The 56,477-nt window shown below is 67.1% G+C and carries 52 protein-coding genes (1 of these 52 running past the window's edge); 33 read left to right on the forward strand and 19 right to left on the reverse strand.

Going from position 1 to position 56,477, the window contains the following annotated elements:
- Positions 1-214 carry the final stretch of an ABC transporter ATP-binding protein gene (locus tag FKQ52_RS03450; protein ID WP_141625896.1) on the forward strand. It extends 665 nt beyond the left edge of the window, so the window shows 214 of its 879 coding nt (coding positions 666-879); its start codon lies off the left edge, out of view; the stop codon is at positions 212-214.
- Between the two features lie 11 nt (positions 215-225).
- Complete coding sequence (locus FKQ52_RS03455; protein ID WP_141625897.1) at positions 226-3,801, forward strand: M1 family aminopeptidase; 3,576 nt, start codon at positions 226-228, stop codon at positions 3,799-3,801.
- Positions 3,802-3,873: 72 nt separating this feature from the next.
- Here the strand turns inward: FKQ52_RS03455 and upp are convergent, their stop codons facing one another.
- Genes upp through FKQ52_RS03470 form a run of 3 tightly spaced genes read right to left on the reverse strand, consistent with a single transcriptional unit; the run spans position 3,874 to position 7,017 of the window.
- Positions 3,874-4,503: a uracil phosphoribosyltransferase gene (gene upp / locus FKQ52_RS03460; protein WP_141628213.1), complete on the reverse strand. Its 630-nt coding sequence runs from the start codon at positions 4,501-4,503 to the stop codon at positions 3,874-3,876.
- A gap of 20 nt (positions 4,504-4,523) precedes the next feature.
- Positions 4,524-5,777 (reverse strand): URC4/urg3 family protein, encoded by a 1,254-nt coding sequence (locus tag FKQ52_RS03465; protein WP_205750846.1) that lies wholly within the window; start codon positions 5,775-5,777, stop codon positions 4,524-4,526.
- Entirely contained in the window at positions 5,764-7,017 is a 1,254-nt protein-coding gene (locus tag FKQ52_RS03470; RefSeq protein WP_141625898.1) for a GTP cyclohydrolase II, read from the reverse strand. Before FKQ52_RS03470 ends, FKQ52_RS03465 begins: the two co-directional genes overlap by 14 nt.
- Before the next feature lie 204 nt (positions 7,018-7,221).
- Between FKQ52_RS03470 and FKQ52_RS03475 the strand changes: the two genes are divergently transcribed.
- From FKQ52_RS03475 to FKQ52_RS03505, 7 genes are all read left to right on the forward strand, one after another.
- Positions 7,222-7,917, forward strand: a complete 696-nt coding sequence (locus tag FKQ52_RS03475) for an SDR family NAD(P)-dependent oxidoreductase (RefSeq protein WP_141625899.1) — start codon at positions 7,222-7,224, stop codon at positions 7,915-7,917.
- 111 nt (positions 7,918-8,028) lie between these two features.
- Complete coding sequence (locus FKQ52_RS03480; protein ID WP_141625900.1) at positions 8,029-8,358, forward strand: PadR family transcriptional regulator; 330 nt, start codon at positions 8,029-8,031, stop codon at positions 8,356-8,358.
- A gap of 25 nt (positions 8,359-8,383) precedes the next feature.
- Positions 8,384-9,496 (forward strand): hypothetical protein, encoded by a 1,113-nt coding sequence (locus FKQ52_RS03485; protein ID WP_141625901.1) that lies wholly within the window; start codon positions 8,384-8,386, stop codon positions 9,494-9,496.
- A gap of 63 nt (positions 9,497-9,559) precedes the next feature.
- Positions 9,560-11,335 (forward strand): SLC13 family permease, encoded by a 1,776-nt coding sequence (locus FKQ52_RS03490; RefSeq protein ID WP_141625902.1) that lies wholly within the window; start codon positions 9,560-9,562, stop codon positions 11,333-11,335.
- A gap of 140 nt (positions 11,336-11,475) precedes the next feature.
- Positions 11,476-12,576, forward strand: a complete 1,101-nt coding sequence (locus tag FKQ52_RS03495) for a bifunctional transcriptional activator/DNA repair enzyme AdaA (RefSeq protein ID WP_141625903.1) — start codon at positions 11,476-11,478, stop codon at positions 12,574-12,576.
- Positions 12,560-13,090 (forward strand): methylated-DNA--[protein]-cysteine S-methyltransferase, encoded by a 531-nt coding sequence (locus tag FKQ52_RS03500; protein WP_141625904.1) that lies wholly within the window; start codon positions 12,560-12,562, stop codon positions 13,088-13,090. Before FKQ52_RS03495 ends, FKQ52_RS03500 begins: the two co-directional genes overlap by 17 nt.
- Positions 13,091-13,143: 53 nt before the next feature.
- Positions 13,144-13,983, forward strand: a complete 840-nt coding sequence (locus FKQ52_RS03505) for a hypothetical protein (protein ID WP_141625905.1) — start codon at positions 13,144-13,146, stop codon at positions 13,981-13,983.
- Between the two features lie 66 nt (positions 13,984-14,049).
- On the opposite strand, the gene FKQ52_RS03510 is transcribed toward FKQ52_RS03505, so the two are convergent.
- On the reverse strand, positions 14,050-15,375 hold the full coding sequence (locus tag FKQ52_RS03510; protein WP_240811729.1) for a cation:proton antiporter: 1,326 nt from the start codon (positions 15,373-15,375) through the stop codon (positions 14,050-14,052).
- Between the two features lie 183 nt (positions 15,376-15,558).
- On the opposite strand from FKQ52_RS03510, the gene nadA reads away from it, so the two are divergent.
- From nadA to FKQ52_RS03535, 6 genes are all read left to right on the forward strand, one after another.
- Positions 15,559-16,638: a quinolinate synthase NadA gene (gene nadA, locus FKQ52_RS03515; protein ID WP_141625906.1), complete on the forward strand. Its 1,080-nt coding sequence runs from the start codon at positions 15,559-15,561 to the stop codon at positions 16,636-16,638.
- Positions 16,639-16,672: 34 nt separating this feature from the next.
- The gene (locus tag FKQ52_RS16360; RefSeq protein WP_168196784.1) at positions 16,673-16,840 is read left to right on the forward strand and encodes a hypothetical protein; all 168 of its coding nucleotides are present in this window, start codon (positions 16,673-16,675) and stop codon (positions 16,838-16,840) included.
- A 116-nt stretch (positions 16,841-16,956) separates the two neighbouring features.
- The gene (locus FKQ52_RS03520) at positions 16,957-17,829 is read left to right on the forward strand and encodes a metalloprotease (protein WP_141625907.1); all 873 of its coding nucleotides are present in this window, start codon (positions 16,957-16,959) and stop codon (positions 17,827-17,829) included.
- Positions 17,826-19,346, forward strand: coding sequence for an L-aspartate oxidase (locus tag FKQ52_RS03525; protein WP_141625908.1), 1,521 nt, complete (start codon positions 17,826-17,828; stop codon positions 19,344-19,346). The genes FKQ52_RS03520 and FKQ52_RS03525 overlap by 4 nt, the downstream gene beginning before the upstream one ends.
- Entirely contained in the window at positions 19,343-20,188 is an 846-nt protein-coding gene (gene nadC / locus FKQ52_RS03530) for a carboxylating nicotinate-nucleotide diphosphorylase (RefSeq protein ID WP_141625909.1), read from the forward strand. The genes FKQ52_RS03525 and nadC overlap by 4 nt, the downstream gene beginning before the upstream one ends.
- A gap of 62 nt (positions 20,189-20,250) precedes the next feature.
- Positions 20,251-20,466, forward strand: a complete 216-nt coding sequence (locus FKQ52_RS03535) for a hypothetical protein (protein WP_141625910.1) — start codon at positions 20,251-20,253, stop codon at positions 20,464-20,466.
- On the opposite strand, the gene FKQ52_RS03540 is transcribed toward FKQ52_RS03535, so the two are convergent.
- Entirely contained in the window at positions 20,467-21,480 is a 1,014-nt protein-coding gene (locus FKQ52_RS03540; RefSeq protein WP_141625911.1) for a cell wall hydrolase, read from the reverse strand.
- Between the two features lie 517 nt (positions 21,481-21,997).
- Here FKQ52_RS03540 and FKQ52_RS03545 point away from each other — a divergent pair.
- Both FKQ52_RS03545 and FKQ52_RS03550 read left to right on the forward strand, forming a co-directional pair.
- Positions 21,998-22,183, forward strand: a complete 186-nt coding sequence (locus tag FKQ52_RS03545; RefSeq protein ID WP_141625912.1) for a hypothetical protein — start codon at positions 21,998-22,000, stop codon at positions 22,181-22,183.
- Positions 22,184-22,331: 148 nt separating this feature from the next.
- The gene (locus FKQ52_RS03550) at positions 22,332-22,694 is read left to right on the forward strand and encodes a DUF6481 family protein (protein ID WP_141625913.1); all 363 of its coding nucleotides are present in this window, start codon (positions 22,332-22,334) and stop codon (positions 22,692-22,694) included.
- Positions 22,695-22,737: 43 nt separating this feature from the next.
- Here the strand turns inward: FKQ52_RS03550 and FKQ52_RS03555 are convergent, their stop codons facing one another.
- Entirely contained in the window at positions 22,738-26,343 is a 3,606-nt protein-coding gene (locus FKQ52_RS03555) for a PAS domain S-box protein (protein ID WP_141625914.1), read from the reverse strand.
- 224 nt (positions 26,344-26,567) lie between these two features.
- On the opposite strand from FKQ52_RS03555, the gene FKQ52_RS03560 reads away from it, so the two are divergent.
- From FKQ52_RS03560 to FKQ52_RS03575, 4 genes are all read left to right on the forward strand, one after another.
- Complete coding sequence (locus tag FKQ52_RS03560; protein WP_141625915.1) at positions 26,568-27,047, forward strand: Dps family protein; 480 nt, start codon at positions 26,568-26,570, stop codon at positions 27,045-27,047.
- A gap of 93 nt (positions 27,048-27,140) precedes the next feature.
- The gene (locus tag FKQ52_RS03565; protein ID WP_141625916.1) at positions 27,141-28,334 is read left to right on the forward strand and encodes a cell wall hydrolase; all 1,194 of its coding nucleotides are present in this window, start codon (positions 27,141-27,143) and stop codon (positions 28,332-28,334) included.
- 86 nt (positions 28,335-28,420) lie between these two features.
- Positions 28,421-29,965: a sensor histidine kinase gene (locus FKQ52_RS16585; RefSeq protein WP_141625917.1), complete on the forward strand. Its 1,545-nt coding sequence runs from the start codon at positions 28,421-28,423 to the stop codon at positions 29,963-29,965.
- A 96-nt stretch (positions 29,966-30,061) separates the two neighbouring features.
- On the forward strand, positions 30,062-30,469 hold the full coding sequence (locus FKQ52_RS03575; RefSeq protein ID WP_141625918.1) for a response regulator: 408 nt from the start codon (positions 30,062-30,064) through the stop codon (positions 30,467-30,469).
- A gap of 114 nt (positions 30,470-30,583) precedes the next feature.
- Here FKQ52_RS03575 and trxB read toward each other — a convergent pair whose 3' ends face one another.
- The gene (gene trxB, locus FKQ52_RS03580) at positions 30,584-31,594 is read right to left on the reverse strand and encodes a thioredoxin-disulfide reductase (RefSeq protein WP_141625919.1); all 1,011 of its coding nucleotides are present in this window, start codon (positions 31,592-31,594) and stop codon (positions 30,584-30,586) included.
- Positions 31,595-31,663: 69 nt separating this feature from the next.
- On the opposite strand from trxB, the gene FKQ52_RS03585 reads away from it, so the two are divergent.
- Positions 31,664-31,957, forward strand: a complete 294-nt coding sequence (locus FKQ52_RS03585) for a hypothetical protein (protein WP_141625920.1) — start codon at positions 31,664-31,666, stop codon at positions 31,955-31,957.
- Here the strand turns inward: FKQ52_RS03585 and FKQ52_RS03590 are convergent.
- From FKQ52_RS03590 to FKQ52_RS03605, 4 genes are all read right to left on the reverse strand, one after another.
- Positions 31,954-32,949: a mitochondrial fission ELM1 family protein gene (locus FKQ52_RS03590; RefSeq protein WP_240811730.1), complete on the reverse strand. Its 996-nt coding sequence runs from the start codon at positions 32,947-32,949 to the stop codon at positions 31,954-31,956. The two genes, FKQ52_RS03585 and FKQ52_RS03590, sit on opposite strands and share 4 nt — an antisense overlap.
- Positions 32,940-33,413 carry a transcription elongation factor GreA gene (greA, locus tag FKQ52_RS03595; RefSeq protein ID WP_141625921.1) on the reverse strand — a complete coding sequence of 158 codons (474 nt, stop codon included), beginning with the start codon at positions 33,411-33,413 and terminating at the stop codon, positions 32,940-32,942. Before greA ends, FKQ52_RS03590 begins: the two co-directional genes overlap by 10 nt.
- Before the next feature lie 103 nt (positions 33,414-33,516).
- Positions 33,517-33,720 carry a hypothetical protein gene (locus FKQ52_RS03600; RefSeq protein WP_141625922.1) on the reverse strand — a complete coding sequence of 68 codons (204 nt, stop codon included), beginning with the start codon at positions 33,718-33,720 and terminating at the stop codon, positions 33,517-33,519.
- A gap of 81 nt (positions 33,721-33,801) precedes the next feature.
- Entirely contained in the window at positions 33,802-34,467 is a 666-nt protein-coding gene (locus FKQ52_RS03605) for a glutathione S-transferase (RefSeq protein ID WP_141625923.1), read from the reverse strand.
- A gap of 111 nt (positions 34,468-34,578) precedes the next feature.
- On the opposite strand from FKQ52_RS03605, the gene FKQ52_RS03610 reads away from it, so the two are divergent.
- Positions 34,579-35,874: a dicarboxylate/amino acid:cation symporter gene (locus FKQ52_RS03610; protein ID WP_141625924.1), complete on the forward strand. Its 1,296-nt coding sequence runs from the start codon at positions 34,579-34,581 to the stop codon at positions 35,872-35,874.
- Positions 35,875-36,154: 280 nt separating this feature from the next.
- A complete protein-coding gene (locus FKQ52_RS03615) occupies positions 36,155-36,922 on the forward strand; it encodes a DUF4019 domain-containing protein (RefSeq protein ID WP_141625925.1) in 768 nt (255 codons plus the stop codon).
- Positions 36,923-37,097: 175 nt separating this feature from the next.
- On the opposite strand, the gene FKQ52_RS03620 is transcribed toward FKQ52_RS03615, so the two are convergent.
- From FKQ52_RS03620 to FKQ52_RS03640, 5 genes are all read right to left on the reverse strand, one after another.
- Entirely contained in the window at positions 37,098-37,385 is a 288-nt protein-coding gene (locus tag FKQ52_RS03620) for a DUF1294 domain-containing protein (RefSeq protein ID WP_141625926.1), read from the reverse strand.
- A 7-nt stretch (positions 37,386-37,392) separates the two neighbouring features.
- Positions 37,393-40,692: a carbamoyl-phosphate synthase large subunit gene (gene carB / locus FKQ52_RS03625; protein ID WP_141625927.1), complete on the reverse strand. Its 3,300-nt coding sequence runs from the start codon at positions 40,690-40,692 to the stop codon at positions 37,393-37,395.
- Between the two features lie 25 nt (positions 40,693-40,717).
- Positions 40,718-41,032 carry a hypothetical protein gene (locus tag FKQ52_RS03630; protein ID WP_141625928.1) on the reverse strand — a complete coding sequence of 105 codons (315 nt, stop codon included), beginning with the start codon at positions 41,030-41,032 and terminating at the stop codon, positions 40,718-40,720.
- Between the two features lie 183 nt (positions 41,033-41,215).
- A complete protein-coding gene (locus FKQ52_RS03635) occupies positions 41,216-44,542 on the reverse strand; it encodes a TonB-dependent receptor domain-containing protein (protein WP_168196785.1) in 3,327 nt (1,108 codons plus the stop codon).
- A 209-nt stretch (positions 44,543-44,751) separates the two neighbouring features.
- Positions 44,752-45,459, reverse strand: a complete 708-nt coding sequence (locus FKQ52_RS03640; protein WP_141625930.1) for an HAD family hydrolase — start codon at positions 45,457-45,459, stop codon at positions 44,752-44,754.
- A 162-nt stretch (positions 45,460-45,621) separates the two neighbouring features.
- Here FKQ52_RS03640 and FKQ52_RS03645 point away from each other — a divergent pair, with 162 nt between their 5' ends.
- Genes FKQ52_RS03645 through carA form a run of 3 tightly spaced genes read left to right on the forward strand, consistent with a single transcriptional unit; the run spans position 45,622 to position 48,265 of the window.
- The gene (locus FKQ52_RS03645) at positions 45,622-46,452 is read left to right on the forward strand and encodes a hypothetical protein (RefSeq protein ID WP_141625931.1); all 831 of its coding nucleotides are present in this window, start codon (positions 45,622-45,624) and stop codon (positions 46,450-46,452) included.
- Between the two features lie 48 nt (positions 46,453-46,500).
- Entirely contained in the window at positions 46,501-47,058 is a 558-nt protein-coding gene (locus tag FKQ52_RS03650; protein ID WP_141625932.1) for an amino acid permease, read from the forward strand.
- A gap of 46 nt (positions 47,059-47,104) precedes the next feature.
- Positions 47,105-48,265 (forward strand): glutamine-hydrolyzing carbamoyl-phosphate synthase small subunit, encoded by a 1,161-nt coding sequence (carA, locus tag FKQ52_RS03655; protein WP_141625933.1) that lies wholly within the window; start codon positions 47,105-47,107, stop codon positions 48,263-48,265.
- A gap of 30 nt (positions 48,266-48,295) precedes the next feature.
- Here carA and FKQ52_RS03660 read toward each other — a convergent pair whose 3' ends face one another.
- Positions 48,296-48,580, reverse strand: coding sequence for a hypothetical protein (locus tag FKQ52_RS03660; protein ID WP_141625934.1), 285 nt, complete (start codon positions 48,578-48,580; stop codon positions 48,296-48,298).
- A 38-nt stretch (positions 48,581-48,618) separates the two neighbouring features.
- The gene (locus FKQ52_RS03665; RefSeq protein WP_141625935.1) at positions 48,619-49,332 is read right to left on the reverse strand and encodes an SIMPL domain-containing protein; all 714 of its coding nucleotides are present in this window, start codon (positions 49,330-49,332) and stop codon (positions 48,619-48,621) included.
- Between the two features lie 2 nt (positions 49,333-49,334).
- Between FKQ52_RS03665 and FKQ52_RS16740 the strand changes: the two genes are divergently transcribed.
- Positions 49,335-49,466 carry a hypothetical protein gene (locus FKQ52_RS16740; RefSeq protein ID WP_255431441.1) on the forward strand — a complete coding sequence of 44 codons (132 nt, stop codon included), beginning with the start codon at positions 49,335-49,337 and terminating at the stop codon, positions 49,464-49,466.
- Positions 49,467-49,530: 64 nt separating this feature from the next.
- On the opposite strand, the gene FKQ52_RS03670 is transcribed toward FKQ52_RS16740, so the two are convergent.
- The gene (locus tag FKQ52_RS03670; RefSeq protein ID WP_240811731.1) at positions 49,531-49,893 is read right to left on the reverse strand and encodes a hypothetical protein; all 363 of its coding nucleotides are present in this window, start codon (positions 49,891-49,893) and stop codon (positions 49,531-49,533) included.
- A 122-nt stretch (positions 49,894-50,015) separates the two neighbouring features.
- Here FKQ52_RS03670 and dnaG point away from each other — a divergent pair, with 122 nt between their 5' ends.
- The 5 genes from dnaG (at position 50,016) to FKQ52_RS16365 (ending at position 56,301) form a co-directional block, all read left to right on the forward strand.
- Complete coding sequence (gene dnaG, locus FKQ52_RS03675; protein ID WP_141625937.1) at positions 50,016-51,890, forward strand: DNA primase; 1,875 nt, start codon at positions 50,016-50,018, stop codon at positions 51,888-51,890.
- Positions 51,891-51,959: 69 nt separating this feature from the next.
- A complete protein-coding gene (gene rpoD, locus FKQ52_RS03680) occupies positions 51,960-53,912 on the forward strand; it encodes an RNA polymerase sigma factor RpoD (RefSeq protein ID WP_141625938.1) in 1,953 nt (650 codons plus the stop codon).
- Positions 53,913-54,333: 421 nt separating this feature from the next.
- On the forward strand, positions 54,334-55,068 hold the full coding sequence (locus FKQ52_RS03685) for an extensin family protein (protein ID WP_141625939.1): 735 nt from the start codon (positions 54,334-54,336) through the stop codon (positions 55,066-55,068).
- 122 nt (positions 55,069-55,190) lie between these two features.
- Positions 55,191-55,646 (forward strand): hypothetical protein, encoded by a 456-nt coding sequence (locus FKQ52_RS03690; protein ID WP_141625940.1) that lies wholly within the window; start codon positions 55,191-55,193, stop codon positions 55,644-55,646.
- A 484-nt stretch (positions 55,647-56,130) separates the two neighbouring features.
- The gene (locus FKQ52_RS16365) at positions 56,131-56,301 is read left to right on the forward strand and encodes a hypothetical protein (protein WP_168196786.1); all 171 of its coding nucleotides are present in this window, start codon (positions 56,131-56,133) and stop codon (positions 56,299-56,301) included.
- Positions 56,302-56,477: the final 176 nt, after the last annotated feature.

Here is a 56,477-nt window from a genome sequence, read left to right on the forward strand (position 1 = left end):
GCTGGAGGGCCGTATCTGGAAACGCGCCATCGACAAGGCCGAGCTGCCGGACTTCCGCAAGCGGTACGAGGTGATCTCCACCCGTCTGCAGGCCGGCCGCACCGTCATCCACGTCTTGGCCGATGGCCATCCGGGCGACGGCTTCGAGGGCGCGCCGGGCGGGCTTGAGGATGTCTATATGGCGACCGTCGCCAAGTCGCGTAAAGCGGCCTGAGGCGCCCCGGCATGTTTGGAAAGATCGCCAGCTTCGAATTCCGCTACCAGCTGCGCCAGCCGGCGTTCTGGGTCATCGCCATCGTCTTCGGTCTGCTCGCCTTCGGCGCGGTCGCCAGTGACAACGTCTCGATCGGGTCGGGCGGCAACGTGCACCGTAACGCGCCCTATGCGCTGGCGGTGGCGCACATCATCTTCAACGTCTTCTTCATGCTGGCGACGACCGCCATCGTGGCGAACGTCGTGGCGCGGGACACCCAGACCGGCTTCGGCCCGATGATCCAGAGCACCCGGATCACCAAGGGCGCCTATCTGTACGGCCGCTTCCTCGGCGCCTTCGGGGCTGTGGCGCTCTGCTATCTGAGCATCGCCATCGGCACCATGGCCGGGACCCTGATGCCGTGGGTCGATCCCGAAACCGTGGGCGCGTTCCGTCCGCTGGACTACCTGTATGCCTATGGCGTCTTCGGCCTGACCGGGCTGTTCCTCACCTCCGCCCTGTTCTTCGCCCTCGCGACGGTGACCCGGTCGATGATGGCGACCTATGTGGGCGTGGTCGCGGTGCTTATCGTCTATCTGGCGACCACGGGGACGTTGGGGTCACGCCCCGAGTTCGAGACGGCGCTGGCCTGGGGCGAGCCTTTCGGCAGCGGCGCCTATTCGCTGGTGACGAAGTACTGGACCGCCGCCGAGCGCAACACGCTCAATGCGCCGCTGGAAGGCGTGCTGCTCTGGAACCGGGTGATCTGGACCGCAATCGGAGCAGGGCTGTTGGCGGCGGCCTATGCCCTGTACCGTCCGGCCGCCAAGGGTGCGAAGCCCCGGAAACAGGAGCGTCTGCGCGCCCTCGCCGAGGCGGAAACCTCGACCCCGATCCAGCCGGGCGCCTTGCCCGCGCCGAGCTACGGCTTCGCCGCCGGCTGGGCCCGACTGGTCAAGCGCACGGCGTTCGAAGTGTCGATGGTGTTCAGGAGCCCGGCCTATCTGGTGCTGATCTTCCTCGGCTTCGCCTTCGCGATGACGACCCTGTTCTTCACGGGCGAGATCTACGGCGCGCCGCTGCTGCTGGTGACCCGCGTCGTGATCACCGGTCTGGTCGGCGCCTTCGGCCTGATCTCCATCGTCATCGCCATCTACTATTCCGGCGAGCTGGTCTGGCGGGATCGTGACCGGAAGTTCCACGAGATCATCGACGCCACCTCGACGCCCGACTGGACCTTCCTTGTGCCCAAGACGCTGGCGCTGGCGCTGGTGCTGGTCTCGACCGCGCTGGTCGGCGTTCTGGCGGGTGTCGTGACGCAGGCCATCAAGGGCTACACCGACTTCGAGTTCGGCAAATACCTGCTCTGGTACGTCGTTCCGCAGGCCGTCAGCTTCAGCCTGCTGGCCGTGCTGGCGATCTTCGTGCAAGCCCTGTCGCCCAACAAGTTCGTCGGCTGGGCGATCATGGTCGTCTACATGATCTCGACCATCGTGCTGTCGAACCTCGGCTTCGACCATGTGCTGTACAGCTACGGTCGCGGCATCGGCGTGCCGCTGTCGGACATGAACGGCACGGGCAAGTTCGCGGGCTTCAACGCCTGGCTGGACGCCTACTGGACCGCCTTCGCCATCCTCCTGCTGGTCATCGGGTACGGCCTGTGGCGTAGGGGAACCGAGAGCCGACTGATGCCGCGCCTCAAGCGGTTTCCGCGTCGGCTGGCCGGTCCGGCCGGCCTGATCGGCGGCGCGGCGCTGGCCGCGTTCATCGGTCTGGGCGTCTACATCTTCATCAACACCAACGTCTGGAACGAGTACCGCACGGACAAGCAGACCGAGCAGCTTCAGGCCGACGCCGAGAAGACCCTGCTGCGCTACGAGACCACGCCGCAGCCGTCGGTCGTGGATGTGCGGATGAACCTCGATCTGCACCCCCACGCCCCCAGCCTGACCGCTGCCGGAGCCTATGTGCTGGAGAACCGGACCGCCGCTCCGCTGCGCGAGGTGCACCTGCGCTGGAACGACGATCTGGACATGGAGCGGCTGACGGTCGAGGGCGCGAGCGTGGCCCGCGACTGGCCGGAATTCAGCTACCGCATCTATCGCTTCAACACGCCCATGCAGCCCGGCGAGCGCCGCACGGTTCATTTCGAGAGCGTGCTGGCCCAACGCGGCTTCATGAACAGCGGCAACACCACCCGGATCGTCGACAACGGGACCTTCGTGAACAATTTCGAGTTCGCGCCGATGGTCGGCATGAGCCGTGACGGCCTGCTGAGCGACCGGACCAAGCGCCGCAAGCACGGCCTGCCGGCCGAGCTACGCCCGGCCAAGGTCGAGGACGAGAGCGCCCGCGCGCGCAACTACATCGGCGCCGACTGGGTGACGGCCGACATCACCGTCACGACCGACGCCGACCAGACGGTGGTCGCGCCGGGCGACATGCGTTCGGACACGGTGGCCAATGGCCGTCGGACCTCGCGCTTCGTCACCGAAGCCCCGGTGCTTAACTTCTTCTCGGTCCAGTCGGCCCATTACGCCCAGACCCGTCGGGTGCATGACGGGGTGGAGATGGTGGTCTTCCACGACCCTGCCCACACCCGCAACGTGCCGCGCATGCTGAACGCCCTGTCCAGCTCGCTGGACTATTTCCAGGCCAACTTCAGCCCGTACCAGTTCAAGCAGGCGCGGATCGTGGAATTCCCGGATTACGCCTCCTTCGCGCAGTCCTATCCGAACACCTTCGCCTGGTCGGAAGGGTTGGGCTTCATCGCCGACCTGCGCGATCCGACGAAGATCGACTATGTCACCTATGTCGCGGCCCACGAGTTCGCGCACCAATGGTGGGCGCACCAGGTCGTCGGTTCCGACCAGCAGGGCATGACCCTGCTGTCCGAGACCCTCGCGCAGTATTCGGCGCTGATGGTCATGGAGAAGATGTACGGCAGGGATCAGATCCGCCGCTTTCTCAAGTTCGAACTGGACCGCTATCTGCGCTCGCGCGGCACCGAACGGCTGGAAGAGCTGCCGCTGTATCGCGTCGAGAACCAGCAGTACGTCCACTATCGCAAGGGCGCGCTGGTCATGTACCTGCTGCGGGACCAGCTGGGGGAGGACACGGTCAACCGCGCCCTGCGCCGGGTGCTGGCCCAGTACGCCTTCAAGGGCGCGCCCTATGCGCGCTCGCTGGACCTGATCGCCGCCCTGCGGGCCGAGGCTCCGGCGGACAAGCAGGCGCTGATCACCGACCTGCTGGAGAAGATCACCCTCTACGACATCAAGACGACCGGGGTGACGGCCACGCGCCGTCAGGACGGCCGCTGGGATGTCGCGGTCACTGTGGACGCCCGCAAGCTCTATGCGGACGGTCAGGGCAAGGAGACCGACGCCCCGCTGAACGAGCAGATCGACATCGGCCTGTTCACCGCGGAACCGGGCAAGGGCGCGTTCAGCCAGACGGACGTGATCCTGCTGGAGCGTCGTCCGATCCGGACGGGGGTGCAGACCCTGCGCTTCATCACCACGCGTGAGCCGAAGTTCGCGGGCGCCGATCCGTACAACAAGTGGATCGACCGCAACTCCGACGACAACGTCCGGGCGGTGGGGTAGCGCCGGATCGGAAACAGCAACGGGCCCGGACGCGATCGCATCCGGGCCCGTTTTACATGATGCCGTGGCGCACTAGCGCGTCCCGAACAGCCGGTCGCCCGCGTCGCCCAGACCCGGAACGATGTAGCCATGATCGTTCAGCCGCTCATCGACGGCCGCGGCCCAGATCGGCACGTCGGGGTGCCAGCCGCGCAGCCGCTCCAGCCCCTCGGGCGAGGCGACCAGACAGACGAAGCGCAGGTTGGTTACGCCCCGCTCCTTCAGCCGCTCGATGGCCGCGACCGCCGTATTGGCCGTGGCCAGCATGGGGTCGATGACGATGCAGAGGCGGTCGGACACGTCCTCGGGCGCGCGGAAATAGTACTCGACCGCCTCCAGCGTCTCGGGCTCGCGATACAGGCCGACATGGCCGACGCGGGCGGACGGGACGAGGTCCAGCATACCCTCGACCAGCCCCAGACCGGCGCGCAGGATCGGCACGAAGACCAGCTTCTTGCCCTCGATCTTCTGGCCGGTGGTGGGGCCCACCGGCGTCTCGACCGGATAGTCCTCCAGCGGCAGGTCGCGAGTGACCTCGTAGCAGAGCAGGGTCGAAATCTCGCGCAGCAGGGCGCGGAAGCGGGCGGTGGAGGTGTCCTTCGCCCGCATGATCGACAGCTTGTGGGCGACCAGCGGGTGATCGACGACGGTGACCCCGTCCATCTTGAAGGCGGCTTTCGGCATCAGAAGACGGTCCCGTCGGAGAGGATGGTCAGGGGCGGTCCGCCCCCCGGTCGGCGTTCGGCGGCGGCGCGGCGACCGGCCGCCCAGGTGCCGCCCTCCAGCACGCTGGCCAACGGCATGGCCTCCGCGCTGACGCCCAGCTCAGTTCGCACCAGAGCCGCGATCCTGTCCAGCAGGGCCACGGTCATGGCGCGCCAGCCGACCACCAGCGGATCGGATACCGGCCACGGCTTTTCCGCGTCCGCAGGGTTCTTCAGCGTCAAGACGCCGAGGTCGGTGAACAGGCCGCCGTTGCGGTATTCCGCCAGCCCGGTCAGGCCGTCCAGATCCACCACCTTCAGACCCGCGGTCTGAAGCGGCTCGACCAGCGAATAGCTGAGCCACTGGGACAGTTTGTGGATCGGGACCAGACCGTCGGTGGTGTCATCGCGCTTCATCGCCGGATGCTTCCAGCAGTCGCCCAGATCGACGCCGCCGAGGCTCAGCCGGTCCTGCCAGACCGGACCGAAAGCTTCGAGCAACAGTTCCAGAATGGCGGGGGCGGGCAGGGCGCCGTCGCTCGCCTGACCGATCAGCACGTCGGCCAGTCCGCCCGGGCGGGGCGTGTCCGCCGTCGCGAACAGGTCGGGGCGTTTCAGGCATTGCTCGCCGAGACGGCGCAGCAGGCCCGCGCGGCCTTCAAGTCCGACCAATGGGTTGTCGTCCGAGACCTGGAACCCCTCCGCCAGATCGTCGGCGGACAGGCGGGCGAGCGCGTCGGCGTCCACCCGCCAGGGATCGCTCGGTGTGGACGAGAAGGCGCCCGCTTCGAACATCCGCAGGCTGGCGATGGCCAGTCCTTCGGAGCGGGTCAGGGTCTTGCCGGTGCGCGTGTCATGATAGCTCCAGCCGGGGCCGGAGCCGGCGTCCAGGAGCACGGAGACGATGACCAGATCGAACTCGGTCCGCGCGCGGTTGGCGGCGTCGGGCCAGGCCCGGCTCTCGGCCACCGGACCCCACAGGTCCACGCCATCGACGGCGAAATGCCGCCAGCGGGCATGGAAGGGTACGGCCAGCGTCGGATACTGGTCGCGGATGACGGCGGCGACATAGCGGGCCGTTTCCGGGAGTCGGTCGAGATCGACACGCCAGTGGTCGAGCCCGCCCGCGATGCCGATCTCCAGCATCTCACGGGCGCGCTCGCGGACGGCGGCGGCGGTCAGCAGGCCCTTTGCAAGCAGGATGGGCGCCTGCGCCGTTTCAGAACTGCTCAAGGTCGCGGCCCACCACGCGGGTCAATTCGTCAGCGGACTTGGCGCCTTCGGGGGTGAAGTAGCCGGCGGCCTTCTTGGCTTCCATTTCCACCGAGGCGTCAGGCGGGATCAGGTAATCGGGGATCGGCACGCGCTCGCCGATCTCGATGCCCGAGCCGGTCAGGGCGTCGTGCTTCATGTTGGACATGGAGACGAAGCGGTCGATCTTGGTGATCCCCAGCCAGTGCAGCACATCGGGCATCAATTGCTGGAAGCGGGCGTCCTGCACCCCGGCGACGCATTCGGTGCGCTCGAAATAGGTCGCCGCCTGATCACCGCCGGGCTGGCGTTTGCGGGCGTTGTAGACGAGGAATTTCGTCACCTCGCCGAGGGCCCGCCCCTCCTTGCGGTTGTAGACGATCAGACCCGCGCCGCCGTTCTGGGCCTCCTGAACGCATTCCTCGATCCCGTGGGTCAGATAGGGGCGACAGGTGCAGATGTCGGAGCCGAACACGTCCGAGCCGTTGCACTCGTCATGCACCCGGCAGGTCAGGCGGCGCGCCGGGTCGGCGATCGCGGCCGGATCGCCGAAGATATACAGGGTGATGCCGCCGATGGGGGGCAGGAAGACCTTGATGTCCGGGCGGGTGACGAGGTCGGCGTACATCCCGCCGGTCTGCTCGAACAGGGTGCGGCGCAGGGCGGTCTCGGTGACGCCGAAGCGTTCCGCGATGCCGGGCAGATACCAGACCGGATCGACGGCGGCCTTGGTCACCGCCACATCGCCGGTTTCGTGCACCACGGTCCCGTCGACCTTGATGCGGCCCGCGGCGATGGCCTCGTTGATCTCGCCGAGCTGAAGGCGGGCCCTGGTCACGGCGATGGTGGGGCGGATATCGACACCGTCCTGAATCTCGGTCGCGAAGTCCTCGGCCACGCGGGCGCCCCACGGGTCCAGCGAGACGATCTTGCCGCCATCGGTCCACTGCGGGAACGGCCCCATGGGCGTGGTCGGCGCGGTGTTGGTCAGGTCCGGGCGGTTGTTCGCGCTCATCGCCCCGGATGAAACGGCCAGCGCGCGATAGACCGAATAGGCGCCGCCATGGGCGCCGATGGCGTTGCGGTCCGGCCCGGCATTGACGGTGCCGATCACCGGCCCCCGTTCACGGGCGGTAGGGGCACCCCACCGGACGGGGAAGCGGGACGCGGTTCCCGCGCCGGGGTGGGAGTTGAGCCGGATGTGGCTCGGTCGGTTCGACATGTTTCCTCACTCGTCCCGGCCTGTTGTTTTTCTTGCGCCGGACTCGTCAGGACACACCCGGAACGGGAGCTTGTCCAGTGGCGTCAACGACGAGCGCCCTCCGCCCGTGCTCCGTGACCGCGAGACTGCGCCGCGCGTGAGGCATGACGTCCGCGCGGCCTGCCGGCGCTTGACCGCGCGGGTCGTGCGGGCGCTGATCGGGGCATGACGGAAACTCCCCCTCTTTCGGCTGTCGTGATCGGCGCGTCAGGCGGTCTGGGCGCGGCCATGGTCGCGGCGCTGGAGGCGTCGGGTCGCTTCAATCATGTCCATGCCTTGTCCCGATCAACCGGGTTGGACCTGGAAGACGAGGCGTCGATCGCCGCCGCCGCCGCCGGCCTCAAGGACGGGCCGCCCCTCGGCCTCGTGCTCGTGGCGACCGGCGTGCTGCACTCCGGCGCCGAACCTGAGCGGAGCTATCGCGCGCTGGACCCCGCACACATGGCGCGGGACTACCGGGTCAACACCATCGGCCCGGCGCTGGTCGCCAAGCACGTCCTGCCGTTGCTGCCACGCGATCAGCGGTCCGTCTTCGCGGTCCTGTCGGCCCGGGTCGGGTCTATCGGCGACAACCGGCTGGGCGGCTGGCACAGCTATCGGGCGTCAAAGGCGGCGCTGAACATGATCCTGCGGAATCTGGCGATCGAAATGGCCCGCACCCATCCGCAGGCGGTGGTGGCGGGTCTGCATCCCGGGACGGTGGACACCAGGCTGAGCGCGCCGTTCCAGCGCGGGGTGAAGCCGGACAAGCTGTTCAGCCCCGCGCAGTCCGCCGCCTGTCTGCTGGAGGTGATCGATGGCCTCAAGCCGCATGACGGCGGCGGCGTGTTCGCGTGGGACGGCGTGCGCATCCCTGAGTGAGGCCGGTTCAGGCGACGGCAAGGGAAAGGAACTCCCGCGTATTGACTCCCTCGCACAGTATGTCGCATACACTGTGTGTCACACACTATGTGACGCAGAGGGAGGGGCGGCGTGAGCGTCGAACCGGAACTTTTTGAAAGCATGCGGCTGGAGTTGCGCCGTGGATCGCTGGTGCTGGCGGTGCTCGCCTGCCTGCGGACCGAACGGTACGGCTACACCCTGCGTCAGGCGCTGGCGGCGGACGGGCTGGAGATGGAGGAGTCCACCCTCTACCCGCTGCTGCGCCGGCTGGAGAGCCAGGGGCTGCTGCAAAGCGAATGGCGTGAGGAAGAGAAGCGGAAGAAGCGCTTCTACGTCCTGTCGCCCATGGGCGTGTCGATGCTGGCCGCCCTGACCGACGAATGGCGGGGCATCAGCGACTCGCTCGAAAAACTTCTCTGAACATCCAGGACGAGGGGAAAGCCTGATGGACCTGATTGACCGCTATCTGAACGCCGTCGCCGCCCAGCTGCCGCAAAGCCAGCGGGCCGACATCATCGCCGAACTGCGGGACATGATCCTGAGCCGGTTCGAGGAAAAGGAGGAGGCCCTGGGCCGCCCCCTGACCGAGGTCGAGCAGGAGGGCATCCTGCGCGACATCGGCCACCCGCTGGCCGTCGCCGCCCGCTACGGCTCGGGGCCGCAGCATATCGTGGGGCCGGAGCTTTATCCGTGGTGGATGTTCGGCGTTCGCGCCGGTCTGATCGCCGTCGTCGCCATCACCGTGCTTGGCGCGATTGTGCGGGTCGTCGTCGGTGACGTCGAGGTGGGCCGCGCCATCGGGCAGGCCTTCAGCAGCATCTTCAATGGAGCCATCAGTCTGATCGGCTTCGCGACGCTGGGCGCCTACATCATCGAGCGTCAAAAGGAGAAGCCGCGCTTCCTGCGGGAATGGCGGGTGAAGGACCTGGGCCTGTTCGAGTTCGGCGGAAATCTGAACGCCGAGGCCGTGTCGCGGGGGCTCAGCGAGGGCGACTGGAGCGGCGAGCCCGCCAAGTCCGCCAAGGCGAAGCGCGGGTCATCGCCCACGGTCAGGGCGCTCGGCAGCGCCGTGGGCTGGGGCGTGGTCCTGCTCTGGTGGATCGGTTGGCTGCCGCTGACCCACACAACGCCGCAAGATCTGGGCGCGGTGGTGAGCGGCGTCGACTACGGCCGGATGCTGGGCGAGATGCACCAGCTTCTCTACTGGCCGGTGATCGTCTTCGCCGTTGTGAGGATCGCCTTCGACCTGACCCGCGCCCTGTATCCGAAAGGCGTGCGCTTCACGGCCTTGGGCGACATCGGCTTCGGCTTGGCGGAAGCCGCCCTGTTCGTCTGGGTTTGGCTGTACTCCCCGATGTCGCCGGTGGTCTTCGTGCCGGACGTGGAGAGCTTTATCGAACGGGTTCGTGTCATGTTCGCGAATGGCTGGTGGCCCCTGTCCAGCATCCTGATGCTCTGCGTCGCCCTCGGCTTCATCATCGCGGTGTCGAAGATCGTGGGCGCCGCGGGGCGGCTGATCACCGGCAAGGACAGCCGGATGCCCCACGCATCGAACTGAACCCTCGGGCGTTAGGCCCCGGCGGCCATCCGGCCGCCGGGGTTTTTCGTGGATGGGGCAGGCGTGACGCTGCAGCAGGGGCTGGCCTTCGGGCTGGTGGGTTTGACCATTGTCGCCTTCATATGGGGGCGGTTTCGCTATGACCTGATCGCGCTGGGCGCCCTCGTGCTGGGCCTCGCTATCGGGGTGATCCCGGCCGAGGCGGCCTTCGACGGCTTCCGCAACGATGTGACGGTCATTATCGCCGCGGCCCTGGTGGTCAGTGCCGCCTTCGCGCGGTCCGGCATTGTCGAGATGGCGCTGAAGCGGGTGCTGCCCCTGCTGAAGACCGAACGCAGCCAGACACCGGTGCTGACCGTCGCGGTCACCCTGCTGTCGATGGTGACGAAGAATGTCGGCGCGCTGGCGATCATGATGCCGGTGGCCCTTCAGGTCAGCCGCAAGACCGGATCGTCTCCCTCGCGCCTGCTGATGCCGATGGCGTTCGGAGCGATGGCGGGCGGGATGGTCACGCTGGTCGGCACGGCGCCCAACATCATCGTGGCCGAGGTTCGCGCCGATCTGCTGGGTCAGCCCTTCGGCATGTACGACTATGCGCCCGTGGGACTGGCCCTGACGGCGATGGCGCTGGTGTTTCTGGCGTTCGGCTATCGGCTGCTGCCGACGGATCGCAAGGGCGCGGTCGGGCTGGGAGAGGCGCTGGCGGCGAACGGCTACGCGACCGAGGCGCGGGCTCCCGAAGGCTGGACCTCGCCAAACCCCACCATCAAGGGCCTGTCGATGGTGGGGGACGGAGAGGTGCGCATCCTGGCCCTCATCCGGGGACAGAAACGCACCGCTAATCCGCGCGGCAATCACAAGGTTCTGCCCGGGGACACCCTGTTGATCGAAGGCGGTCCGGCGGCGCTGGAAAGCTTCCTGACCGCCAGCCATCTGCAATTGGTCCGGGAGGATCGTCCGGTGATGCTGGAGCAGCCGACTGACGAGGTGCAGGTGATCGAGGCGGTGATCGGCCGCAACTCGCCCCTGTCGGGCCAGTCGGTGCGGGCGGCGGACCTTTACGGCCAGTACGGGGTCAATCTGATCGGCGTGTCGCGCAGCGGCTATGAACTGACCCAGAAGCTGAGGTCCGCCCGGCTGCAGGCGGGCGACGTCATCCTGCTGCAGGGCGGGGAGGCGGGCCTGCCGACGGCTCTGAAGGCGCTGGACCTGCTGCCGCTGGCTGAGCGGGAGGTGCGGCTGGGCAGTGTGCGCAAACGCTTCCTGCCAGCGGTGGTGCTGGCCATCGCCATGACGCTAGTCGGCTTTGGCGTGCTCCCGGTCGCCATCGCCTTCTTCGGCGCGGCGGTGGTGATCGTCGCGCTGGGCGGGCTGAAGATGCGTGAGGCCTATGGGGCGCTGGACGGGCCTCTGCTGATCCTGATCGCCTGCCTGATCCCCGTTTCCGACGCCATCCAGAAGACTGGCGGCGCGGACCTGATCGCGGCGGGAATGAGCGGCCTGTTCACCCATCTGCCGGGCGTGCTGGCGGTCGGCGGGTTGATGCTGGCCTCGATGGCCGTGACGCCCTTCCTGAACAACGCCGCGACGGTGCTGATCGTCGCCCCCATCGGGGCCAGTCTGGCGACGCAGCTGGGTTACAATCCCAACGCCTTCCTGATGGCGGTGGCGGTCGGCGCGGCCTGCGACTTCCTGACCCCCATCGGCCACCAGTGCAACACGCTGGTGATGGGGCCGGGCGGGTATCGGTTCGGGGATTATGCACGGCTGGGCGCGCCGCTGAGCCTGCTGGTGCTGCTGGCGGGGCCGCCGCTGATCCTGATGGTGTGGCCGTTATAGATCGCCGAGCGGAGCTTGGGGCGCCCCCCCCTTCACTGTAGCGGAAACTCAGAACGACCGCTTTCGGCCATTGAAGTCCGCCGCACGCCCATGTCCGAAAGCCGCGAGCATTCTCCTCCGCTCCGGCCTATCTTCCGTCCATGGAAAACGCCAATGCTCTCGATCAGGAGGCCTGCTACCGCGCCGTGCTGACGCGTGATGCGCGGTTTGACGGGCGGTTCTTCGGCTGTGTGAAGACCACGGGCATCTACTGCCGCCCGGTCTGTCCGGCGCGGACGCCGAAGCGGGAGAACATGCGTTTCGTCGCCTCGGCGGCGGCGGCCGAGGAGGCTGGGTTTCGCGCCTGCTTGCGCTGTAGGCCCGAGACGGCGCCAGACATGGGCGCCTGGCGCGGGACGTCGAATACGGTCAGCCGGGCGCTGGTCCTGATCGAGGCGGGGGCGCTGGACGAGGGCGATGTGGATGCGCTGGCCGGGCGGCTGGGCGTGGGCGAGCGGCACCTGCGTCGCCTGTTCCACCAGCATCTGGGCGCGGCCCCGGTCAGTGTGGCCCAGACCCGGCGGGTGCTGCTGGCCAAGGCCCTGATCCACCAGACCGACCTGTCGATGGCGCAGGTGGCGCTGGCCTCGGGCTTCGGCAGCGTGCGGCGGTTCAACGAGACGTTTCAGGCCCTGTATGAGCGGCCGCCCTCGGCCCTGCGGCGTCGGGGTGAGCGGCTGCATGAGGGCGGCGTGTTGCTGAGCCTGCCCTATCGCCCGCCCTACGACTGGGACGCCATGCTGGCGGCGCTGGCCGCGCGTGGCGACGCGGTTGAGGGGCGGCGGTGGTCGCGGGGGCTGACCCGCGAGATCGACGGCGCCGGGGGATCGGTGTGGGTCGAACCCGGAGAGGATGGGCGTGTCACGGTCTGCGTCGAGACCGCTGAGCTGAAGGCTCTCCCCGGCGTGCTGGCGCGGGTGCGGCGGGTGTTCGACCTGTCAGCGGACCCGGACGCCATCGCGCGTGACCTGTCGTCAGACCCGCTGCTGAACCCGCTGCTGGCGGCGCGCCCGGGGCTGAGGCTGCCGGGCGACTGGATCGATGAGGGCGTCGAGCCGCCCAATGACCGGCTGATGGATGATCGCCTGACCGCGCGCGCCGAGCCTTGGCGTCCTTGGCGGGCCTATGGAGCGCTGTATCTGGCCATGGCCGATATGGACGCCGACGAGCGGATGGAGCGAGACGATGCCGAAGCGGCCTGAGATGGAAACCCTGACGCTGGACCGGGTGGCGACGCCTGTTGGGGAAGTTCTTCTGATCACCGGCCCCGAGGGGGCGGTGCGGGCGCTCGATTTCGCGGGATATGAGGCGCGGATGCATCGTCTGCTGGGGCGGCACAGCCCGGGGGCGGCGCCGGTCGAGGGGCGTGCGCCGGGGCGCGTGCGGACGGCGGTTCTGGCCTATTTTAGCGGAGACCTGAGCGCGCTCGACGGGCTGGCGGTGAAGACCGGCGGGACCGACTTCCAGAAGAGCGTCTGGGCGGCGCTGAGGGCCATTCCGGCGGGGCAGACGCGCACCTACGGCCAGTTGGCGGCGGCGATCGGGTCGCCCAAGGCCGTGCGGGCGGCGGGGCTGGCGAACGGGCAGAATCCGGTGGCCCTGATCGTGCCCTGTCACCGTGTGATCGGCGCCAATGGAACCTTGACGGGATACGCCGGAGGGCTGGAGCGCAAGCGCTGGTTGCTGGCGCATGAAGGCGTTGTGACGACTGCTTGACGGGGCCTCGAGTCTGCGTGTCACTGCGCGCGGGCTGTGAGGGATTTTTGAGTATGAAGACGGTTACTTTTGCGGGCCTGGCCATGACGGCCGGGCTTGGTCTGGCGACGACCGCCGCGGCGCAGGACGATGACTGGGAGTTCCAGCACGATCCGGCGCAGAACATCGCCATAGCCGCAGCACGCTACGACGCTGGGCAGATGATCGTGGTTCAGTGTCGTGACGGCAAGCTGACGGCGGTGGTGACGGGCCTGCCCGCTTCCGCCGAACCGCTGCGCCTGAACGCCGCGCGGGCCGACGGACGCTCCGACCAACAGACCTGGACGGCCGCCGGCGCCGCCGGGGCCTATCGCAGCAACGCGCCGGGGCGCGACGTCCGCTTCATGAAAGGCGGCGGCCTGTACTCAGTGCAAACTGCGGACGGGGCAGAGCCTTCGTTCCGGGGGGCGTTCGATCTGCCGACCCAGTCGGCCAATCTGGACCGGGTGCTGACGACCTGCGGCTGGAGCACGACGGACGACCGGGACGCCCTGGGGATTGCGCCGGGCGTCAGCCTGACCGACCCCGAAGCCCGTCGACCGGCTCGCAGGCAGCGAAGCGCACTTTCACGCGCGCCGCGTCGGGAGGTCGAGCCGCCGGTCGGTGCGCCGGTAACGCCGCCGGCCGAGCAACTGGTCAGCTGTGTCGTGCGCGATATGCACCTGAAGGACTGTCGGGCCGAACATCAGGCATCGGCCGCGCGGCCCGATATCGTGCGGGCCCTGCGCTTCTATGAGGACCGCGAGGTCTATGCGACCGAGGGCTCTGACGCCGCCGCCAACGAGGGCAAGGTGGTGTTTCTGAATGGGCCGCAGATCGTGGTGACGGTCGACTACATCGGTCGTGCTGACTGAGCCGGGTTGAAGCCGTCGACAAATGAATGGCCGGGACCGACATCCCGGCCATTTTTGTATTCGGCGTCAGGGCGCTACGGATCGGGCCTGAACCGGGGCGGCGTCCGACGCCTCGTGATCGTCCGCGAGACTGCCCAGTTCGCCCCGCTCGCGCGCCTTGCGGCCATAGACCCATTCGAACAAAGGGGAGGCCATCAGGGTGGTGACGATGGCCATCAGCACCATCATCGAGAACAGGGCCGGGCCGATGATGCCCTTTTGCAGGCCGATATTGAGAATGATCAGCTCCATCATCCCCCGAGCGTTCATCAGGGCCCCGATGCCCAATGCGGTGGCGTTGTCCTGACCGGTCAGGCGGGCGGCGGCCCAGCAGGCTCCAGCCTTGGCCAGGATGCTGCCGGCCAGAATGACCAGCGCGACGCCCAGCAAGGGCAGGCTGTTCACCATCGTCAGCTGGGTGTTCAGGCCCGAGTAGACGAAGAACATCGGCACCAGAACCACCAGGGCGAAAGGCTGGAGCTGGCGCTTCACTTCACTGGCCAGAAGGCCTCGGGGCATGGCTGCGCCCAGGATGAAGCCGCCGAAGACGGAATGCAGACCTGCGGCATCCATGGCCCAGGCGCTGAGCATGAACAGCACCAGCACGACGCCGAGAAGAGCGGGCGTGAGCCGGCCCTCACGCTCGACCCTGTCGGCCAGCGGCGCCAGCAGGCGGCGACCGAGGGTCAGCATGAAGACAGCGAACACACCGCCGCCGACAATGGCCTTGAGGGCGACTTCAGCGCCGCCTCCCAGGCTGGCCAGGACCAGCGCCAGAACGGCCCAGGCGCAGGCGTCGTCAATGGCGCCGGCCGACAGGGCCATGGTGCCGAGCGGCGTCTTGGACAGACCCCGCTCCTGAATGATGCGCGCCAGCACGGGAAAGGCGGTGATGGAGATCGCCGCGCCGAGGAACAGCAGCGACTGAATGGAATCCACGCCCTCGCCGAACAGCTTCATGTTCATCAGCCAGGGTGTCAGGGCCACGGCGACGAGGAAGGGGGCCAGCATGCCGGACAGGGACACCGCCGCCGCGCTGCGGGCGTTGGCCTTGAAGTGGTCGCCCCGGAAATCGAGGCCGACAATGAACATGTACAGGCCGATGCCCAGCTGAGCGCCGACAAACAGGACGCCGCGCGTGTCCTGCGGGAAGATCATGTCCTTCACTTCGGGTGAGATAAGTCCCAGCAGGGACGGCCCGAGCAGGACGCCTGCGATGATTTCGCCCACCACCTGCGGCTGGTTGAACAGTCGCTTCACCAACCAGCCCATCGCCCGACAGACCGCGATAACGACGGCCATCTGAAGGAAGAAGGCCACGCTCAACTCAGCCGGACTCATCTCGGTGCTCATCCCCAACGGCGACCGCTCGTCCGACCGGTTCGCCTCCCGCCAGAACGCTAGCACAGGCGAGGCGAGGAGACAGTGACATGCGAGCGGTTTGCAGCACTTTCCGCCTTGCGCCGCCGCTCGATCGGCCTACATTGCGCCTGCTTATGCTAACTTTGAGCATAAGGGTCGATTGAGGACAGGATCATGGCGGACGGCGCGTTCGGGCTGTCGGAGGAACTGGAGCGGGAGACCGCGCCCGTGTGGGACAAGGTCAAGGACCATGTGACCCCGCTGGAGTGGCCGCGCTACGCGGCCCTGATCAGCGAGATCAACGCGCTGAAGAAAGAGCGCGACGCGGTCATCCTGGCGCACAACTACATGACGCCGGAAATCTTCCATGGCGTCGGCGACTATGTCGGCGACAGCCTGGGACTGGCCAAGGAGGCGGCCAAGTCGAAGGCCAAGGTGATCGTCCAGGCGGGCGTGCACTTCATGGCCGAGACCTCGAAAATCCTCAGCCCCGAAAAGACGGTGCTGATCCCCGACCTGCGCGCGGGGTGCAGCCTCGCCAGCTCGATCACCGGCGAGGACGTGCGGCTGATCAAGCAACGTTATCCCGGTCTGCCGGTGGTCACCTATGTGAACACGACCGCCGACGTGAAGGCCGAAACCGATATCTGCTGCACCAGCGCCAATGCGGTTCAGATCGTGGAGTGGGCGGCGAAGGAGTGGGGCGTCGACAAGGTCATCCTGATCCCGGACGAGTATCTGGCGCGCAACGTCGCGGCCCAGACCGACATCAAGATCGTCGCCTGGAAGGGCCACTGCGAGGTCCACAAGCGCTTCACCGCGCAGGACATCGCCGACATGCGCGACGCCTGGCCGGACGCCGAGGTGCTGGCGCATCCGGAATGCCCGGAAGAAATCCTTCGGGCCGCCGATTTCGCCGGATCGACCGCAGCGATGACTGACTACGTCGAGGCCCGCAAACCCAAGCGGGTCGTGCTGATCACCGAATGCTCGATGGCCTCCAACATCAAGGGTGATGTCCCCGAGGTCCAATTCGTCGGTCCCTGCAACATGTGCCCGCACATGAAGCGGATCACGCTGGAGAACATCCGCGACTGTCTGCGTGACATGAAGTTCGAGGTCACCGTGCCCGACGAGATCATCGAGAAGGCGCGGATGGCCGTGCAACGCATGATAGACCTGCCTCCGCCGCCGATTCCCGCGCGGTATGATCTGGTCAAGGCCAGGCATCACGTGGATGTGGAGTTGATCTGAAGTGGTTCGAGTGTGGCGCGTACCGTTTGGCTACATGATCATCATCTGGCGCGCCAAACAGCGCTGGTTCGCCTTCAAACCGGTGCAGGATCTGCGCCGGGTCTATGAAATCCTGACACGCAGGGGCGTGCCGAAAAATCTGGTGCGTGAGGCGCTGACGCGGGCCAACCCCGCAGAGGCCCGGGCGCACAATCTGGACTGAACCCCGATGCACTATGTTCCGCCTGTCCGCGCCGTCGCGACCGTTGACCGTAAGACCCTGCGGCTTCTCGCCGTACTGGCCTTGTGGCTGAAGGCGGAAAAGGCCACGTCGCGGGGATGAGCGACACCGACACCCCCCGCCGCCCCGGCCCCTGGGACATCAAGCCGGAAGAGACCCCCGCGCCGCGCAGGGTCGAGACACATGCGTCGGCTCGTAACGCGCCGCTGGCCTCGACTTCCGCGCATGCGCCGGTGCAGGGGCAGAGCATGGGCTGGGCGATCCTGTCGACGCTGCTGCTCGGCGGGCTGATCTATTACTGGACCCGCAGCTTCGAGATCGTCGCGGCGGTGCTGTTCGGCGTGCTTGTCCACGAGGTCGGCCATATGCTGGCGATGAACCGGCTGGGCATGGGCCCGGCCCGTATCTTCATCGTGCCCTTCTTCGGTGGCGCGGCCATCGGGCAGCGTCCGGCGGCGAGCGAGTGGCACGGCGTGCTGGTGGCGCTGGCCGGACCGGCGTTCGGCCTGCTGGCCGCGGTACCCTTCTTCGCCCTGTACGGCTGGACCGGGCAGGGCGTCTGGCTGGCCTGTGTGATGGCCATCGCCTTCATCAATCTGCTCAACCTGCTGCCCGCGCCCATGCTGGACGGCTCGCGAGCCATTGGTCCGGTGCTGGCCAGAATCCATCCGCTGCTCGAGCGGGCCGTGCTCATCGTGATCGGCGGACTGGCCGTCCTGTGGGGCGTATCCAACGGCAGCTGGCTGTTCGCCTTCTTCCTCGGCCTGGCCCTGTTCAGCTATCTGAAGCGCGGGGACTGGCGGCCCGAGGGGCGACGTCTGACCGTGGGCGAAGCGGTCAAGTCGACGGGGCTGTTTATATTGACGGCGGGCGCCTGCGTCGGTGTCGGCCTGCTCGCCATCCTGCCGGGCGCCGAAAGTCTGGCCATGGCCGCCGGGCACGGGGCCGGCCTGTTCGAGTTCGGTCAGTGAACCGCATCCGCCACGACGGCCCGTTGATCATCGGCGGCGGCCTCGCCGGTCTGTCGGCGGCGCTGGAAGCCGGGCCGCGTCCGACGCTGGTAGTGACGCCCGCGCCGCTGCTGCAGGCCTGCTCGTCCGCCTGGGCGCAGGGCGGCGTGGCGGCGGCGCTGTCGGTTCAGGATGATCCGGCCCTGCACGCGGCGGACACCGCGGCGGCGGGCGCCGGACTGGTGGACCCGTCCGCAGCGCGCGCCCTGACGGAGGACGGCAAACAGACCGTCGAATGGCTGGCCTCGCTGGGCGCGCCGTTTGATCGTGCCGCCGATGGCGCCTTCGCCGTCAGTCTTGAAGCCGCCCACTCCCGCGCGCGTGTGGCGCGGGTCGGCGGCGATGGGGCAGGGCGGGCAATTCTGTCTGCTCTGGTCGCATCCGTGCGCGCCGCGCCCCATGTTGAAGTCTGGGAGAACGGCCGACTGCGCGCCCTTGTACAGGACGACACGGGGCGGGTGCGCGGGGCTGTGATCGAGCGTGACGGTCGGCTGACCGAGGTGCTGGCGACGGCCGTGGTGCTGGCGACCGGCGGTGCGGGCGGGCTCTATGCGCGCACCACGACCCCGGCGGCCCTGCTGGGCGAGGGGATGGCGCTGGCCTACAGGGCGGGCGCGGAAATCCTGGACCCCGAGTTCGTGCAATTCCATCCGACGGCGATCGATGTGGGGCTGGACCCCATGCCGCTGGCGACCGAGGCCCTGCGCGGCGAAGGCTCGCGCCTGATCGACGCCGGTGGGCGCTTCCTGCTCGGCGAGGCGCCGGATGCAGACCTGAAGGCGCGCGACATCGTCGCCCGAGCGGTGCACAGCGCCCGCGCCGAGGGACGAGGCGCCTATCTGGATGCCCGCACGGCTGTGGGCGACAAGTTCCCGCATGAATTCCCGGCGGTCTTCGCCGCCTGCATGCGGGCCGGGCTGGACCCGCGCGAGACGCCGATCCCGGTCGCGCCGGGCGCCCACTATCATATGGGCGGTATCGCCGCCGGTCTGAACGGACGCACCAGCCTGCCGGGCCTGTTCGCGGTCGGGGAATGTGCGGCGACGGGCGTGCACGGCGCCAACCGGCTGGCCTCCAACTCCCTGCTGGAAGCCGCGGCCTTCGGGCGGCGCACCGGGCGCGCGGCGGCGGAGGAGATCGGCGGTGAGGGCGAGACGCGCAAAGCCTCAATCGCGCCAGAACTGACGCCCGAGGCGCTGACAGCCCTGCGTGTGAGCATGAGTGACAATGTCGGGGTGGTGCGCGACGCCGACGGGCTGGCGCGGGCGATGGTGCTGATCGAGCGGCTGGAGCAGGAGGCGCGCGGGGCCCTGCCGGTGCTGGCGGCGCGGTTGATCACGGGTGCGGCTCTGGGTCGCCGTGAGAGCCGGGGCGGGCACTATCGCACTGACTATCCGAACACCGACGCCGCGCCGCGCCACACCCGGCTGCGCCGTGAGCCGGAAATGCCGACCCCTGACATGATGGCCGCCGAATGAGCCCGACCCTTCCCGACGTTCTGATCGAGCCGGTGGTCCGGTTGGCGCTGGCCGAGGATCTGGGGCGGGCAGGGGATGTGACGGCGAGAGCCTGCATCCCCGGGGATGCGCGGATGCGGGCGGTCTTCGCCGCGCGCAAGCCGGGTGTGCTGGCCGGCATTGACTGTGTCCGTCTGGCGGTGCTGGCCATGGACCCGCAAGCCTCGATCAAGCTGAAACTGTGCGACGGCGACAGCTTCGAGGCGGGGGCCGTGCTGGCCGAAGTCGAGGCTGGCGCCCGTGCCTTCCTGTCCGCCGAGCGGACAGCCCTGAACCTGCTGGGGCGGCTGTGCGGGATCGCCACCCTGACCCGGACCTATGTGGAGGCGGTGGCGGGCACGGGCGCGCGCATCGCCGACACCCGCAAGACCACGCCGGGCCTGCGGGCGCTCGAGAAGCACGCCGTCCTGTGCGGCGGCGGGCTGAATCATCGTTTCGGGCTGGATGACGCCATCCTGATCAAGGACAACCACGTCGCCGTTTGCGGCGGAGTGGGCGAAGCGGTGCGACGGGCGAAGGCCGCCGCCGGGCACCTGATGAAGGTCGAGGTCGAGGTCGACGGGCTGGATCAGCTGGACGAGGCGCTCGGTGAGCGGCCCGACGTGATCATGCTGGACAACTTCTCTCTCGCAGACCTGCGCGAGGCGGTGAAACGCGTGGCGGGGCTGGTGACCCTGGAAGCCTCGGGCGGGGTCAATCTGGATACCGTGCGCGCCATCGCGGAGACCGGGGTGGACGTGATCTCGGTCGGCGCCCTGACCCATTCGGCGGCGTCGCTGGATATCGGACTGGACGCGATCTGAGCCGAACGCCGTTCCGGAACGGTCCGGTCGCGGGACGGTTAGCCTTTCGAAGGAGACAGTCGATGACTCACAGTCCGAAAATTCCGAAGGAGCAACGCAGCTTCGCTGATCGTGGCGGCCGCTCGATGGACGAGGCCGTGAATGCTGATCGCCGCGATCTTGCGACGGGCGCGCAGTCCGGTCAGCCCGGCGACTCCGACGTCAATCTCGAGACGCAGGGACGGTTCGGCAATCTTCGCCAGAACCTGACGACGCACTGGAAGGTGCAGCAGCGCTGATCAGGCTGAAGGAGCCGTGGTTTCGCTGGCGGCCGACGGCGCGGACGTGATCGCGGGAGCGGCCGGACGCGGCGCGGGGGTTTCGGTCTGGACCGGACGGGCGTCCTGACGGGCTTCCTGTGCGATCAGCAGATTGTAGGCGACCGCACCGACTTCGCGCGCCGGACCGCTGGGATCCAGACTGGCCTGAACAATCTGAGGCGTGTCTGCCTCGGTCGAGCGGCGGGCGGCGTAGGTGAACGCGCTGCTGGCCCCTGAGCGGCCGCCGAAACGGTAGAACAGATGATCGCCGACCTGCGTCACGCGGATCAGGCTGTTGCGCCACTGGGGCGAAACGCCCGTGGTGTGGAAATGGGTGGCGTTGCCGACGCCGCTGTACACCGAGCCGGACAGCGCCGCCGAGGCCACGGCGCGGGCGCGATCCCATGCAGCTCGGTTGACGTTCCCGCGCATGGAGCCGTTGCAGGTAAAGCTGAACTGACACCCCGTTCGACGGCCCGCGCCCTGGAAGACCACGCCGCAGACCGTCTTGGGGAAGGCCGGGTGGCGAACGCGGTTCAGGACCACCTGGGCCACGGCGCGCATGCCGTCACGGCCTTCGCCACGGGCTTCGTAATAGGCAGCCTGAGTCAGGCAATCGAGATCGCGCGAGGCTTCAAGCGCGCCGGCGAGGCGGAAGGGCTGGGCGGCGACCGGCGCCGACAGATTCGCCTGACGCAGGCCCTCGATGCGTTGCGGGCTAAGGCCGCGCAGTTGCTCAAGGCGCGCGGTCAGGAGCTCGGCCTGACGGTCGCGCTGGCTTGGGCCGGCTACAGTATAGGGGTCGTGACGGCGCGCGATGGTCAGCGCACTTTCATCGAGGCCGCCTGCCGCGGCGGCCAGAGCTTCCTCGGTGAAGCCCGCGGCGGTCGCGCCGTCGATGCGCGACGCCTGATCCCGAACAGCGGATGCCTTGGCCGCCGTGCCGCCCAGATAGGCGCCGCCGACCGCCAGTCCCACCAGAGCGCCGAACATGGCCGCCGCCGTGCCTGGCCGAATACGGGCCACACGATCAACGGGCGGGTTCACACGCGTCTGCGAGGAATTCGGCAAAGGCTCAGTCCTGTTCGGCAGGGCGCAGTGCCGCCCCCGGGTAGTCTCGCCGCCGGGCGATCCGTGATCGCGATCCGACTGCAGTTCCGATGTTCGGCGAACGGCCGGGCTTCGGAGGACGCGCCTTAAGCCAGCGATTTGTGGCGCCAATGTGGTTGATTCGCAAGAATCGTGTGCATCGCAACATTAGGTGTTAATGCCTATGTATGTGGCGGAAGGCGTCCCTATGAGTGAGAGTGGATGTCTTCAGTCGATTGGTGATTTACTGTATCGAATGCCGCAGGGTCTTTGTCACAATCCGACGTGAGGATCTTCCGATGTCTTCATGCTCGCCTTTATCTAGTCTTTGGGCGGGCTTTTTCCTGAAACGTAACTTCCAGCTGCAGGTGGAACCCCTGCGGACGTGATGACGTTTGGTGTTGTGAACAGGAGAAGAGACATGCGCCGCATTTCCACCGTCGCCGTACTGGCCATTCTGGCCCTTGGAGCCGCTGCTTGCGGCACAACGATCGAACAGAAGGCCGCTACCGGCGCTGTAGCGGGAGCCGTCGTCGGCGGGCCCGTGGGCGCGGCAGTAGGCGGAGCGGCCGGCGCGGCGGTGGGTCAGGCTGAGCGCCCGAACTGACACACTGCGGAAAGGGCTTGAGCCATCTGGCCCTCCTAACCTTGCTTTTTGACCCTATATGGGGTTAGCGGACCCGCCCGGGGCTGAGCCAAGCTCGCCCCGGCGAACGCGCATCTGAAAATCAATCAAGGATACGACGACCCCACGCATGAGAGACCTGAAACAAACCGGCTTCAACGACCGCCTCTCCGCCCAGAAGGACGCCAAGGCGGCCCTTCTCGCCAAATTCAAGCCGAAGGCGGCGGCTCCCGACCCCGAGTTCGAAAAGCTGGCTGAAAAGCGCGCCGCCGAGAAGGAAGCGCTGCGCCAACAGCATGAATTGGCCAAGGCCGAACTGCGCCGGGAAAAGGCTGAGAAGGAAGCTGCTCGCCAAGCCGAACTGATGGCTGCCCAGGAAGCGGTGGACGCCGAGAAGCGCGCCGCCCGCAAGGAGCGCAAGCAACTGTCCAAGGAAGAGCAGAAGGCGGCGCGCGATGCGCGTTACGCCGCTCGCAAGGCGCGACAGCGCTGATCTGCTGACGATCTCCCGCGACCGTCCCGGACGGTCGCGGGCGTCAATCCGCTCCGGCGGGAACCTGTCCCAGAATTTCGGCCAGCTGTTCGCCTGAGTAGGGCTTTCGCAGGAACGGCCAGGGGGCGTTCGACAAGGCCTCATCGACATCATCGCCGGCATAGCCGGAGGTCAGGACAATCCGCATGTCCGGCCATTCGGTGGCGCAGACGCGCGCCAGCTCGATGCCCGTCATGCCGCCGGGCATGACCACGTCGCTCAGCATCAGGTCGAACGATTCGACCCTCAACATTTCCAGGGCCCGCGGCGCCGTATCGGCGGCGATAACTTCCATGCCCATGGCTGTGAGCAGGTCCAGGGCGATGGCCGCGACGCCGGGATCATCCTCAACCAGCAGAATGCGACGCGCACCGACCTGCGGATAGGGCGAGACCGCACGGGCCGCGGAACCGATGCCCTCGGCGCGATCCAGCGGTGGAAGATACAGACGGAACTCCGTCCCCCGTCCGACCGTGGACGCCACCCGCACGCCGCCGCCGGATTGACGGGCGAAGCCATAGACCTGGCTGAGGCCCAGACCGGTCCCCTTGCCGACGGCCTTGGTTGTGAAGAAGGGCTCGAAGACCCGGCTGAGCACCTCCGGGTCAATACCGGCGCCGTTGTCGGACACCGATACGCAGACATAGTCGCCGGCGGGTAGCTCGTGCACTTCGCCGGCGTGCACCGAGACGATCTGGGTCTGGACGGTGATCCGGCCCTTGTCGCCCACGGCGTCGCGCGCGTTGACCACAAGGTTCAGCAAGGCCGCCTCGAACTGGGACGGATCGACATTCACCCGGGCGCCGCCACGACGCAGTTTCAGCCTGAACTCCACCGCTTCGCCGACCGCGCGGCGCAGCAGGGGGTCGCTCTCGCGGATCAGGGCGTTCAGATCCAGGGCCTGTGGGCGCAGCGCCTGGCGGCGGGAGAAGGCCAGCAGCTGGTGCGTCAGGCCCTCGCCGCGACGGGCGGCGGCCAGCGCGGCCTCGCCCAGCTTCTTCTGGCGGGCGGCGTCGTCCGGTGAACGCAGCATCATGTCCAGCGCCCCGATGACCACGGTCAGCAGATTGTTGAAGTCGTGCGCGACGCCGCCGGTCAGCCGTCCCACCGCCTCCATGCGCTGGGCATGCATCAGGTCGGCTTCGGCCTTGGCCTTTTCCGCGAGCGCTTCGCTGACGCGTTCTTCCAGCAGTTCGTTGATGCGCTTCAGGTCATCCTCGGCCCGCCGGGCTTCGGTGACGTCGATGGTGGCGCCGACGTAGCCCTGGAAGCGGCCTTGGCCGTCGAAACGGGGAATGCCCTCGCAACGCAGCCAACGGCGGCCCATCTGCGGATGCTCGACCTCCAGAACGCTCTCGAACCTGTCCCGCTGTTCCAGCGCCGAAAGGAAGTCGGCGTGGAAGGCTTCCAGTCCATTTGCGGTCATGACGGCCTGCCAGTTTTGCTGCAGATCATCGTCGCGCTGAACGTCGAAGAAGGTGCGGTAGCGCTTGTTGGCGAACACCACCCCGCCAGTCTCGTCAGTCATCCACATCTGGGCCGGCGCGCTGTCGGCGACCGTGCGGAAGCGGGTCTCGGACTCCTGAAGGCGCGCCTGCGCCTCGCGAATATCGGTGACGTCGAAGGCCACGCCGACGAAGCCGATGACTTCGCCATGCGCATCCAGCCGGGGGCGGGAGAAGGATTTGAGCCAGCGATATTCGCCGTCGTGGCGCAGGTAACGGGCCTCCATGGAAAACGGCTGGCGGGTGGCTTCGCCAGCAAGGGATTCCTGAAGAATCCGCTCGTGATCGTCCACGTGGATGACCTCCCGCCAGTCGGCGAGGCGGGCATCCTCGTAGGAACCGCCGGTGTAGGCGACATAGGCCTGATTGACGAACTCGCGGGTCCGGTCGCGGCCTGTGACCCAGATCAGCACGGGCGCGGTGTCGGCGATGGCGCGGAAGCGTTCCTCGCTTTCCCGGACCGCCCCCTCAGCGCGAGCGCGCTCGATCTCGGTCCATGTGCGGCCGGCGACTTCCTGCAGCAGGTCGATCTCGGCGTCGGCCCAGTGTCTGACCTCAGCGTTGTGGACATACAGGAACGCCTGCAGGCGCCCGCCACGGATGACGGGCGCGCGCATCAGGGCGCGGGTCCCCAGCCGTTCAAAGACCTCCAGCGCATCGCGGGTGCGACTGTCGGCGCGCACGTCGGAGATCTGGATCACACGTCCTTCGGCCAGATCCCGGATCAGGTCGGCGCCGAGGTCGGCGAGGCGGAACTGGCCCTGGGCGCTGACCACGCCGGCGGTCCAGTCTCGACTCATGGAGACAAGGCCACGCGCCTGATCGACCTCGCCGTAGCCGACACGATCAGCGCCGAGTTCGGCGCCGAGGGAGCGTTCGACCTCGACCATGATATCGTCCGGCGAGGTCAGGTCGCGCAGGCGGTCGGTGAGGGACAGCAGGAAGGTCTGCCGCCGCTCCTGCGCCTCGAGCGCGTCGATGGCCACGCGGGTGTCGGTGATGTCGAACGACATGCCGACGTAGCCGAGGAAGGCGCCGTCCGCATCGAAACGGGGATTCACGGCCACCCGCATCCAGCGCCAGCTGTCGTCGAAGCGTTTGAAGCGGGCCTCGAAGCCATAGGGGCGGTGTTCCGGCCGGGCGACCTCCATGACCCCCTCGACCTCGGCCACATCGTCCGGATGCAGGGCCCGGCGCCAGACGGACCCCAGCAGCTTTTCGTGTGGCTGACCGTAGAAATCGACCAGCGCGGTGTTGACGAATTCGACCTCGGCGTCGGCGTTGGTCATCCAGACCGGGGAGGGCGCGGTGTCCGCCATCAGGCGGAAGCGGCTCTCGCTCTCACGCAGGGCCGCCTCGGCGGCCTTGGCGGCGGTGATGTCCACGACCACGGCGATGAAGCCGATCAGGTCGCCATCGGGGTTGGTGAGCGCGCGCAAGCTGGTCAGGGCCCAGACCACGGTCCCGTCCGGGCGGATGTAACGCTTCTCGATCCGGCCCTCGCTCCCGCGCCGGGCGGCTTCCAGCGCGCGGCGGGTCACTTCGACATCGTCCGGATGGGTGACGTCGCGGGTGGTTATGCCGATGGCCTGTTCAGGCTTGAGCCCGAGAATCTCCGCGAATCGGGCGTTGGCGCTGATGATCTGGCCTTCCAGACCGACGCGGGCGATCCCGGCGGAGGCCTGTTCGACCATGGCGCGCAGTTCCTGCGTCGTCTCGCCGACGCGGTTGTCGGAGGCTCTCAGCCGCCGGACGGTGTCGTCAAGATTCCGCAGGGTGGTGCGCAGCGAAGCGGCCAGGACCGTTCCGAACACCGCGACCACGACGAAGGTGCAGACCGTGACGGTCAGCAATTCCGCGGTGCCGACCAGAAGCCCCTCGAACTGCCGGCTGATCAGGGTCGCCCCGAGGATGCCCAGGACAATGGTCGTATAGCCGGCGATCTGGCCGGCCCAGAGCGCGGCGATCAGGACGGCGGGCAGCATGACCGTCAGGCCGGTGACGCTGCCGTAGATCGGTTGAAGGGCGAGGCGCAGGGCAAGACCCACTGCCGCGCAAATGACGCCCGTCAGCACCGCCTGCCCGGGCCGCCCGGGCTGGGCCAAGGCGAGCTGTCTGAAAAACCTGTCCGCCCCCAAAGTCTGTTCGACCTCCCGCGCACGCTCTCGGTGGCGTGACTGATTGCAACGCTATCCCGATAAACGCGTTCCCGAACGCCGCATATATACGTTTTTATGGTCAAGCTTTCCGTAGCGCGGGCTTGGCCGGGGGCGTCGCGGCGCCTAATTAGCAGGCCTGAAACAGCGCTTCTTCTGAAGGACATCTCCCCATGACCGTGACCATCGACACCGGCCTGAGCTCCGCCGAACGCAATGGCGTCGCCGAGGAACTGACCAAGGTTCTGGCTGACAGCTTCGCGGTCTATCTGAAGACCCACGGCTATCACTGGAACGTGCGTGGACCGGAGTTCTTCAGCTTCCACAACCTGCTGGAGCAGCAATATCGCGACATCTGGGCCGCGCTCGACGAAATCGCGGAACGCATTCGCGCCCTGGGCGTGCTGGCCCCGCAGAGCTTCTCGGGCTTCGGCAACCTGACCTCGATCAAGGACGGTGATCCCGAGAAGGACGCCATCCCGATGCTCAAGGAACTGCTGGCCGATCACGACACCCTGATCGCCACCGCCCGCAAGGCGTTTGAGGTGGCGGACGAAGCCGGCGACGAGGCCTCGGCTGACCTTCTGACCCAGCGTCTGGCGGCGCACGAGAAGTTCGCGTGGATGCTGCGTTCGACCCTCGGCGGGCGGTAAGCGTGACCAAACGGCGCTTTTCGGTCTGAAAAGCGCCGCTCTTCGCGGGCATGATCATTGCTCCGGTTTTCGGACCGGCCGCCTTGGAGACGCATGCTGACCAGAACGACCCTGATCGCTATGATGACACGAGCGCGTCGGCTGCTGGCCGCCGCGCCCTTGTCGTTGGCGGTCATCGGTGTCGCGATGGCGGCCTCGTCAACGCCCCGGCCCGAGATCGACCAACGGATCGAGGCCGTGCGGCGACTGACCAACGGTGATCTGTCCGACAAGGGGCTGGCCGCCATCGCGGCGCGCATGACGCCGTCGCAATTGGCGCTGGCCGAACGGATGGACCCGTCCATGCGGCGGGCCGCCCTGTATGGCCTGACACCCGGTTGGGAAAATCTGACCCTGACCGGCAAGCCGACGCTGGATTTCGGCGAAGCCGGACTGGACGCCTTGCGCCTGAACGCGGCCACGCCTGCCGTGTCCGGCCAGTTGCGCGCCGCCCGCCCATTCGTTTTCCGCCCGGCCACCGCCGAGGATCGTCGTCGCGCGCAGCGGTGTCTGACGCAGGCCATCTACTACGAGGCGGCGCTGGAGCCGACCGAAGGGCAGGAGGCGGTGGCGCAGGTCATCCTGAACCGCGTGCGCGATCCCAACTACGCCAACACCGTCTGTGGCGTGGTGTTCGAGGGCGCCGAGCGGGTCACGGGGTGCCAGTTCAGCTTCACCTGTGACGGGGCGCTGTCGCAGGCGCCGGTCGCCTGGGCCTGGGAACGGGCGCGCAAGGTGGCGGATCGCGCTCTGGCCGGTCACGTCTCCGCGCGGGTCGGCACCGCGACCCACTATCACGCCGACTACGTCCACCCGTGGTGGGCGCCGACGTTGAACAAGCTGACCCAGATCGGGGCGCACATCTTCTATCGCTGGAAGGGCGTGTACGGCGAACCCTCCGCCTTCCGTCAGGCCTACTCCGGCCGTGAGCCTTTGATTGACGAGGCCCGCTTCTCACGCCCCCGTATCCAGATCCCGGACGTCGTCACACCTGCCGAGGCTGACGCGGCCCTGACCCTCGCCGCGGCCAACGGGCGCGATGCGACCCGTACCGTCGAGATCAACGGCCAGACCCGTGTCGTGGGTGTGGTCTCGCTGGGCGGACGCCGTCAGGCCTCGTCGGCGGAAATCGCCGCGATCAACCAGAAGCTGGCGGCTTTCGAGGCTCCCGCCGCCGCAGCCCCCGCCCCGGTCGCGCCGGGTGTGACGCCGATGGCGGTCGAGGAAGTCGGCCGCCCCGGTTCCTGAAATCGTCGCTGACGCAGTTGCAACGCGACGGCCATCTTCGCATTAAGATCGGACCACCGGCGCGCGGCGCCGCTTGAGGCCACGGCGTGCGCGACAGCAATACAGAAACCACCGGCGCCACAGCGGAGCGGGAACGACTGGCCGTCCTCCGGGCGTATGGCGTTCTGCAGACGGCGCCCGAGGGGGATTTCGACGAGCTGGTGACGCTGTCCGCGCGGATTTGCGGGACGCCCATCGCCCTGATCAGCCTGGTTGGCGAAGACGAGCAATGGTTCAAGGCGCGGGTCGGTCTGGATGACGATTCCACGCCCCGGGACTGGTCATTCTGCGAGCACGCCATGCGTGGGGCGGAGGTGATGGTGGTGCCGGACGCCACGCTGGACCCCCGCTTCGCAGACAACCCTCTGGTGACCGGGGCGCCGAATATCCGTTTCTACGCCGGTGCGCCGCTGGTCGGACGTGACGGGCATCCGCTGGGCGCGCTTTGCGTGATCGACAGCAAGCCCAGACCAGAAGGACTGACGGACCTTCAGGCCTATACCCTGACCGTGCTGGCGCATCAGGTGATGGCCCAGATGGAACTGCGCCGCACGCACTCGGCGCGGATCGAGGTCGCGGACCAGTTGGCCGAGAGCGAGGCCCGTTTTCGCGCCATCGCCGACTCGATGCCCCAGATGGTCTGGTCGACCCTGCCGGACGGCTTCCACGACTATTACAACGCCCGTTGGTACGAGTTCACCGGCATGCCGGACGGATCGACGGACGGTGAGGGCTGGAGCGACATGTTCCACCCGGAGGATCAGACCAGGGCCTGGGATCGCTGGCGACACTCGCTGGCGACCGGCGAGCCCTATGAGATCGAGTACCGTCTGCGCCACCGCTCCGGCGTCTATCGCTGGACCTTGGGCCGGGCCATGCCGATCCGGAACGAGGCGGGCGAGATTGTCCGCTGGTTCGGCACCTGCACCGACATTGATGACCTGAAGCGGATGGAGCAGTCCAAGGAGCTGCTGAGCCAGGAACTGAGCCACCGGATCAAGAACATCTTCGCGGTGGTGTCAGCCCTGATCGCCCTGTCCGCCCGCAAATTCCCGGAGGCGAAGCCGTTCGCGAGCGTTGTGCGAACCCGGATCAACGCCCTGGCGCGCGCCCACGAATTTGTCAGGCCGCACACCGAAAACTCGCGTCCTCTGGTCGGGTCCATGACCCTGCACGCCTTCCTGACCGACCTGTTCAAGGCCTATGCGGGACCGGAAGGAGGGGCGCGGGTGAGGGTGTCCGGCGACGACGCCACCTTTGACGATCAGGCCGCGACCTCGGTGGCCCTGCTGTTCCACGAACTCGCGACCAATGCCGCCAAGTACGGCGCCTTGTCCGCCGACAGCGGCTATGTGGAGCTGGAAACCCGCAATCACGGGGACCGCTTCATTCTGGGATGGAGCGAGTTCGGCGGACCGAGGGTGACCGGCGCCCCGGAACGGACAGGCTTCGGCACCTCGCTGGCCACCCTTTCCGTGGAGGGACAGTTGGGCGGGCGTCTGGAACGGAATTGGGCGCCCGAGGGTTTGCGGGTGGTCGCGGATTTGCCCGCAACCGCCCTGTCCCGCCGTCGCGCGGCGCTGGGTGTCTGATATCCAACATTGGCCCGAAACCTGCAGCCGTCTTGCGCGTTCCCCCATCGCGTTGCACACGCACGCAACAAGTTGATAAGTCCCGCTCCGCCTCCCATGACCGCCCGTATCCTCATTATCGAAGACGAAGCCCTCGTCGCCATGGAACTCCGCTTCGTGCTGGAAGATCTGGGACATGAGGTGATCGGTACCGCGGCGGATGCCCGATCCGCTCGTGATCTGGTGCGCGAGACCGATGTCGATCTGGCGCTGGTCGATATTCACCTGTCCGACGGTCCCACCGGCGTCGAACTGGGGCGCGAGCTGGCGCAGGAGATGGGGGTTACGGTCCTGTTCATGACCGCCAACCCCGGCATGGTGCGGAACGGGGTTGCCGGGACCATAGGTGTTCTGTCGAAGCCGGCGGAAGAGCGGGCGGTCCAGAAGGCCGTCGATTACGCCCTGCGTCGGCGCGTGGGTGAATCCGTCGACCAAGCGCCTGTAGAACTGCAACTGTTCGGGTAGCCCGTCAGCACGGCCCGTCGGTCACATACTGAAATTTGGAAAGGGGAGGCTGACGACAGCCTCCCCTTTCCTGTTTCTCTTCCACGTTCGCCTGCTTGGGAGGCGAAACTCCGGTCACCAGACCCCGATCTTCTCCGCTTCCTTGTGCGAGATCGGATGGTGGGCCTTGGCGTGGTCTTCCTCGGCGAGGAAGCGGACGGCTTCCAGCGCGGCCATACAACCCATGCCCGCCGCGGTGACGGCCTGACGGTAGATGTCGTCGGTGACATCGCCCGCGGCCCAGACGCCCTCGATGGCGGTGGCGGCGGTGCCGGGCTTCACAACCAGGTAGCCGCCCTGCTTCGTCTCCAGCTGTCCGGCGAACAGCTCCGACGAGGGGGCGTGGCCGATGGCGATGAATACGCCGTCAGCGGTGATCTCGCGGGTCTCGCCCGTCTCGACATTCTTCAGGCGCGCGCCGGTGACGTTCACGCCGCCGAAGCTGTTGGTCTCACCCAGGATTTCATCGATGGCGTTGTTCCACACAACCTCGACCTTCGGGTGGGCGAACAGGCGATCCTGCAGGATTTTCTCGGCCCGGAACTCGTCGCGGCGGTGCACCACCGTGACCTTGCGGGCGAAGTTGGTCAGGAACAGCGCCTCCTCGACGGCGGTGTTGCCGCCGCCGACCACGATCACGTCCTTGTCGCGATAGAAGAAGCCGTCGCAGGTGGCGCAGGCGGAAACGCCGAAGCCTTGATATTTGGCCTCGCTCTCCAGACCCAGCCACTTGGCCTGTGCGCCGGTCGAGATGATGACCGTCTCGGCCAGCATTTCCGTCCCCGAGTCCAGCGTCAGGCGGAACGGACGCTGCGACAGGTCAGCCTTGACCACGATGTCGTGGATGACCTCGGTCCCGACGTGCTCGGCCTGCTTCTGCATCTGCTCCATCAGCCACGGGCCCTGAATCACATCCGCGAAGCCGGGATAGTTCTCGACGTCGGTGGTGATGGTCAGCTGACCGCCGGGCTGAAGCCCCGCGATGACAACCGGGTTCAACAGGGCGCGCGCCGCATAGATGGCGGCGGTCCAGCCGGCGGGGCCGGACCCGATGATGGCGACACGGACAGTACGAAGAGTGCTCATGGAGACTATTTAGGGGCTGATTCCGGATTTCGCGATGCTAGGTTCGACGGACAGGACAAGGAGTCGGGGATGAAGAAGACCAACAGCGCGGCCTTCCTGCCGATCGGCATGGGGATGGGCGTCGCCATCGGCACGTCTCTGGGTGTCGCCACGGACAACATCGCCCTGTGGCTGCCCATCGGCATCGCCATCGGCTCCGGCTTCGGCGTCGCCATGATGGGCGCGAGCCATGCCAAGGCGAAGAAGGATGGTTCGGACGGTGGCGGGTCGGCGACGCACAGCGAGAGCTATAGCGACGTGCATGGAAACAGCGGCGGCTCCGACGGCGGTGGTGACGGCGGCGGCGGTGGCGGCGGGGACTAACGCCCCAGCTCTTCCATGATCACCCGCGCCGCCCGGTCGGTCTCCACCAGCGGCGCATAAGTCCAGCTCTCCAGCGTCCCGTCGAACGGCCGCGCCGCGCCCCGCTCACGCAAATCGGCGTGCAGGCTGGCGAATTTGTCGGCGGGCTTGGTCGCCACCATCGGCAGGACGTGCACCGGCTTGCCGGTCGAGGCGGCTTCGGCGGCCATGTTGGCGCTGTCCTCGGTGACGAGGATGTGGTCGGCCGCGTGCAGGAAGGCGAAATAGGGGTTCGGCCCCTCACCATTCCAGATCAGGCCCGGCAGATGCGACAGGCGCGCCGTCATCGCGGCCTTCGCCGCCTCGGGCGTGCGCCGCGAGAAGGTCAGCATCAGGGAGCCGCCGGCTTCTGTCACAGCGGTCGCGATCCGTTCGGCCAGTTCAGCGGCGTGAGCTTCCGGCAGGTCATGCGCCCGCGACCTGCCGCCGATCAGCACCGCCACGCGCGGGCGGGGCAGGGGCTCCAGCCGATCGACAAACGCCTTGGCGCCCTCGGCCAGCCGGTCGGCTGAAACCCGGTGTGGCGATCCGGTGATCGACAGGACATTCGCCCCCTCGATCCCGTCATGCTTCGGAGCGACCACCAGATCGTAGTCGCGGGTGCGCCAGCGCGGGTCCTGGGTCTGGACGACGAAGGTCTTTCCGCCCGACCGCGCCCGGACCATCAGCGACAGAGGCAGGGTGGACCGGCCCGTGGCGATCCATACGTCGGGCCAGGCCTCTCCGGGCTTCGGAAAGGGATCGTCGCTCGTCGGGTCCAGCATCCACGGCGCTTTCAGCGCCGAAGGCAGCTTGTCGAACAGCTTGCGCCATTTCACGCGAACGGTCGTGATTTCAGACGACGAAAGGCGCTGGAGGGCTTCCGCCAACCCCAGCGCCTGATTTTCCATCCCGATCCGGCCGTCCGAGACGACGCGGATCGTGAGCGGCTTCGGCTGCGAGCCTACTTCCACTCGACCTTGAGGATTTCGTACGCCTTCACGCCGCCGGGCGTGTTGACCTCGACCACGTCGCCGACCTCTTTCGAGATCATGGCGCGGGCGATGGGCGAGGCGATGGAGATCTTGCCTGCCTTCACGTCGGCTTCATGCTCGCCGACGATCTGGTAGCGACCCTCTTCCTCGGTATCCTCATCGACCACGGTGACCGTGGCGCCGAACTTGACCTGCGAGCCCGAAAGCTTGGACACATCGATCACCTGGGCGCGCGACAGCTTGTCCTCGATCTCGGCGATCGAGCCCTCGATCCAACCCTGCCGTTCCTTCGCCGCGTGATACTCGGCGTTTTCGGACAGGTCGCCGTGCTCGCGGGCCTCGGAAATGGCCGCGATCACGTTCGGTCGTTCGACCGACTTCAATTGCTTCAGCTGATCGTCGAGGACACGGTAGCCCTCGGCCGTCATCGGCACTTTTTCCATATGTCGTGAATTTCTTGCTTCGCCCGACTGACAGACTACTCGGCACAGAGGTCGCTGGGCGCACGCGACCGGCCCAAGAGGGTAGGGCCTTAAGGCGAAAGGTTCAAGGGCGCGTGAGTGTCGCGGTTTTTCGATCCCGAATTCGGGGGATCTGGCGGATCAGGCTCCACGCCAGCCAGGCCACCGCCGCCAGCCCAAGGGCCATGAACAGGCCCGACACCAGCAATATGCCGGCGGCGATGAAGGCCAGGACGAAGGCGATGGCCGCGATCAGGGCGGCGACGATCTGGATGGTTCTCAGGCGCATGGGCCTTTAACGTTTGGTCGCCGCCCGGGTTTCCACAGGTTTCACGCCCTGACGAAACCGTGTCTTCGGCGTTACGCCCGCTCAGGCGTAGGCGTAGGGGCCGCCCCGCTCCAGCGCCCGCTGATAGGCCGGACGGGCGTGGATGCGCTGCAGGAAGGCCGCGGCCTTCGGCATGCGGTCGCCGAAAGGCGCGCGCGAACTGGCGGCTTCCAGCGGGAAGCTCATCATGATGTCGGCGGCGGTGAAGCGGTCGCCGACGAACCACTCGGCCTTGTTCAGCTCGGCCTCCCAGTAGCCCAGATGGCTGGCGATCTGCGGGTCGATCAGGCTGGCGCCGACCTTCTTCGAAATGCCCTTGGCGATGGGCCGGATCAGGGCGGGCGAGCGCTGGGGGATGACCCCGAAGATCAGCTTCAGCAACAGGGGCGTCATGGCCGATCCCTCGGCATAGTGCAGCCAGTAGGTGTAGCGCCGGGCCTCCGCCGTGCCCGGCGCGGGCTTCAGTCCGGCGTCGGGGAAGGTCTCCAGCAGATATTCGACGATGGCCCCGGTCTCGGCCACCACGACATCGCCGTGCTGGATCACGGGCGACTTGCCCAGCGGATGGATGGCCTTCAGCGCGGCCGGCGCCAGACGCGTCTTCGGGTCCCGCTCATAGCGTTTGACCTCATACTCGACGCCCAGTTCCTCAAGCAGCCACAGCACGCGCTGCGAGCGCGAGTCGTTCAGGTGATGGACGATGATCATGGGGGGCTCCTGCAATCAGGCGTGACTGTGGGCGGTTTCCCCGGCGTCCGTCCAGAGGGTGCCTTCAACAAGACGATGGCGTCCGGCGGAAAGCCCGCATAGCTTCGTCCGATGGCCGCTTCCCGACTCCGCTCCGCCCTGAAATCCCTGAGCCTGTGGGTGATGATCGCCCTGCTGGCGGGCCTGTTCGCGGGTGCGGCGGCGCAGGCGTGGGGCCTGCCGGGCGGCGAGGGGACGGCGGCGGTCATCGGCTCCATCGGCACCCTGTGGCTGAACGCCCTGAAGATGACGATCATCCCGCTGGTCTTCGGCCTGCTGGTCACGGGCGTGGCCTCCATCGCGGATGCGGCGGCGACCGGGCGGCTGGCGCTGAAGGCGCTGCTGGTGTTCGGCCTGCTGCTGCTGGGCGCGGTGACCTACGCCTTCCTGGCCTCCGAGGGGCTGCACATTCTGTGGCCCATCAGTCCGGACGGCGCCCGCATCCTGCTGGCCAGCGCGCCGGACGCCTCGGCGGTGACCAACAGCGCCCACGGCGGCGGCCTGCCGGCCTTCCTGACCAGCCTCGCCCCGCCCAACGCCGTGCGCGCCGCGGCCGAGGACGCCATTCTGGGCATCGTGGTCTTCGCCGTCGCCTTTGGCTTCGCCACCACCCGGCTGGAGGCCCGTCTGAGGCTGCCGCTGGTCACCTTCTTCGAGGCGGTGTCCGAGACGATGATCGTCATCGTCCACTGGGTGCTGTTGGCCGCGCCCATCGGCGTCTTCGCCCTTTCGATGGGCGTGGGGCTGAACGCCGGCCTCGGGGCGCTGGGCGTGCTGGGCCACTATGTGGCGCTGGTGGTTCTGGCCCAGGTGGGTCTGATCCTGCTGATCTACGCCGTGGTCGTGCCGTTCGGACGGATCGGTCTGGGCCGGTTCGCGCGCGGCGTGGTCCCGGCGCAGGTGGTGGCCTTCTCCACCCAGTCGTCGCTGGCCAGCCTTCCGGCCATGGTCGAGCAGGCGCGCAATGCGCTGGGGGTCTCCACCGCGACGGCGGGTCTGGTCCTTCCGCTGGCGGTGGCGGTGTTCCGCATCACCAGCCCGGTCGCCAACCTGGCCGTGGTCATCTACGTCGCCCACCTGCACGGCATCCATCTGGGGCCGGCGCTGTGGATCGTCGGCGGCCTGACGGCGCTCGCGGTTTCTGTCGGCACCGTGGGCCTGCCGGGTCAGGTCAGCTTCTTCGTCTCCATCGCCCCCATCTGTCTGGCCATGGGCGTGCCGGTGCAGGTCCTGCCCCTGCTGCTTGCGGTCGAGGTCATCCCCGACATCTTCCGCACCATCGGCAACGTCACCGCAGACCTTGCGGCGGCGCGGATCGTAGAGGGCCGCGACGCCGTGGCGGACCCGGAACCGGGCGCGGGAATCTAGCGGCTTCGTCCGCCCCTCACTCCGATATTTGCGAAGGCGAGGTGTTGCATCTCGCCACGATAGACCGCCGGTACGTCAGAATTGGTCGTATGACGCTGCGAGATTTGCGCAAATCTGCACGGCAAACGTGGCCGAACTCGCGCGCTGGACTGGTCGAAATCACCGGGAACTGACGCCTGACAAAGCCTCCCCCGGTCATCGCGTCGCTCTGCGCCGGAAAGGGGTTGTGGCCTGTCGGGCAGAAATGCTCCCTTGGCGCGAGAGGGGATCGAACCAGCCCATGCCTGACCATACCGAAGCGCTGACCGAGCGAGAGAAGGACACCCTGCGCCTTCTCGCCAGCGGCCACGACGCCAAGTCGGTCGCCACGCATCTGGGCCTGTCCGTCCATACGGTGAACGAGCGGCTGCGCGCCGCCAGACGCAAGCTGGGCGTGTCCAGCAGCCGGGCCGCCGCGCGGTGGCTGATCGAGGCCGAGCAGACCGACCCCAAATTTTCTGGAGACAAGAATTTGGGGAAAGCCGTGGGCCCGGTCGCGGTGGAGAAGTCAGGGCATTCAACAACCCGCCGGGGCCGTCTCTGGGCTCTGGGACTTGGAGGTCTGACCATGTTCGCTATCGCCGCCGCCGCCCTCGCCATCACCCTGACCGGAACCGGAGCCCCCGCGCCGACCGCCTCGCAGCCCGTCCCGGCCGGCGTTCAGGCGGCGACGCCGGAGGTCGCGGAAGATTCGCGGGCCTGGCTCGCCCTGCTCGACAACGGCGCGCTGGCCGAAAGCTGGCGGACCGCCGGGACCATGTTCAAGGCGCAGGTCAGCGAAGCCGACTGGGCCACGGCGGTCCGCTCGGTCCGTGATCCGGCCGGCGCCGTCGTCTCGCGCACCCAACAGAGCGCGGAACGGAGCAACAGTCTGCCGGGCGCGCCCGAGGGCGAGTACTGGATCGTCCAGTACCAGACCGTATTCGCCAACAACCCGAACGCCACCGAAACCGTCGTGCTGGCCCGCGAAGGCGCGGACCTGAAGGCTATCGGCTACTTCGTCCGCTAAGGGCGTACTCAAGCCCTCCCGTTTGGCGGATGGGGGAGGGTTGGGTGGGGGTGAGGGCAGGCTTCGTCGGGCTATGGAAAGTAAGGCTCCGCCGACCTCTCCCGACGCGTCACGCTCTTCGATACCGAGCGCGCACCCCCATCCCCAGCCCTTCCCCCATCGAGGGGGAAGGGGGCTATTTCAGCCCCCACCACACCCCCGCCGCCACCAAGATCAGGTGCACAGCCACCGCCGCGCCCAACAGCGTCCGGAACGGCTCCTTGCGGGTCTTGTGGCGCAGCAGGTGCTGGGCCAACCATGCGCCGATCCCGCCGAACAGGGCGGCCAGCAACAGGGTGCGCTCCCGCACCCGCCAGTCGCCGTTGCGCGCCTGAATCTTGTCGAACCAGAACAGACAGAACACCGCCGCCTGCAGGACGGCCAGCACGATCAGCGCCTGATCGACGCGCGTGAGGCCGTCCATCGCCGGGTCAGGCGTAGTTCTGGATCGGACGAACATCCAGTTCGCCCGCCTTGATCGCCCCGATCGCCTGCGCGGCCGCAACGGCCCCCGCGGCGGTGGTGTAGTAGGGGATCTTCATCATCAGCGCGGTGCGACGCAGGCTGAAGCTGTCCTGCAGCGACTGCTTGCCCGAGGTGGTGTTGAAGACCAGCTGGACCTCGCCGTTCTTCATCGCGTCGACGATGTGCGGACGGCCTTCCAGCACCTTCTTCACCAATCCGACCTCAAGGCCTTCGCCCGTGAGGTACGAGTGCGTGCCTTCGGTGGCGATCAGGCTGAAGCCTTCGGCCAGCAGGGTCTTCGCGGCGTCGAGGATGAAGGGCTTGTCCTCATCCTTCACCGAGATGAAGGCGCAGCCGCTGGTCGGCAGGGTGGTGCCGCCGCCCAGCTGCGACTTGGCGAAGGCGCGGGCGAAGGCGGGGGCCATATCGGCCTCGCCCTCGCGCTTCCAGTCCAGACCCATGACCTCGCCGGTCGAGCGCATTTCCGGTCCCAGGATGATGTCCACCCCGGCGAAGCGGGCGAACGGGAAGACCGCCTCCTTCACCGCGATATGGTCATAGGGCTTGTCGGTCAGGCCGAAGGATTTCAGCGGCACCCCCGCCATCACCTTGGCGGCGATGCTGGCGATGGGCTGGCCGATGGTCTTGGCGACGAAGGGCGCGGTGCGCGAGGCGCGCGGGTTCACTTCCAGCACGAAGATGCGCGGGGTCTCGCTATGCGGCTCCTCGATCGCGAACTGCACATTCATCAGGCCGCGCACCTTCAGCGCCCGGGCCATGGCCTCGGTCTGGCGCTTCAGCTCGGTCACGATGGCCGGGGAGAGCGAGTAGGGGGGCATCGAACAGGCGCTGTCGCCCGAGTGGACGCCGGCTTCCTCGATGTGTTCGAGCACGCCCGCCACGAAGACGGTCTCGTCATCGCACAGGGCGTCCACATCCACCTCGGTGGCGCGGTTCAGATAGTGGTCGATCAGCACGGGGTCGTCGCCCGAGACCAGCATGGCCTCGTGGACGTAGCGATCCAGTTGCTCGCGGTCGTGGACGATCTGCATGCCGCGGCCGCCCAGCACATAGGAGGGACGCAGGACCACGGGGTATCCGACCTCTTCCGCCTTCTGCGCGGCTTCCTCGGCGCTGCGGGCCAGACCGTTCGGCGGCTGCTTCAGGCCGATGTCGTTCAGCATTTGCTGGAAGCGCTCGCGGTCCTCGGCCAGGTCGATCGAGTCGACCGTGGTGCCCAGGATCGGCACGCCGTCCTCCTGCAGCGCATGGGCCAGCTTCAGCGGCGTCTGGCCGCCGAACTGCACGACCACGCCGATCAGCTCGCCCTTCGAGCGCTCGACGTCGATCAGCTCCAGCACGTCCTCGGCCGTCAGCGGCTCGAAATACAGCCGGTCCGAGGTGTCGTAGTCGGTCGAAACCGTCTCGGGGTTGCAGTTGACCATGATCGACTCGACGCCGATGTCCGCGAAGGCGAACGCCGCGTGGCAGCAGCAGTAATCGAACTCGATACCCTGCCCGATGCGGTTGGGTCCGCCGCCCAGAATGATCGCCTTCTTCCTGTCCGAGGGATCGGCCTCGTTCTGCGGGACCTGACCCAGCGCGCCGGTCTCATAGGTCGAGTACATATAGGCGGTGGCGCTGGCGAACTCGGCGGCGCAGGTGTCGATGCGCTTGAAGACCGGGCGGACCTCAAGGGCGCGACGGGCGGCGCGGACGGCCTTCTCGGTCGAGCCGGTCAGCTGGGCCAGACGGGCGTCGGAGAAGCCCTTGGACTTCAGCTTGCGGAAGTCGTCGGCGGTGGTCGGCAGGCCCTGCACGACGATATGGCCTTCGGTCCGCACGATGTCGGCGATCTGGCGCAGGAACCACGGCTCATACGAACAGGCGGCCTGCACCTCTTCCACGGTCAGGCCGTGGCGGAAGGCCTGGGCGATGACGCGGATGCGGTCCGGCGTCGGCACGCCCAGGGCGCGGATGACGGCGGCGCGGGCGCTCGCGTCGTCCTCGGCGCCGGCCACGCCCTCGATCTCGACCTCGTTGAAGCCGTTCAGGCCGGTCTCAAGACCGCGGAGGGCCTTCTGCATCGATTCCTGGAAGGTCCGGCCGATGGCCATGACCTCGCCCACCGACTTCATCGAGGTGCCCAGCAGGGGCTCCGAGCCCGGATATTTCTCGAAGGCGAAGCGCGGGATCTTGGTGACGACGTAGTCGATGCTCGGCTCGAACGAGGCGGGCGTGACCTTGGTGATGTCGTTGGTCAGTTCGTCCAGCGTGTAGCCCACGGCCAGACGGGCGGCGACCTTGGCGATGGGGAAGCCGGTGGCCTTGGACGCCAGCGCGGATGAGCGCGACACGCGCGGATTCATCTCGATCACGACCATGCGGCCGTCCGCCGGGTTGATCGCCCACTGGACGTTCGAGCCGCCGGTTTCGACGCCGATCTCGCGCAGCACGTTGATCGAGCCCGTGCGCATGCGCTGGTACTCTTTGTCGGTCAGCGTCAGGGCCGGAGCGACGGTGATCGAGTCACCGGTGTGGACGCCCATCGGGTCCACGTTCTCGATCGAGCAGATGATGATGCAGTTGTCCGCCGTGTCGCGGACGACCTCCATCTCGTATTCCTTCCAGCCCAGCACCGACTCCTCGATCAGCACCTCGGTGGTCGGCGACAGGTCGAGGCCGCGCAGGACGATCTCCTCGAACTCCTCGCGGTTGAAGGCGATGCCGCCGCCGGTGCCGGCCAGTGTGAACGACGGACGGATCACGGCGGGCAGGCCGACGAACTCCAGTCCCTCCAGCGCCTCTTCCATCGAGTGGGCGGCCTTGGAGCGGGGGCTTTCCAGACCCAGCTTGTCCATGGCGTCGCGGAATTTCTGACGGTCCTCGGCCTTGTCGATGACCTCGGCCTTGGCGCCGATCATCTCGACCCCGTGGCGCTTCAGCGCGCCGGAGGCTTCCAGCGCCAGCGCCGTGTTCAGCGCCGTCTGCCCGCCCATGGTCGGCAGCAGGGCGTCGGGCTTCTCCCTGGCGATGATCTTCTCGACGATCTCGGGCGTGATCGGCTCGATGTAGGTCGCGTCGGCCACCTCCGGATCGGTCATGATCGTGGCCGGGTTCGAGTTCACCAGGATGACCCGGTAGCCCTCGGCCTTCAGCGCCTTGCACGCCTGCACGCCGGAATAGTCGAATTCGCACGCCTGTCCGATGACGATGGGACCGGCGCCGATGATGAGAATCGACTTGATGTCTGTGCGCTTGGGCATGGCCTGAGGCTCTTCTTCTTGATCTTCAGTTCGTCACGACCGCGCACTCCCAGCCGTCGTAGTCGAGCTGGAAGGCCGCGGCCCAGGATTGCATCATGGAGGAAACGGGCGCGAACGAGGCTTCGTCCACGGGGATGGTCGTTTCCAGAACGGTCATATCGTCCTGACCACGCGTGACGAAGCCGGCCCGCCGGGCCACCTCGTTCAGGTCGTCGTGGTCGCCCTCGCCATAGAAGTAGAAGAGGGTGTGCCGGGGCGTCACGCCGTTGTCGCCCTGGGCCGCCAGGGCCGCGCGCACGGCGGCGTCGCGTTCTTCGTGGCTGGCGTCAGGGGCGGACACGGGCGGGGAGGCTCCTTGCGCGCGAGAACCCGGCGCGGGCGGCTGCCGGCGCGGTTCCGTTCGGGTTGTCGGTTAAGCGGCCCGTCTAAAGACGCAGCCCCTCGGGGGCAAGCGGGATTCGCCCCCTGAAACGACAAAGGGCGGCCCTTGCGGGCCGCCCTCCATTCTCTTGGCGTCGTTCGATCAGAACGGACGGTAGTTCAGGCCGATGAAGAAGCGACGGCCGTAGGGGTCGAAGTTCGAGTAGAGCGTCGTTCCCAGATAGGTCGCCTGCTCGGCGTCGAAGGCGTTCACGACACCCGCGCGGACCGACAGGTCGTTGCGGACATTCCAGCGGACGGTGAAGTCGTGGCGGGTGAAGTCGCCCGTCCTGAACTCATCGTACTCGCGTTGGTCGTTGTTCGACACCGCGTCGCGGATCTGGATGATGTCCTGGCTCGACTGCCAGTCAGCGGTCCAGTTCACGCTCCAGACGTCGTTCGGCGTCCAGGTCAGCGACGAGCTCATGCGGACCTTCGGATAGTAGAGGGTCCCGGCCAGAGCGGTCTGGTCCGACGGGTCGTCGGCGTTCAGGTACTCGTTCTGGTCGATCAGCCACGAACCGGCCAGGGCGTAGTCCAGACGGCCCCAGGCGTTGCCGGTCAGCTCTTCAAGGTCGAGCGAGTAGCGACCGGTGAAGTCCAGACCGCGCGTCTCGAGCTTGGCGTAGTTGACCGAGCCCTCGATGAAGCCGCCGATGGCGTCGCCGACCGGAGCGCCCAGACCGAAGTCGATGTCCGGGTTGTTGCGGAAGATGGTCGCGCAGGCGGCGGTGTTCAGCGTGGCGCCGCTGACGCAGTTGTTCGCCACGGTCTGGGCCGACACCGACGAGATCACGTTGTCGATCTGGATTTCGTAGTAGTCCAGAACCAGCGAGAAGTTCGGGAAGAAGCGGGGTTGCAGCACCGTCGAGAAGGTGAAGCTGTCCGACTCTTCCGGCTCCAGGAACGGGTTCCCGCCGCTGACGCCGGCAATGCCCGAAACGTAGGTCGGGTTGAAGTCGTCCGCGTTGGTCGCCGTCGCGCCGGCGAAGTCGAAGGTGTAACCCGCCGCCGTCGCCAGAGCCGTACAGTTGTTGATGCGGTTCGTGCGGGTTTCGCTGTCCTGGGCCGCGATGACCAGGGTGGCGCAGGGATCAACGAAGCCGTTCAGGAAGGTCTGGCTGTAGGGCGCGAAGTTTTCGGCCAGATCCGGCACCCGGACCGAGCTGTTGAAGCTGGTCTTGAAGGTGATGTCGCGGATCGGGCGGTACACAAGGTTCACGCCGTGAACGTCGATGTCGCCGACGGTCGAGTAGTCCGCATAGCGGTACGAGCCGCTGATTTCGGCATACTCGCCCAGCCAGGTGTCACGGAACACGGGGATCGAGACTTCGGCGAAGACTTCCTCGCTCTCGTACTGGACGAAATCGAAGTCCGGACCCGAGTTCAGGAACAGGAACTGACGACCGGCGGTGTCGCGGTCGCGACCCGTGGCCTCGGTGCCTTCACGACGGTACTCGGCGCCCAGGGCGACACCGATCGGACCGGCGCCCCAGAAGTCCCACAGCTCGCCCGAGACCGAAGCGATGACCTGCTCCTGCTCGTTGCGCTCCGTCACGCCGATGACGGCGTCGATGTAGGCCAGCGCTTCTTCGCTCTGGTTGCCCTTGCCGAAGACGTTCAGCGGACGGCAGTCGGCGATCGACTGGCGGCCGTAGGCGCTGTCGCGCAGGTCTTCGCCCGTGCCCATGTCCAGCGCGCCGGCGGGGGCGCCCTGGGCGTTCAGCAGTTGGGCGCGGCAGACGATCTCGCCGGGGCGGCCGTTGACCACGCCGCCGGCGTCGACCACGGCGTCCGCGGCCAGGGCCACGCGCTGCGAGTCGGTGCCGCGTTCGCGGTTTTCAACCTCGACCTCGCCGTAGGTGTAGCCGATGTCCCAGCTGATGTTGCGGATGAAGCCGATGTCTGCCGGCGAGCCGCGCAGGCCGAAGACATAGCGCTGCAGTTCACGGGTGTTGTCCTGGGTGCGGTCCGGGCCGAACATGCTGTGACGCGCGTTCTGCAGAAGGATCGGAGCCAAGGCCGTGCCGGCGGCGGTTTCCGTCGGTTGCGAGTACGGCGTCACCAGGTTGCCGGCGATCGCATCCTTGACGTTCTGCGGCAGGAAGGCGTTGTCGCTCCAGCGCAGGTCGAAGTTGGCGACGTTATAGATCGGGTTGACCGAACCGGCGCCGTACGAGTTCACCAGGTCGATGTCGTAGAAGGTCGGCTGCGACAGGTCGAAGGTGTCTTCGGTGACGTACTTGGCTTCGGCGTACAGCTCGATGCTGCTGGTCAGGGCGAAGTTCGCGCCGGCCTGGAAGCGAGCCGATTCCGAACGCGGAACGCGCGAGCCGGTGCTGAATTCGGCCGGGTTCTCGCCGTCACCGCCGATGTTGTACGGACGGTTGATGCCGGTTTCACCGACACGCTCGCCGAAGTCGGCCAGACGGGCGGTCGTGCCGTCGTACCAGTAGGTCTTGCCCGGCTGAACGCCGAAGCAGTTGGCGCTGTACGAGAAGCCCGCGGCTGAACCGGTGCCCGAGAAGCAGTCCACGTAGGGGACGTTCGGATTGTTCAGGGCGCTGGGCTGCGAGACGTTGGCCAGGGTGGTCTGGCCCCAACGCGGCAGGTCGATGCGGCGCACGCCGGTGTAAACGCGGCTGTCCAGAATGCCGTCGCTGCGGGCCGTCGTCGGGTCGGCGTCGATGCCGATACGAACGGGAGCGTCGCGCAGCCAGTCGATGTCCAGCGAGGTTACTTCATCGACCTGCTCGTATTCGCCGTGCAGGTACAGGTTCAGTCGGCCGTCCAGCAGGTTCACACCGCCCAGGGCGGAGATGCGTTTGTTGGCTTCACCGTTCTGGTTGATCATGCCGTAGTTGGCGTCGATCTCCAGACCTTCGAAATTCTTGCGCAGAACGAAGTTCAGCACGCCCGAGACGGCGTCGGCGCCATAGACCGACGAGGCGCCGCCGGTGACGATCTCGATGTTCTCGATCAGGAGGCGCGGGATGGTGTCGACGTCGACCGACAGTTGACCGCCGCTGGAGCCGACGTGGCGACGACCGTCGACCAGCGTCAGGGTGCGGTTCGAGCCCAGCGAGCGCAGGTTCGGCAGCGACAGGCCGCCGTCACCCAGGCCCGAGCCGGTGGTGTCCGACGGAACGACCGAGTTCGACAGGGCCGGGATGGTGGCCAGATAGTCGATGACCGTGGTCTGGCCGGTCGACAGCAGGTCTTCGCGCTGGACCTGGATCAGAGGGGTGGCGGCGTTCTCGGCGCTGCGGCGGATGCGCGAGCCCGTGATGACGACTTCGCCCAGTTCAGTGGCGTCCTGGGTGTCGGCTGCGGTCGGTGCTTGCTGAGGGGCCGGGGTCTGGGCCCAGGCCGGAGCCGCAACGGCGATGACACCAGCCAGCACGGTGCTGGCCAGCAAGTGGCTACGCATAACAGTCATTCGTGAGTCCAAATCCGAAAAGGGGTACGCCTTTTGCGCTGCCTCCCCCAAGCCAGAGCGACGCCACAAACTCACCTCAGATATGTCAGGTCAAGACGGTTTCGGACACTTTCGACACTTTTCACTGTTATTTGTGACGCCTGTGACGCCATTCTGCACCACATTGCGATTTCTTTGATATTTGCCGGAACAAAACGCCGTTATTTGAGCAGCGCTTCCTTTTGCTCGATCCAGCCCGGAAGCTGGTTGATGGCTTCCAGTGCGCCATAGCGGGGGTGGCCCTCCGGGGCGTCGGCCAATTCGTGCGCCCAGGTGATGGCGTAGGGGATGTGCACCGCGAAAGCCCCGGCCCCCAGGGCGGGCAGGACGTCGGACTTCATGGAGTTGCCCGCCATGACCGCTTCAGCCGCGCCGGTGCCGTGACGGGCGAACAGATGGGCGTAGGTGTCCACGGTCTTTTCGGAGACGATCTCGACGGCGGAGAAGAGTTCGCCCAGACCGGAGGCGGCGACCTTGCGCTCCTGATCCATAAGGTCGCCCTTGGTGATCAGAACCAGCCGGTACTTCTCTGACAGGGCGGCCAGGGCGTCGTCGACGCCGGGCAGGGTCTCGACGGGATGGGCCAGCATCTCGCGACCAGCGGCCAGGATTTCGCGCACGACTTCCGGCGGCGCGTTCCCGCCCGTCAGTTCCATGGCCGTTTCGATCATGGACAGGGTGAAGCCCTTCACGCCGTAGCCGTAGAGCTGAAGGTTCCGTCGCTCGACGTCGGCCAGACGCGCCTCAATCAGCGTTTCGTCGCCATGGTCGGCCAGAAGGTCGACGAACCGGGCGTGGGTCAGCCGGAAGATGGTCTCGTTGTGCCAAAGGGTGTCGTCGGCATCCAGGCCGATAGTGGTGATGGTCATGCCGGGCTCCCTGAACCGAATCCCGAGGCGCGTCGAGTGTTCGGAAGGTGAGGGCGTTAATGATCAACACGATGCTGACCATGTTTGTCAGGGATATCTTGGTGAAGGGCGCGCATTCTCGGGATGCGGGAAGGCCGGGGGGCATTCACGTGGGAGCCGGTCATGATCGGAAACCCGACGGGGCGGAACGATCCGCCCGATGAAGCGACCCGGGGAGACGGGGCGCGTGGTCCGCCGGAGGGGCGACCCGGGGCGACGCCGCCGCTTGAACGCCGGGCCTATGCGACGCCCTATGAAAGCCTGACCTTCACCTTGGTCACCCGCGCGCGGCAGGAACTGACCGTCACACTGGCCGCGCAGCCTGTGTTCGATCTGGCGCGCTGCGCGCCGGTCAGTCGCCGCATCAGGCGCACTGTCAGGCACCGGGGCGGTGAGCGGGCGCTGACCGGGCTGCGTCGGAGGACGCTGGAGCCGGCGGACCTGAGGCGGATCGACCTTCAGACCCTGCATCAGGGGCTGGATATGTTGAAACTTGGGGTGCACGAAAGCGGCGTCCTTCCGGTCTTCTGGCGCACGGTCGCAACGAGTCGGGGCCGGTTCGCCCTGCTCTGTTCGGAGATGCAGCACGAGCGGCCGGGCGCCTTGCTGGTCGAGGTGATGGGTGGGCTGGAGCAGGCGCCGCCGGAAGCCGTACAGGCGGCGATCGGACATTTTGAAACGACCCGGCAGGCCGCGATCCTGCATCTGTCGCCCGACGCCGGCGCGGTCCGGCGGCTGGCGGGGGTCACGGCGGGTTGCCTGTCCATCGATTTCGCCGGGGTGGAGCATGAGAACGCGCGTGACTGGGCCCAGGCGGCGGCGCTGATCGGCGTCTGCCGCGAGGTCTGCGGGCAGGTGATGCTGCTGAACCTGAGACCGGACCGGGGTCTGGCGGCGCACGAGGCGGGGGCCACCCACGCCGTCTTCGCCGGAATGGACGCGATCACCGTCTGAGAGGGCGCCGGTTGACGAAAAGCCCCGCGGAGAGGCACCTCTGCGGGCATGAGCCACGCCGAGCACTCCATCCCCTTGCCCGAAGACCCGCTGGCGGATCGTCACAAGCTGGGTTGGGGTCTGGCCGCGCTGGTCGTGGCCGGGAACATGATCGGTTCGGGGCTGTATCTGTTGCCTGTCAGTCTGGCCTCCACCGGCAGCTCAAGCCTGATCGGCTGGCTGGTCGCGGCGGTGGGCGCCTGTACGCTGGCGCTGGTGTTTGGCGCGCTGGGGCGGGTGGCGCCCAAGGCGGACGGTCTGTCGGGCTTCGCCGAGAGGGGTCTGGGCCGGTTCGCAGGCTTTCAGGTCTCGCTGGCCTTCTGGATGGCGTGTCTGGTCGGCAATGTAGCCGTGGCGGTGGCGGCGACCGGCTATCTTGGCTTCTTCTGGCCGATCCTGAAGGACCCGGTCGCGGCGACCCTGGTGTTCGCCGCCGCCGCTGTGGCCGCCGCGGCGCCGGGATACCTCCTTCCGACGGCGGGTTTCGTCGCGCTGATGACCCTCGCCTGGTTCCTATTCCTGAGAAAGTCGGCATCGCGCGTTGACCGTGAGGGTCAGGGGGCCTAACCACCGCGCCGTTTGTTCGCCGGATTACGGCCCTACGGAGCGCGCCATGACCCAGACCCTTCTTCCCGGCGTCACAGGCGTTCTGGCGCTGGCGGACGGCACGATCTTCCAGGGTGTCGGCTGCGGCGCCACCGGCACGGCGCTGGGGGAGGTGGTCTTCAACACCGCCATGACCGGGTATCAGGAAATCCTGACCGACCCGTCCTACATGAGCCAGATCCTGGCCTTCACCTTCCCGCACGTCGGCAATGTCGGGGTGAACGTCGAGGACATCGAACAGATCGGTGGCGGTTCGGACACGGCGGCCAGGGGCGCGATCTTCCGCGACGTGCCGACCGACCCGGCCAACTATCGCGCCGAAAGCGACTTCGACAACTGGATGCAGCGTCGTGGCGTCGTGGGTCTGGCGGGGATCGACACCCGCGCCCTGACCGCCCGCATTCGCGACACCGGCGCCCCGCACGCGGTCATCGCCCACGATCCGAACGGCAATTTCGATCTTGAGGCTCTGGTCGCCGAGGCGAAGGCCTGGACCGGTCTGGTCGGTCTGGATCTGGCCAAGCCCGCCTCCACCTTGCAGGCGTTCGAATGGGACGAGGGCCTGTGGGAGTGGCCGGAAGGTCACCCGCGCGTCGACGCCGCCGACAAGTCGGTGGTGGTCATCGACTATGGCGTGAAGCGCAACATCCTGCGTGCTCTGGCCTCAACCGGCGCGAAGATCACCGTGGTGCCGGCCACGACGACGGCGGAAGAAGTTCTGGCCCGCAATCCGGATGGCGTCATCCTGTCGAACGGTCCGGGCGACCCCGCCGCGACCGGTGAATACGCGGTGCCGGAGATCAGGAAGCTGGTCGAAAGCGGCAAGCCTGTCTTCGGCATCTGCCTGGGCCACCAGATGCTGGCGCTCGCACTGGGCGCGAAGACCGTGAAGATGGATCAGGGCCACCACGGCGCGAACCATCCGGTGAAGGACCTGATGACCGGCAAGGTCGAGATCGTGTCGATGAACCACGGCTTCACCGTGGATCGCGACAGTCTGCCGGACGCGGTTGAGGAAACCCACGTCAGCCTGTTCGACGGCACCAACTGCGGCATCGCCCTGAAGGGCAGGCCGGTGTTCAGCGTCCAGCACCACCCGGAGGCGTCCCCGGGACCGACGGACAGCCTCTATCTGTTCCAGCGCTTCGCGGACTCGATGAAGGGCTGAGGTTTTGCCGGTTCGTCCAGGGAGGGCGACCTACTCCGGTTTTCCCAGAAGCCGGCGCGCTACGATTATATAGACCACAAGCCAGATGCCTGACGGGATCAGCCATCTGGCTACGGTGTAGGTCGGGGGCTGGGCAGGACCGCCGTTGCCGGCGAAGCCGATCATCGTCAGCCCGGCGTGAACCGAATTGCTGATCGACGCGCCGAACCGACTGAAGATCGGGGCGTATGCGAGCATCACAACCACAAGAGTGACGCTCAGGATCGCATGTATTTTCAGCGATTCTTTCGTCTCGCGACTGATGGTCAGAGCCATGCGCTGGTCCGCAGCGTTTTACGAAGAGGCGAGGTCAACTACTCCAGCCCGAAACGGACGGCGACGCTGACGAGGGCGTTCTCGCCATCGTGCGACCGCATCAGCACCGACACATAGCGGACCGGTCCCAGCGGACGGCCCGATGCGGCGGCGATGGCTTCGGCCTGCGCGCGGGCGCGGCTGATCGCATCAGCGGTCGCGGCGTTCCAGATGTCCTCGCCGGGGTCGCGGGCTGTGTCGAGGCCCAGCAGCGCCAGGAAAGGCTGCATCTGGCCCAGATTCACGCCATTCAGGCTGTCATCAAGATCCGTGACCCCCGCGTCGACCAATGCGTCGATAAAGGCGGGCATGCGGGTCTCGTTCGGACGGTCGAGCTTGACCTGAACCGAGGCGGTTACGGTGCGGGTTGCGGGCGCATCCGGTTCGGCGGCTGGGGGCGCGGCGCTTCCATCGGCGATGGCGGCAGCCTCCGCGGCGTCCGCGGCCGCCATCGCAGCCCAGTCGATTGTGGCGATGTCGTCTTCACTGGAGATGCCGTAGGTGGTCACCCCCACTTCGACGGCGACCTCGAAATTATTGGCGGCGGAGCGGACGCGCTCCAGCTGGGCGTTGCGGTCGGCGACAGCCTCCGACGCGGTCGCGCCTTCGCCCTTGATGGTCAGGGTCAGCGGCAGGCCGTTGCTGCTCGGCAGGGCGGCGCGGCCTTGGGCGGTGACGAAGACGCCCGGCCCGCCGGCGATGGATTCGGAGATGCTTGGCCGAACTGATCGACCGCGGCGGCGACCGGCCCGGCGATGTCCTGAGCGGCGGCAGGCGTGGCGATCAGGACGGCGGCGACGGCCGCGACGATGGTTCTCATGGCTGGTTCCCCCTCAGCGAGGGGTGAACAGAACACCGGAGCGCTCGCGGCGCCTAGCCCTGTCGTCGCGAGCGCGAGGTCGCAGCCCTCGTCAGGGAAGGGCCGGGAACCCGACGTCTCCGCGCAGGTCGCAAGCCTTGCGGACAGCGATCGGGGCCGCGTGCAGCCAGTAGTCGGCGTCTTCCGGACGGTTGGCGCGCCGTCGCTCCAGTCCGCGTCTCCGCCGCAGGGCGGCGTTCTCAAGCAGCCGGGCGTGCAGGGCGCGCGGCGAGACGAAAGCGACAGCGGGGGAGCCGGGGACGGCGACGGCGTCGGGGCCTTGGGGCTCCACCGCCGGACGGGCGATGGCGATGAACATGGGCAGGCTTTCAATCGTGACGATGCGGCTGCTTCCGCTGCCGAACCGGCGATGGACCGTCCGCTTTTCCGGGACGATTGCGTGGATAATCCACAAGGCCTGTGGATAGTTCCGAAAAATTACGTTTTGAATCAGACGCTTATGGTCTCGATTTGGCCGTCTTGGTTAATGAAAGGTAAATCGCGGCCATTGGCTGAGTCGCACGCTATAAGGCGTCGGTGCGCTTTGATGATCGCTTCATTGAGGAACTGAAGGCCCGCCTTCGCCCGTCCGACATCATCGGACGGTCGGTGAAGCTCAAGCGTCAGGGACGCGAGTTCGTCGGCCTGTCGCCCTTCTCGAAGGAGAAGTCGCCGTCCTTCTTCGTCAATGATGACAAGGGTTTCTTCCACGACTTCTCGTCGGGCAAGCACGGCGATGTCATCAGCTTCCTGCAGGAGACCGAGCGGCTGAGCTTCGTCGAGGCCGTGCAGCGGCTGGCGGCGGAGGCGGGTATGCAGCTTCCCGCCGAGGACCCGCAGGCGCAGGAGCGAGAGCAGAAGCGGCAGGGCCTGAACGACTGGATGGACCTGGCCCAGAAATGGTTCGCGGCCAATCTGCGCCGGTCGCCGGGCAAGGCGGCGCGGGAGTATCTTGAAAAGCGCGGCCTGCCGGAAGATCAGTGGGAGCGGTTCGGTCTGGGCTATGCGCCCAATGATCGCGAGGGCCTGAAGCAGGCGCTGGTCCAGCGCGGGGCGAAGCCGGGTGATCTGGTGGAGGCGGGGCTGCTGATCTCGCCGGAAAGCGGCGGCCAGCCCTATGACCGGTTCCGCGACCGTCTGATGTTCCCCATCCTTGATGCGCGAGGCCGGATCGTCAGCTTCGGCGGGCGGGCGATGAACTCGGACGATCGCGCCAAGTATCTGAATGGTCCCGAAAGCCCTCTCTTCCACAAGGGCGCGACCCTGTATGGCCTGCCGGAGGCCCGCCGCATCCTCGGCGCCGCCTCTCGGGGTGAGCAGGGGATCGTCGTGGTCGAAGGCTATATGGACGTGATCGCCTGCCAGCGGGCGGGCATCCCGGCCGTGGCGCCGATGGGCACGGCCCTGACCGAGGAACAGATGGAGCGGTTGTGGCGCGTGTCGTCCGAGCCGGTGCTGTGCTTCGACGGTGATGCGGCGGGGCGGCGGGCGGCGTATCGCGCCGTGGATCGCGCCCTGCCGCAGCTGAAGCCGGGCCGGTCGTTCCGCTTCTGCCTGCTGGACGGCGGGCAGGACCCCGACGACATCCTGCGTGATCGCGGCGCGCCAGCCCTGCGTCAGGCGTTGGCCGAGACCAAGGCCTTCGCCGAGGTGCTGTTCCAGAAGGAGGCGGAGGCCGAGCCGCTGGACACCCCCGAGCGTCGCGCCGGCTTCAAGGGGCGGCTGCGTCAGCAGGCGTCGGCCATTCAGGACAAGGATCTGGCCGAACAGTACCGGCGGGAGATGTACGAGCGGTTCGATGCGGCATTCCCGTCGCGCCGCCCGCAGCAAGCCCAGTCCGGCGGTCAGGGCTACGGTCAGGGCAGGGGGCGCTTCGGTGGTCCGCCGCCCAAACTGGGCCAGACCGCCGAGGGCGCGCAGGCCATGCAGTCGCTGAGCCGCGCGATCGAGCCGGTGGCCGCGGCTCTGGCCCACGGCGCCATTGATGATCCCGAGCGAATGGATGATCATCTGGAGGCGATCTCCGCCCACGGCTTCGGTGATCCGTCGTTGAACGGGTTGGCGCAGGAGTTGGTGCGGCTGCGCTTCTCGGGCCAAGACCTTGACTCTGCCGCCCTCCGTCGCCATCTGGCGCAATCGGGTCATGACGTCTTGATGCGCGAGGTCGAGAAGGCGGCGGCAAAGTCCGGCGCGCCTTTCCTGGCTGCAGACAAGCCCCTCGGCGAGACGAGGATCCGATGGTCGCAGGCGTTTGACGCGTTAACCCGTGTCGCCGCCTTGGAAGACGCCCTGTCTTCGGCGCGTGGCGTGCCGGGGCAGGACGAGGCATTCCGCCGGTTGAAAGCCGAGCGGGACGCGCTGCGTCGTGCGATCAAGACTGGAGAAATTTGGGAAGATAGCACGAGTTCGTAACCAACGACCTCGACACACGTTGTATTTGGCGGCGGGCCTGATCAGCCGGCCACCCGGAGAAGAGACTGAATGAGCGCCCAGACCGAGACGCAGGAAGCCGAAGTTCAGAGCGACGGCCCGCTGCTCGACCTTACCGACGCCGGCGTCAAGAAGTTCATCAAGCAGGCGAAAGCCCGCGGCTATGTGACGATGGAGGAACTGAACAAGGTCCTGCCGTCCGAAGAGGTGACCCCCGACCAGATCGAGGACACCCTGGCCATGCTCAGCGAGATGGGCGTGAACGTCGTCGAGGCTGAGGAAGACGCGGAACAGAAGGAAGGCGAAGGCGGCGAAGTCGCCGAGCGCGCCGAGACTTCGGTCGCGGAAACGCCCGCCAAGGCCGCCTATGACCGCACCGATGACCCGGTGCGCATGTACCTGCGCGAAATGGGCTCGGTCGAGCTGCTGTCGCGCGAGGGCGAAATCGCCATCGCCAAGCGCATTGAGGCCGGTCGTGACGCGATGATCTCGGGGCTGTGCGAAAGCGCCCTGACCTTCGAGGCCATCATGGTGTGGCGCGACGAGTTGGCGAATAACCGCATCCTGCTGCGCGAGGTCATCGACCTGGACGCGACCTATGGCGTGCTGAACCCGTCGTCCCTGCCGCACAACCAGCCGCCGGCCGGTGAAGCCGTCGAGGAAGACGAGGAAGAAAAGGCCGCCGGGGAAGAAAAGCCGGAAGGCGATGATGATGATGATGACTTCGATGATGGCGGCGGCATGTCGATTTCGGCGCTGGAAGCCGAGCTGCGTGACGGGGTCATGGAAGTGCTGGATGCGATCGCGGCCGACTTCGGCGGCTTCCGCAAGCTGCAGGACAAGCTGGTCGAGGCCCGCCTGAAGGGCGAGGTGCTCAGCGCCAAGGACCAGAAGGCCTATGACACCCTGACGGCGACCATCTCGGGCCGCCTGAAGACGATGAAGCTGAACAACAACCGCATCGAGGCGCTGGTTGAGCAGCTGTACGCGATCAACAAGCGTCTGATGGGTCTGGAAGGCCGCCTGCTGCGTCTGGCCGACAGCTACGGCATTTCGCGTCCCGAGTTCCTGAAGGCCTACTTCACCAGGGAACTGGACCCGAACTGGTCCGAGAGCATCAAGGAAATGGGCGTCCGCTGGACCAAGTTCAGCGACAACGAGGCCAACCAGATCGCCTCGATCCGTGCCGACGTGGCCGCCGTGGCGACCGAAGCCGGTCTGCCGATCGACGACTATCGCCGCATCGTCCAGACCGTTCAGAAGGGCGAGCGCGAGGCCCGTCAGGCCAAGAAGGAAATGGTCGAGGCCAACCTGCGCCTCGTGATCTCCATCGCCAAGAAATACACCAACCGCGGCCTGCAGTTCCTGGACCTGATCCAGGAAGGCAACATCGGCCTGATGAAGGCGGTCGACAAGTTCGAGTACCGCCGCGGCTACAAGTTCTCGACCTACGCCACCTGGTGGATTCGTCAGGCGATCACCCGCTCGATCGCCGATCAGGCGCGCACCATCCGTATCCCGGTGCACATGATCGAGACGATCAACAAGATCGTCCGCACCAGCCGCCAGATGCTGCACGAGATCGGCCGCGAGCCGACCCCGGAAGAGCTTGCCGAAAAGCTGGCCATGCCGCTGGAGAAGGTGCGCAAGGTCCTGAAGATCGCCAAGGAGCCGATCTCGCTCGAAACCCCGATCGGGGACGAGGAGGACTCGCACCTCGGCGACTTCATCGAGGACAAGAACGCTGTCCTGCCGATCGACGCCGCCATCCAGTCGAACCTGCGCGAGACCACCACCCGCGTGCTGGCGTCGCTGACGCCGCGCGAGGAGCGGGTCCTGCGGATGCGCTTCGGCATCGGCATGAACACCGACCACACCCTGGAAGAAGTCGGCCAGCAGTTCTCGGTGACGCGTGAGCGGATCCGTCAGATCGAGGCCAAGGCCCTGCGCAAGCTGAAGCACCCGTCGCGGTCGCGGAAGCTCCGGTCCTTCCTGGACAGCTGAGAATGACGAAGGGGCGGTTCGGAAGAGCCGCCCTTTCTCTTTTGAGCGACGGTGCCTCACTTTTCCCCCGTGCAGGGTGTTGGTGACCTCTTTGAGGTTGCGGCCCGTCTACCTCCGGTGCACCTTCGGGGGGCTTGAGGCCGAAACCTCAAGCCCCCCTGCGGGTGCGCCAGTCAAACTTGCGAGGGTGTGGGGCCCGTTGGTAGCAGCCAGCGGGCCCTTCGCTTGCCTGACAAAGAGATGATGGCTCAATCCGCCCGCTGTTGGGTGGATTTGTCGCTGCAATCCACAGAACTCCGACATTTAATCGTCCTACTGCATTTTTGTTCTATGTTTGTTCTTGTTTGAGGTCCCCGTACCTTCTGCGTGTTCGCTCTCTCGTGATCGGCTGTTCCGTGCAAATCACCCTAGCGTCCGGCCCATGCGCGCCCTCCCGTCGATCCTGACCATCGCCCTGCTCGTGGCGAGTTGCAGCCCGATGACGCCGGAGCGGCGGCCCGTGACGTCGTACCCCACGCCCTATTCGCCGACCGAAGCGCCGCTGGTCGGGGCTCTGATCGACCAGCCAATTTCGGGCGGGACGCGGGCGGCGGTGATCCGCGAAAGCGCCGAGCTGACCCAGTGCATGGCCCAGCTGACGGCGGCCCGGGTGACCTTCCGGCGGTCGCCGGACAAGGGCGACCCGCAGGCGTGCGGCCTGACGGCGGGCGGGGTGCTGGGGCCGGACATGGGCACGGTCGCGCGGATGGCGCCCGGCGATGTCGAGATGACCTGCCGAACCGCGCTGGCGCTCAGCGTCTGGCGGCGGCAGTCGCTGGAGCCGGCGGCGCGGGAAATCCTGGGCTCGGACGTGGTCCAGATTGATCACTTCGGCGCCTACGCCTGTCGCAATGTGAACAACGGCGGGGTCAGCACCCGCATCAGCGCCCACGCCCAGGCGGCGGCGGTGGATGTCGCGGGCGTTCGCCTGCGGGACGGTCGGCGGATCAGCCTGAAGGACGACTGGTTCGGGGGCGACGAGGCCGAGCAACGTTTCCTGCGGCGCATCCGCGACGACGCCTGCCGCATCTTCGGCACGACCCTCAGCCCGGACTACAACGCGGTCCACGCCGATCACCTGCATCTGGAGGCGACCGAGACGCGGTTCTGTCGGTAGGGCTCCGAGCAGAGAATTGAGAGACAGGTTTTCGGTGATTTGGACGACGGCGTCGTGTGATTTCGACGACTTGGGCGACGCATGCGTCCGATTTTGACGCAGGCGCATGTTTCGCTGTCGGCATGGACCATTTCCGCCTGAGAAAATATCGCGGCCCCAAGGTGTGGGCCAAGGTGCGCGAGGCCTATGAGGCCGGCGAGAGCGGGCCGTCGTGTACGCGACGGTTCGATGTCGGCCTGGCCAATCTGAGGAAGAAGGCGAGACTGGAGGGCTGGACACGCCGCCATCAGGCCGAGCGCGCGGACCGTGAACTGCCGCGGGAGGACGCGACGGTCGTTGCGCCGGAGGTGAACCCGGAAGAGCCGATAGATCGCCCGACCGCGCTGAACGCCTGCCTCGACCATGCGGCCAGGGCGATGGCGCGCGGGGACGGGCAAAAGGCGCTGGCCGCGATCAAGGCGGCTCTGGCCTTCACCGAAGTGACCCGCAAGCTGGATGGGACGGAGGACCTGTTCGCCATGGAGCCGGGACGGCAGCGGGCGCTGGCCTTCCTGCGGTCGCAGGGGGTGTTGGAGTAGGCGGCTATCCGCGGCAAGCGCGCTGGCGGCTGGAGTAGCGACTGCTCGGCAGGCGGACGGTAGCCGGGCGCCCCCGGCTGGCGCCCTCGCCCGAGGTCCAGGCCCGCGGCGCGCGACCGGGACGATGCGGCTGGAGAAACACCGGGGCGAACGCGCCTTCCGCATGGCCCGGGACCTGCCGAGCGACACCGGCTACGACCTGGCTGACAGCCGGGCGCTGAAGGCCCTGCGCCGGCGTGCCCGGGGGTTAGGCCCGGAGCAGGCCCAGCGGGATTTTCTACGCGGCGTGCGGGGAGGGTGGGCGAGACGGTACTGGGACGGGGAGGGCGCGCTGTTGCCGCCGGAGCCGGGGGAGGAGCCGAGCGACAGGGTGTGGCGACAGCATGAGTGGTGAGGAGGCTAACTGCGGACATTTGCTTTCGACCGAAGGCTTGGCATTCGATTCTGGCGACTGAAGGAATTCTTGGTGCTCCAGCGCCATCCAGTGCGACGGCTTCGCGCTGATCAGCTCGGTGTGCCTGTGGGGCTGGTCGTGGTGGCCTTGTTCGGCATCATAAAGGGCGTCCGTGTCGCCGGACCGGGCGGCATGACGGTCGAGATGACCACCATCGCGACGATCCCGATGTCGATCCCCGGTCGACACGGACGTCCGTAAACTTACCTCCAAAGCCCCAGCATCACTGCTGGGGCTTTTTCGGTTTAAGACCTCAAGGTCAGTTTAGACCAGCCACACCGCAGCAAGGAACTTGCCACGGAAGATGACTTTGACGTTGTCGTTCGGAATGAACTCGGCGCCATTGAGGTTAATGATCTGAAACATCAGATTTCTCC

Origin of the sequence: Brevundimonas sp. M20 (genome assembly GCF_006547065.1) — a bacterium.
GTDB lineage: Bacteria > Pseudomonadota > Alphaproteobacteria > Caulobacterales > Caulobacteraceae > Brevundimonas.

Excerpts from the sequence above, each read along its gene's own strand:
- FKQ52_RS03455 (WP_141625897.1), top strand. The coding sequence starts at position 226 with ATGTTTGGAAAGATCGCCAGCTTCGAATTCCGCTACCAGCTGCGCCAG.
- upp (WP_141628213.1), bottom strand. The coding sequence starts at position 4,503 with ATGGACGGGGTCACCGTCGTCGATCACCCGCTGGTCGCCCACAAGCTG.
- FKQ52_RS03470 (WP_141625898.1), bottom strand. The coding sequence starts at position 7,017 with ATGTCGAACCGACCGAGCCACATCCGGCTCAACTCCCACCCCGGCGCG.
- FKQ52_RS03475 (WP_141625899.1), top strand. The coding sequence starts at position 7,222 with ATGACGGAAACTCCCCCTCTTTCGGCTGTCGTGATCGGCGCGTCAGGC.
- FKQ52_RS03485 (WP_141625901.1), top strand. The coding sequence starts at position 8,384 with ATGGACCTGATTGACCGCTATCTGAACGCCGTCGCCGCCCAGCTGCCG.
- FKQ52_RS03495 (WP_141625903.1), top strand. The coding sequence starts at position 11,476 with ATGGAAAACGCCAATGCTCTCGATCAGGAGGCCTGCTACCGCGCCGTG.
- FKQ52_RS03500 (WP_141625904.1), top strand. The coding sequence starts at position 12,560 with ATGCCGAAGCGGCCTGAGATGGAAACCCTGACGCTGGACCGGGTGGCG.
- FKQ52_RS03505 (WP_141625905.1), top strand. The coding sequence starts at position 13,144 with ATGAAGACGGTTACTTTTGCGGGCCTGGCCATGACGGCCGGGCTTGGT.
- FKQ52_RS03510 (WP_240811729.1), bottom strand. The coding sequence starts at position 15,375 with ATGAGCACCGAGATGAGTCCGGCTGAGTTGAGCGTGGCCTTCTTCCTT.
- nadA (WP_141625906.1), top strand. The coding sequence starts at position 15,559 with ATGGCGGACGGCGCGTTCGGGCTGTCGGAGGAACTGGAGCGGGAGACC.
- FKQ52_RS16360 (WP_168196784.1), top strand. The coding sequence starts at position 16,673 with ATGATCATCATCTGGCGCGCCAAACAGCGCTGGTTCGCCTTCAAACCG.
- FKQ52_RS03520 (WP_141625907.1), top strand. The coding sequence starts at position 16,957 with ATGAGCGACACCGACACCCCCCGCCGCCCCGGCCCCTGGGACATCAAG.
- nadC (WP_141625909.1), top strand. The coding sequence starts at position 19,343 with ATGAGCCCGACCCTTCCCGACGTTCTGATCGAGCCGGTGGTCCGGTTG.
- FKQ52_RS03535 (WP_141625910.1), top strand. The coding sequence starts at position 20,251 with ATGACTCACAGTCCGAAAATTCCGAAGGAGCAACGCAGCTTCGCTGAT.
- FKQ52_RS03540 (WP_141625911.1), bottom strand. The coding sequence starts at position 21,480 with ATGTTCGGCGCTCTGGTGGGACTGGCGGTCGGCGGCGCCTATCTGGGC.
- FKQ52_RS03545 (WP_141625912.1), top strand. The coding sequence starts at position 21,998 with ATGCGCCGCATTTCCACCGTCGCCGTACTGGCCATTCTGGCCCTTGGA.
- FKQ52_RS03550 (WP_141625913.1), top strand. The coding sequence starts at position 22,332 with ATGAGAGACCTGAAACAAACCGGCTTCAACGACCGCCTCTCCGCCCAG.
- FKQ52_RS03560 (WP_141625915.1), top strand. The coding sequence starts at position 26,568 with ATGACCGTGACCATCGACACCGGCCTGAGCTCCGCCGAACGCAATGGC.
- FKQ52_RS03565 (WP_141625916.1), top strand. The coding sequence starts at position 27,141 with ATGCTGACCAGAACGACCCTGATCGCTATGATGACACGAGCGCGTCGG.
- FKQ52_RS03575 (WP_141625918.1), top strand. The coding sequence starts at position 30,062 with ATGACCGCCCGTATCCTCATTATCGAAGACGAAGCCCTCGTCGCCATG.
- trxB (WP_141625919.1), bottom strand. The coding sequence starts at position 31,594 with ATGAGCACTCTTCGTACTGTCCGTGTCGCCATCATCGGGTCCGGCCCC.
- FKQ52_RS03585 (WP_141625920.1), top strand. The coding sequence starts at position 31,664 with ATGAAGAAGACCAACAGCGCGGCCTTCCTGCCGATCGGCATGGGGATG.
- greA (WP_141625921.1), bottom strand. The coding sequence starts at position 33,413 with ATGGAAAAAGTGCCGATGACGGCCGAGGGCTACCGTGTCCTCGACGAT.
- FKQ52_RS03600 (WP_141625922.1), bottom strand. The coding sequence starts at position 33,720 with ATGCGCCTGAGAACCATCCAGATCGTCGCCGCCCTGATCGCGGCCATC.
- FKQ52_RS03605 (WP_141625923.1), bottom strand. The coding sequence starts at position 34,467 with ATGATCATCGTCCATCACCTGAACGACTCGCGCTCGCAGCGCGTGCTG.
- FKQ52_RS03610 (WP_141625924.1), top strand. The coding sequence starts at position 34,579 with ATGGCCGCTTCCCGACTCCGCTCCGCCCTGAAATCCCTGAGCCTGTGG.
- FKQ52_RS03615 (WP_141625925.1), top strand. The coding sequence starts at position 36,155 with ATGCCTGACCATACCGAAGCGCTGACCGAGCGAGAGAAGGACACCCTG.
- FKQ52_RS03620 (WP_141625926.1), bottom strand. The coding sequence starts at position 37,385 with ATGGACGGCCTCACGCGCGTCGATCAGGCGCTGATCGTGCTGGCCGTC.
- carB (WP_141625927.1), bottom strand. The coding sequence starts at position 40,692 with ATGCCCAAGCGCACAGACATCAAGTCGATTCTCATCATCGGCGCCGGT.
- FKQ52_RS03635 (WP_168196785.1), bottom strand. The coding sequence starts at position 44,542 with ATGCGTAGCCACTTGCTGGCCAGCACCGTGCTGGCTGGTGTCATCGCC.
- FKQ52_RS03640 (WP_141625930.1), bottom strand. The coding sequence starts at position 45,459 with ATGACCATCACCACTATCGGCCTGGATGCCGACGACACCCTTTGGCAC.
- FKQ52_RS03645 (WP_141625931.1), top strand. The coding sequence starts at position 45,622 with ATGATCGGAAACCCGACGGGGCGGAACGATCCGCCCGATGAAGCGACC.
- FKQ52_RS03650 (WP_141625932.1), top strand. The coding sequence starts at position 46,501 with ATGAGCCACGCCGAGCACTCCATCCCCTTGCCCGAAGACCCGCTGGCG.
- carA (WP_141625933.1), top strand. The coding sequence starts at position 47,105 with ATGACCCAGACCCTTCTTCCCGGCGTCACAGGCGTTCTGGCGCTGGCG.
- FKQ52_RS03660 (WP_141625934.1), bottom strand. The coding sequence starts at position 48,580 with ATGGCTCTGACCATCAGTCGCGAGACGAAAGAATCGCTGAAAATACAT.
- rpoD (WP_141625938.1), top strand. The coding sequence starts at position 51,960 with ATGAGCGCCCAGACCGAGACGCAGGAAGCCGAAGTTCAGAGCGACGGC.
- FKQ52_RS03685 (WP_141625939.1), top strand. The coding sequence starts at position 54,334 with ATGCGCGCCCTCCCGTCGATCCTGACCATCGCCCTGCTCGTGGCGAGT.
- FKQ52_RS03690 (WP_141625940.1), top strand. The coding sequence starts at position 55,191 with ATGGACCATTTCCGCCTGAGAAAATATCGCGGCCCCAAGGTGTGGGCC.